Below are 57,671 nucleotides of genomic sequence, written 5' to 3'. Positions count from 1 at the left end.
GAACTTCCTGCTGCATTTGCGCCACATGAAGGCTCTCTATGCCGAGCGTCGGGACCTGGTCGACGTATTCAGTCGATGGGGCCATGAGCCACTTTACGCCGACTGAGTGTCCGCAACGGGTCGAGGCTGTGTGGAAACGCATGCGATGCAGGAATATGCCGAGTGCTCGGGCTCAAGAGCTTCATTGCACGTGCAGCGTCATCCAGTCATATATTGATCGGCCCCCTCGTGCTTTTCTCGTGCCTAGTCGTAGCTGGGAGGCTCATCAGCGTTTAAAAAGGCTCATGCCCCCACCGATCTCATTGCTTTCATCGTTCCCGCGATACCCAAAACGCGCATTAGCCGCTTGAGGTTATAGGCAAGCACATACAGGCTCATCTCGGTACTCACATGCGCCAACGTCCGGGTCAGGAAGTGTGTTGAACCCATCCAGTGTTTCAGCGTGCCGAATACGTGCTCGACGGTGCGGCGCCGCAACGTCATCGCGTCGGGCTTACGATCAAGACGTTCCTGAACTCGCTCCAACACATCTTCATGCTCCCATCGGCGGATACGTCGATAGCTGCTGGTCGTGCACTGTTGTTTGAGCGGGCATCGGGGGCAAGCGCTGGGCCAGTAAATGTGCAGATCAAGTCCCTTCTCCACCGTAGCGAATCTATGGATCGCGCGCTCGCCTGCCGGGCACTGATATTCGTCGTCCTGCGCGATATATATGAAGTCGGTCTTGTCGAATCTCCCCTCCGCCTTGGCGTTCGATGTCATTGGCTTGGGTACAAATACCGCTATTCCAGCATCCTCGCAGGCCTTGATCTCTGGGCCATTGAAGTAGCCCCGATCCGCGAATGCTTGCAAGTTCTGGTGCCCCATTTCTTCACCGGCAGCACTCGCCATCTTGCTTAGCTGCGCACGATCGTTGCCTATGTTCGTCACCTCGTGCGCAACAATCATGTGGTGCTCTGCGTCAACAGCAGTCTGGACGTTGTAGCCGACCAGGCCTGACCCCGTGGCTTGGGACATCATTGAGCGCGCGTCGGGATCTGTGAGGGATATCTGTCCGTCGGGCAGGCTCTTTAACTGCTCCTTCATCCCGTCGAGTTGCTGCATCTGTTCGCGCAACTTTCGTATTTTCTCCCGTAGCCGATCGGTCTTGGCCTCGGCTTCCGCTGGCTGGGTGCGGTCGGCGGTCGCCAGTGCATCAAGGTAACGCTGAATGCTCTGTTCGATCTGTTCCTGGCGCCGGTCGATTTTGCCTGGAGTCACGTTGCGGTCGCGACTGTTGACTGCTTTAAACTTGATGCCGTCGATGGCAACCATGGCTTGCGAGAAGATCTTCAATTGCCTGCACATGGCGATAAAGCGTTTGCAGACATTGCGTATGCCGACGCCGTTGTTGCGGCGGAAGTCGGCGATAGTCTTGAAGTGTGGAGCCAGCCGGCCAATCAGCCACATCAACTCAATATTGCGTTGGGCTTCCCGCTCCAAACGACGACTGGACTGGATACGGTTAAGGTACCCGTAGATATAGAGCTTCAGCAGAACGGCGGGGTGATAGGCGGGCCGACCCGTAGCAGCAGGATCGACGCCACTAAAACCGAGCGACAGGAGATCAATCTCATCGACGAAGACATCGACAATCCGTATCGGATTGTCCTCGTCGATGTAGTCGTCCAGGCATTCTGGCAATAATGTGACCTGGGTTCGGACTTCGCCTTCGATGAATCGCTTCATCGCCATCTCGCTCAAACGGGTTGGCCAATTTTAATTAGTGAGAGCCGTGAAGAGTTTTCACACAGCCTCGGTCGGGAGCGAACGGCCGGTAAGGTCTGCGACCGACCAGAAGCGGTCTTCATCTGACATGCATGCACCCAGACTTTCTTTACCCTAGCCTTATTGCCAATACAGCCAGCGTCACCAGAAGCACCGGCAGCGTCAGCACAATGCCAACTTTGAAGTAATAGCCCCACGAGATCACGGTGCCTTTGCGTTCCAGCACATGCAGCCAAAGCAAAGTCGCCAGGCTCCCGATCGGGGTGATCTTCGGCCCCAGATCGCTCCCGATCACATTGGCGTAGACCATCGCTTCCCTGACAACGCCACTGGCCTGGCTGGCATCAATCGACAAGGCGCCTACCAGCACGGTCGGCATGTTATTCATGATGGACGACAGGAATGCCGCCACCAGGCCCGTACCGATCGTGGCAGTCCAGATCCCCTGCTCCGCGAACCCGCTCAGCAGATCAGCCAGATATTGGGTCAGCCCGGCGTTGCGCAGGCCGTAAACGACCAGGTACATCCCCAACGAGAAGATAACGATCTGCCACGGGGCTTCGCGTATGACCTTGCGGGTGCTAATGATATGGCCACGGCCCGCAACCAGCAGAAGGATTGCCGCGCCGGCGGCCGCCACGGCGCTAACTGGCACGCCCAGTGGCTCCAGGCCGAAAAAACCGATCAGCAGTAACACCAGCACGACCCAGCCGGCGCGAAAGGTACCCGCGTCGCGGATGGCAGCCACGGGCTGCTTGAGCTGGCCAGCGTCGTACCGCGCGGGAATGCTTTTGCGAAAATACAGCATCAGCACCGCCAAGGTCGCTGCCACCGCAACGAAATTGACAGGCACCATCACCGCGGCATAACGGTTGAAGCCGATGTCGAAGAAGTCGGCGGAAACGATATTCACCAGATTGGACACAATCAACGGCAAGCTGGCGGTATCCGCGATGAAGCCTGCCGCCATCACGAAGGCCAAGGTGGCGGCGGGGCTGAAGCCCAGCGCCAGCAACATGGCCATGACGATGGGAGTCAGGATCAGCGCGGCGCCGTCGTTCGCAAAGAGCGCAGCGACCGCCGCGCCCAGCAAGACGATCAGCGCGAACAACGCCCGGCCGCTACCTTTGCCCCATCGTGCCACATGCAACGCAGCCCATTCAAAAAAGCCCGCCTCGTCCAGCAACAGGCTGATGATGATGACGGCAATAAAGGTGGCGGTGGCGTTCCAGACAATATTCCACACCACCGGGATGTCGCCGATGTGCACCACGCCGGCGATAAGCGCAACGACCGCGCCCAAACTGGCGCTCCACCCGATCCCCAGGCCACGGGGCTGCCAGATCACGAGCACGAGCGTTAGAACAAAAATTGCTATTGCAGCAAACATTGGGCGAACTCTTTTTATTTGTGGATTGAAGGTTGAAGCGATAAAGGGTCAATACGTGGGTAACTACGCAAGGCTTGGCGCGGCGTCATGATGGTGGCTGGCCAATTGCCGCAGGCGCTCGATGCCGACGGGTTCGGTCTTCAGCAATGGCACGACGGCGTATCGCTTCGCGTGTTGCTTGGCGATGCCGTCCATTTCGCGCAGTTCATTGAAGGCGCGTTGGCGTAGCAAGGCCGATGTCGGCCCCGCCGCGGCGATGCTGCTATTGACCAGCCAGGCCCAGGGCTCGATGCCGGCGCGGCGCAGGTCTTCCTGAAGATTGGCGGCTTCCAGCACGGGCGTGGTCTCCGCCAGGGTGACCAGCAACACCTTGGTCTGCGTGGGGTCCTGCAATTGCATCATCGGCGTGGTGTAGTGGACATTGCTGCCCGACATCTGGCGGGCGATGTCCCGGTGATAGGCGCCGGTTGCATCCAGCAGCAGCAAGGTGTGGCCGGTGGGCGCGGTATCCATGATGACGAACTTGGTGCCGGCCTCGCGCACGATGCGGGAAAACGCGCCGAACACGGCAATTTCCTCGGTGCATGGCGAACGCAAATCCTCTTCCAGCAAGGCCTTGCCGTGCGCGTCCAGCTTGGCGCCTTTGGTCGCCAATACGTGCTGCTGGTAGCGCTCGGTTTCGACTCGCGGGTCAATGCGGCTGACCGTCAGATTGGGTAGCGTGCCTTCCAGCGTGCGTGCCAGATGCGCCGCGGGATCCGACGTGGTCAGGTGCACCGCCAGGCCGCGTTCCGCAAGGTTGACCGCGATCGCCGCGGCCAGCGTGGTTTTGCCCACGCCGCCCTTGCCCATCACCATGACCAGGCCGTGCCCGTCGGCGGCAATGCCATCAACCAGCGATGCCAGATCAGGGGCTTCGATCTTGGGAACGTCAACACGGTTCGGCTCGTCGGCATCAAGCGCGGCGTCGGTGAGCAGGTGGCGCAAGGCTTCCAGCCCAACGACGTTGAAGGCTTTCAAGGTGACCTGGTCCTTGGGCAAGGCCACAAGCGGTGCGGGCATGGCTTCGATGGCTGCCTGCTCTCGGGCATAGACGGCCGCGGCCAGATCGTCATGCTGGACGGCCGCGGCAGGCAGGACACCATTAATGACCAGGTGCTGCTGCAACAGCCCGATGCCCGCCAACTCCAGGCTGGTCCGCGCGGCCTCTTCCAGCGTGGCCCGCTGCGCGCGCGCGACCAGCACCAGGCGCGTGCGTTGCGGGTCCGCCAACGCCGCGACCGCTTCGCGGTACTGGGAACGTTGCTTTTCCAGGCCGGCCAGCGGCCCCAGGCATGACGCATCGCCTTGGCCAGCGTCCAGAAAGCTGCTCCAGGCTCCCGGCAACTGCAGCAGGCGGATGGTATGCCCGGTGGGCGCCGTGTCGAAAATGACGTGATCGAAGTCCGACGTCAGGCTTGAGTCCGTCAGCAAAGAGGTGAACTCGTCAAACGCCGCAATCTCCGTGGTGCAGGCGCCCGACAAGGATTCTTCAATGCCCCGCACCACATCGTCGGGCAAGACGCCGCGCACCGGGTTCACGATTCGGTCCCGGTACTGTTGGGCCGCGCCTTGCGGGTCAATTTCCAGCGCCGACAGGTTGCGCACGGCGGCAATCGCGGTGATGTGGTTGCCGATGTCAACGCCGAATACCTGGCCCACGTTCGATGCGGGATCGGTGCTGACCAACAGCACTCGCCTGCCCTGCTCCGCCAGCAAGACGGCCGCCGCGCAAGCCAGCGAGGTCTTGCCGACCCCGCCTTTGCCGGTAAAGAAGAAAAACCGGGGAGCTGCATTTAGAAAGTTCATGGCCGTCCCCTTAGCAGGTGCGATTGCCGCCGCAACAACCCGACTGCGGTTTGGCGTCGGCGGGGGCTTCGATACCTGTCCATCGCACGAGTTCCTCGCGCGTGGGGTATCTGCCGGCCAACGCAATCTCGTTATCAACCAAGGTCAAAGGAAGCGCTTCGGCGCCTGAACGCGTCAGAAACGCGCTGACCACCGCGTTCTGCGCGAACTCCAGCGGTTGTTGGGCCAGGTTCACCCGCTCGATGTTTGCGCCTTGCCGCTTCGCCCAATCGATATCGGCCGCGCTCGTTACCAAGGCCTGATCCACGTCCACGCCACACACGCCTGTGCTGCAGCACAGGGCCGGGTCAAATATCTGTATGGTTTTCATTTTGACGCTCCAAGAATTTTCGAAATGTCCGTCAAAAAAAATGGCCCATGGACAGGCGGCATGAGCATTAGCCCGGCATTACTCGGCCGGCTTGCTTTCACCAATCTGCTTCAACTCGCGATGGATCGCTGCCTTATCCAGGGCCGCGATGGGCAGGTTGGCAAAAATATTGATGCGGGCGGAGATCTGCCGAAAGATTTTTTCGAAGACGCGGCGCTTCACTTCATCGGTGCCCTCGGCGGCGGCGGGATCTTCGAAGCCCCAATGGGCAGAGATCGGCTGGCCTGGCCAGACCGGGCAGACTTCGCCGGCGGCGTTGTCGCACACGGTGATGATGAAATCCATCTGGGGTGCGTCCGGCGCGGCGAATTCGTCCCAGCTTTTGCTGCGCAGTTGGTCCGTCGGGTAGTTCAGCACTTGAATCCGCTCGATCGCGAACGGATTCACGGTGCCACCCGGATAGCTGCCCGCGCTGTACGCATGGAAGCGGCCCTTCCCCAGCGTATTGAGCAAGGCTTCCGCCATGATGCTGCGCGCCGAATTGCCGGTGCACAAAAATAGAACGTTATAGACTTTCTCGGTCATGATGCGGACTCTTCAAGAGAGGTTGTTCACGCGCCGCGCGCGAGCGGCTGCAGGTGGGTCACAAGCGGTGACGCTTGTCGGGGCACAAGGTTGGCCGCCGCAGCAGTTATCAGTCAGGTAGGCCAACAGTTCCGCCATCGACTCGAATCGAGCTTCATAGATGACAAACCTTCCTTCCTGCCGCGACGTCAACAAGCCGGCATGCACCAGCTCTTTCAAGTGAAAAGAAAGCGATGAGGGGGGGATGCCCGTCTTTTCGGACAGTTGGCCGGCAGGCAGACCTTCCGGCCCCGCCTGGACCAGCAGGCGGTAGACGGCAAGGCGCGATTCATGCCCGATCGCGGCGAGGGCTTTGACAGCATCTTTCATTTCCATTGTTCGACTGTAGTGGAATAGTAGAAAGCTGTAAACCCTAATGTAGGGTCGCGGGTGATGGCTAGCCGAAGCGGCCGGTGATGTAGTCGGAAGTCTGTTCACGCTTCGGTTTGGTGAACAGGTCGTCGGTCCGGCCCATCTCGACCAGTTCGCCGGCGCACATGAACCCGGTGTAGTCAGAGCAACGCGCAGCCTGTTGCATGTTGTGCGTCACGATCAGGACGGTGTAGTCCTTCTTCAGCTCGGCAATCAGCTGTTCGATCTTTGCGGTGGAGATCGGGTCCAGTGCGGAAGTCGGTTCATCCAGCAGCAACACGTCGGGGCTCAGGGCAATTGCGCGGGCGATGCATAGCCGCTGTTGCTGGCCGCCCGACAGCCCCAGCGCGTTCTGCTCCAGCTTGTCCTTGACCTCGTCCCAGAGCGCGGCGTTGCGCAAGGCCGCTTCCACCCTGACGTCCATCTCGGCCTTGGGCAAGCGGTCGTAGTGCCGGATTGCGTAGGCGACGTTGTCATAGATCGACATCGGAAACGGGACCGGTTTCTGGAACACCATCCCCACCTTGCTACGCAAGCGGTTGATCGAATACTCGGGGTCCAGAATGTTTTGGTTGTCGAGCAAAACCTCGCCGCGCGCTTCCAACCCTGGATAAATCGCGTAGATACGATTGAAGATACGCAAAAGGGTCGACTTGCCGCAACCGGACGGGCCGATCAGCGCGGTAACGCGATTGGAAGCCAGTTCGATATTGACGTTGTTCAGCGCCTGGACACCCTTGTAATAGAAGCACAGGTCGCGAGTCACCACTTTAGGCTGCGTCGCGGTGGCCGGATTGTCCAGGGAGGCGCTGCGGGCCGCAATGGCCCCGGCCGCCGAGGAGTTCAATACCGATGACGGGAAAGCAAATTCAGTCATGATTCACCTTGTTGCGTGACAAGATAGCGCGGGATAGCAGGCTCAGGAGGAGCACGAACATCGTGACGACGAAGGCACCAGCCCAGGCCAACGCATGCCAGCTTTCGTAGGGGCTCATTGCATATTGGAAAATGACGGCGGGCACGCTGGCCATCGGCGCGCTCAGGTCCGCGTTCCAGTATTGGTTGTTCAACGCCGTGAAAAGCAAGGGCGCGGTTTCACCACTGATGCGCGCCAGGGCCAACAGCACGCCGGTTGTGATGCCCGGCAACGCCGCCCGGAACAAGACCTGAACCGTCACTTTCCATTGGGGCACCCCCAATGCCAGCGCAGCCTCGCGCATTTGGCTGGGCACCAGTTGCAGCATTTCGTCGGTGGTACGGACCACAACCGGCAGAACGATGAATGCCAACGCGATGGCGCCCGCCCAGCCGGAGAAATGCCCCGTTTGCCGGACGACCAGTTCGTAGACGAACAGGCCCAACACGATGGAAGGCGCAGAAAGCAGGATGTCGTTCACGAAGCGGATCACCGCGCCGATCCGATGGCTGTTCACGTATTCCGCCAGGTACGTTCCGGCGGCAATCCCGATGGGGGTTCCGAGCAGAATTGCGACCACACTCATCAACAGGCTGCCAAACAAGGCGTTTGCCAAGCCCCCATCGGCGCCAGGCGGCGGCGTCATCTTGAAGATCAGGTCCCACTTGAGCGCGGCGAAGCCCTTGGTTGCCGTGGTCCACAGGATCCAGATCAACCAAAACAGCCCAAACAGGGTCGCAGCCATCGACAGCGCTACCGACACCAGATTTCGCGCGGTACGCATGCGTTGCAGACGCAGGCCTTGCGGGGTCATAGCCTTCCCTCCTGACGGTTGAGGCGGTTGAGCATCAGTTTGGCAATGGCCAGCACAACGAAAGTCACGACAAACAGCAGGAAGCCCAGGGCGATCAACGACGACAGGTAAATGTCCGAGTCGGCTTCGGTGAACTCGTTAGCGATGGTGGCCGCAATGGAATTGCCCGGCTCCAGCAACGAGGGCGTCAGCCGGTGCGCGTTACCCAATACAAAGGTCACCGCCATGGTTTCGCCCAACGCCCTGCCCAGCCCCAGGAATACGCCGCCGATCACCGCCGAGCGCGTGTGTGGCAAGACGATGTTCCAGACGACTTCCCAGGTGGTGGAACCCAGGGCGTAGGCGGACTCTTTCAATGGGCGAGGCACCGTCAGGAACACTTCCCGCATGACGGATGTGATGAACGGCACCACCATGATGGCCAGCACGATGCCGGCCGTCAGCATGCCCATGCCCAGGGGTGGACCGGAAAAAAGCACGCCGATGAAGGGCAGCGTGCCGATGTGTTCGTCAAGCCACGGATTGACGTATTCAGCCATCACCGGCACGAAGACGAAGAGGCCCCACATGCCGTAGATGATGGACGGGATGCCCGCCAGCAGTTCGATCGCCGACGCTACCGGCTGGCGCAGCCACTTGGGCGCGACTTCAGTCAGGTAATACGCAATACCGAAGCTGACCGGTACCGCGATCAGCATCGCAATGAACGCCGTCACCAAGGTTCCGTAGATCGGCACCAACGCGCCAAACTTGTGATTGACCGCATCCCAATCACTGGACCAGAGAAATTCGAACCCAAAGGTGCTGAAGGCGAGCCTGCCTCCCCACAGCATGGATAGCGCGGCCCCGCTCAGCGACACCAATACAAAAATGCCGGCTACGGCAACAATGCGGCGAAAGACCTTGTCCGAAGACGCATCGCGGCGCGATCGCGACTCTTCGGCCTGGAAATCCAGCGCGGGGTTAAGACCCGGATTATTCGACATTTACGTCAACCTGTAAGAACGCAGCCAATTGGCCGTCGGTCTCGCCCGGCGGCGCCGATCCTGCAGGCGCCGCCGGGCGAGACCGACTCCCTAAGATCAACGCTTGATCTGCGCGGCCCAGTAGCCTTCGATCTGGGCAACCAGTTCCTTGGGCAGCGGCACGTAGTCCAATGCCTCGGCTTCGTGCTGGCCGTTTTCCAGGGCCCACTTGAAGAAGTCCAGCGTGGCGGCCGTACGCGCTGCGTCCTTGGGCTGCTTGTACATCATGACAAACACCGTTGCCGCGATGGGCCAGGCGTCGTCACCCGGCGCGTTGGTGATCACCAGATGGAAATCCTGCGAGTTCTTCCAGTCGGCGTGCGCGGCAGCGGATTGGAACGTCTTGTCGCTGGGCACGACAAACTTGCCGTCCGAGTTCTTGACGGCCGCGTAAGACATCTTGTTTTGCAGCGCGTACGCGAGTTCAACGTAACCGATCGAATTCTTGATCTGCTTCACGTACGCGGCGACGCCTTCGTTGCCCTTGCCGCCCACACCAACGGGCCACCGCACGGACGTGCCCTCACCCACCTTGGTCTGCCATTCCGGGCTGATCTTGGACAGGTAGTTGACCCAATTGAAGGTCGTGCCCGAGCCGTCCGAACGATGCACCACCGTGATCTTCGCGTCGGGCAGCTTCACGCCAGGGTTCAGGTCGGCGATTGCCTTGTCATTCCATTTTTCGATCTTGCCCAGATAGATATCAGCGAGCAAGGGACCGGTGAAGCGCAGCTTGCCCGGCTCGATGCCGGCGATGTTTACGACGGGAACCACGCCGCCGATAACCACCGGGAACTGGCCCAAGCCCGCCTCAGCGAGTTCCTTGGGGGGCAAGGGCTTGTCAGACGCGCCGAAGTCGACCGTACCAGCCTTGATCTGCGCGATACCGCCGCCCGAACCGATCGATTGGTAGTTGATCTTGTTGCCCGTCTTGGTGTTGTAAGTGTCGGACCACTTCGACAGGATCGGGTACACGAACGTCGATCCGGCGCCGGTGATATCCGCGGCCTGAGCTGAAACCATGCCGAGTGCGAAGGAAATGCCCAATCCGGCAGCGTATCTTTTGGCCTGTGCAAACATGCTTATTCTCCACTTGAGGGTGCATTGAGGAAGTCCGTTTGACTCCCTGGTCACAACACATCTGTCTGTCGTGATTTATGGAAATAATGAATCAAATTCATTAACGGTTTATGACAGTCTCCAATTCCTGCCTGTCCTGTCCCGACGTGCCAATGACAAGCTCGGCGTCGTCAGGCAAGCAGCCGCACGCATGTGTCGCGCAGCAGTCTTCCAGGATGAATTCAAGTAGCCCGTAGATGCCTCCGAGCCGCGCACGATAGCGAACGCCCTCGCCTGTTCTACTGCCGACGATCAAGCCTGCTCTCGCAAGCCCGGCCAAGTGTTGCGACACCGTGCTGCGCGGCCCGCCGACGACGGCAGCTATCTGCGCCGCATCCATTCCGCGCGGCTCCTGACGTATCAACATCCGGAAAATGGCCAAGCGCGTCGAGTGGCTCAGCGCAGTGAACACCGAGACAGCTTCCGCTGCATTCGCTGCCGAGGCGATTGGAGAGGCGAGCGCTGAGACCATGGCTTGCGGGCGCCCTGAGGGCCAATCGAGGGTTTTCATATAAAGTCCATATGTCTTGATTTATCGACATATTGTGCTTGTCATATGACGATTCGATGACAGTCTAAATTTATCTTCTCAACACTTCAATTATTGTTGTAGTATTGACGAATGAATAAAACCTCGGCCGTAAGCGTTTTTGAATCTCTTGCCTCCGGCGTTCGCCTGGACATCTTTCGTCTTCTCGTGCGCGCCGCCCCAGTCGGCTGCGTCGCGGGGCAGATCGCGGCGGAATTGAACCTGCCGCCCACTAACCTGTCGTTTCATCTAAAGGCACTGACGCAATCAGGTCTACTCACCGTCGAGCAAGAGGGGCGGTACATGCGCTACCGCGCGAATATCGATTTGATGAACGAGTTGGTGAGCTATCTCACCGCGGAATGCTGCAGCGGCATTCCAGCGCCCACTTCCCCTGAAAATCTGAGGGACGCCTGATGTCTGAGATCGCTCCTGACCGCCATGCGGATGTGGTCATTATTGGGGGTGGCCAGAGTGCCCTCGCCGTTGCCTACTTCCTCAGGCGTACCGCTTTGAAGGTAATTCTTCTGGACGCTGGCGTGGGTCCGGGCGGTGCATGGCGGCATGGATGGGAATCGTTGCACCTGTTCTCACCCGCACAGTGGAGCTCCCTGCCCGGCTGGCCTATGCCCCCGACACAAGGTTACCCGGCGCGAGATCAGGTTATTGAATACCTCGCGCGCTATGAACAACGGTACGGCTTCACGGTGGAGCGGCCTGTAGCAGTTGCGTCCATCAGCAAGCGGGAGTCAGGATTTTTCGTCGAAACTGACAAGGGCGCTTGGCATGCCAAGGCCGTGATCAGCGCCACAGGCACCTGGAGCGCTCGATTCATCCCTCCGTACGACGACCGGGACATCTTTCGTGGCGAACAGGTCCACTCCGCGCACTACCAATCGCCAGCCCCCTACGCGGGCAAGCGCGTGTTGGTCGTTGGCGGCGGTAATTCCGGAGCACAGATCCTTGCAGAACTTTCCGAGGTCGCCCAAACCACGTGGGTGACGTCCACCGAACCGCTGTTCCTGCCGGATGACGTTGATGGACGGGTTCTATTTGAACGCGCTACCGCGCGTTGGCAGGCGATGCAGTCGGGCGAGCAACCCGAAGACCTTCCAGGCGGATTTGGTGATGTGGTCATGGTCCCACCCGTGCGCAAGGCGCGTGAGCGCGGAGTACTGCAATCGGTTCGCCCATTCTCGCGCTTTACGCGCGATGGCGTCGTGTGGGCCGACGGTTCTTCTTCAGTGGTCGACGCTGTCGTGTGGTGCACCGGATTCCGGCCTGCATTGGCACATCTTGCCGCACTAGGCATCATCGACCCCGATGGCAAAGTTCGAGTTTCTGGCACGCAGGTTGCCGATGTTCCAGGCCTGTGGCTCGTCGGTTATGGCGAATGGACGGGTTTTGCGTCCGCTACCCTCATTGGCGTCATGCGAACCGCCAAATCCACTGCGGCCGAAGTGGCCGCTTTTGTTGAAAACGCATTTTCCCTCACCTCCTGATCACACATATGAGCACCGTTACCATCTACCACAATCCCCAATGCGGAACCTCCCGGAACACGCTAGCGCTGATACGCAACGCGGGGATCGAACCGCAAGTTATCGAATATCTACAAACGCCGCCGGATCGCGCCACCCTCGTTGATCTGATCGCCCAAGCAGGTTTGACCGTTCGTGACGCTATTCGCCAGAAGGGGACGCCGTATCTCGAGCTTGGGCTGGACGACGCATCCTTAAGCGATGATGCGTTGATCGACGCCATGCTGGCGCATCCCATTCTGATCAACCGCCCGTTTGTCGTGACTCCTTCGGGTGTTCGCCTGTGCCGGCCTTCCGAGGAGGTATTGGACATCCTCGAGGCTCCCCAGCGCGGCCCGTTCACCAAAGAAGATGGCGAAGTGGTCATCGACGACAGCGGAAAGCGCGTGCGCTAAACCATGCCAAGTCCTTCGACAGCCGCGGACACTGTGCATCCATCCGACAAGGCGCACGGATTGGTCACAGCATTGGGGATAGGACAGATCTGTTCCTGGGGATCGCTCTACTATAGCTTTCCGTTGATTGCCGAGGCGATGGGCAAAGAGCTTGGCTGGAGCAAACCCGACCTATACGGCGCTGCCACGCTCGGGCTGATCCTCGCCGCGCTGGCCGCATATCCGGTGGGTGTTGCGGTTGATCGTGGACACGGTCGTTGGGTAATGGGCCTTTCCTCACTGCTCGCGGGAGGGTTGCTGTTGCTTTGGTCTCAAGTGACGTCCCTGCCGGCTTTCTACGTCCTTGTCGCAGCCCTGGGCGCGTTGCAAGCAGCCACGCTTTACGAGCCGGCCTTCGCCGTGATCGCGCGCCGCGTGGGTCCGGGTCATTCACGGGCGGGCATTACCGCTCTGACGCTATGGGGTGGCTTTGCCAGTACTGTCTTTATCCCGCTGGTGCAATGGCTGTTGAATCAATGGGGCTGGCGTGAAGCATTGATCGCACTAGCTGCGGTCAACGCAATCATCTGCACCGGCGCCTACCTGCTCTTTATTCAGCCTGCCCGAGATGCCAGGCCGACCGACAACGTCAATCCAGGTGAACAGCGCGAAAGAAATCGCGTAGCTGTTCAGGAAGCGCTGCGTCGGCCTGTTTTCTGGGCGCTGCTGTTGTCGCTGACAGCATACGCGGCCATGTTCTCTGCCTTTACGTTCCATATGTACCCCTTGCTGCGCGAGCGAGGCATCGACACCGCTTCGGTTGTTCAAGCCATCGCTTTGATCGGCCCCGCCCAAGTGGCGGGCCGAATCGTCGTGAGCATTTTCGCGGCACGCGCCTCCATGCGAATGGTGGGTACAGCGGTGGTGACGGTCTTCCCGCTCGCCTTTGGCGCCCTCGCCTACTTGCACACGGACTTCATTGTCGTCGCGGCAATCTGCGTGGTTTACGGCGGAGCCAACGGCATATTCACGATCGTTCGTGGCATGGTTGTGCCTGAAATGTTGAGCCGACATGCCTACGGAGCCATCAACGGGCTCCTGACCGTGCCGATGACATTTGCGCGCGCCGCCGCCCCGGTGGGCGCCGCGGCCCTTTGGGCCATTGGTTCCTCCTACGACGGAGTGCTTGTCTCAATCTTGGTGGTGGCGTTATTACTGGCCGCAAGCTTCTGGCTGGCAGCGTGGCTCAGCCGCCCAAAACTACAATTTTTGCCCGAGTGAGTGTATTGCAATGACGACGTATTCTTCACCCTCTGACCTCGATCTTCCGAGCCTGGATGACTCTTTGCTGGACGTCCCCACGCACGACAAGCTGTCGCTGACGGCCGGCGCGACGCATCCGCCCCGCATACTGCTGCTGTACGGTTCCCTGCGTGAACGCTCGTACAGTCGGTTGCTCACTGAAGAGGCGGCGCGAATTTTGACGCGGCTCGGCGCCGAGACCCGGATTTTCGATCCGAGCGGCTTGCCTTTGCCCGATAGTGTTCCCGCGGACCATCCAAAAGTGGCTGAATTGCGTGCACTATCCCTGTGGTCCGAGGGGCAGGTATGGTGCAGCCCCGAGCGGCACGGCACGCTTACGGGTGTGTTCAAGAGTCAGATCGACTGGTTGCCGCTGGAGACGGGTAGTGTGCGGCCGACACAGGGCCGCACGCTTGCGGTTATGCAGGTTTCGGGCGGGTCCCAATCCTTCAACGCGGTAAACGCCTTGCGCGTGCTGGGCCGCTGGATGCGCATGGTAACCATCCCGAACCAGTCCTCAGTCGCCAAGGCGTTTCAGGAGTTTGACGAAGCCGGCCGCATGAAGCCTTCGCCCTACTACGACCGGGTGGTGGATGTCATGGAAGAACTCTATAAATTCACACTGCTGGTGCGGGACCGAAGTGACTATCTCACGGACCGATATAGCGAGCGCAAGGGCATGGCCGCGGAGATCGCACGCCTGGCTCGTGAAGCGATGACGCATGAGACGGAGACCCAATAAGGTTTACGCCCTCCTCTCCTTATCTTCATCAACTTGACGAACGGATTTTATTTCCATATACCTGGACATACGGAATAGCTTCCGTTCTTTTCAAGAAATGCGGGTGGGATCGGACCGGTTATCCTGCCTATCGACGTTCCGATCAGCCTGAGGGACGCTGGCGAATCACGTTGCCTGGCCTCATGGGTGAAGATGATGTTTACGCGCATTCTGGTGGATTTCGACCTCGCACACCTGAGTCGGCCATCGTTGGTGGCGCTCTTGGACTTGGCACAAGCCAACCATGCTGCATTGACGTTCCTCGCAGTGCGCCCAAAGCTGGAAAAGCTTTTGAGCGAATCCGAGGAGTCATTCCTCGCTGATGTGCATAAGCAGATTGGGACCGAGTGGGCTACGCTCTTGTCCGCAGCTCGAGAACGCGAATTGCAGCCGCGTCTTCATATCCTTGCGGGCGATTCTATTGAGTCTCTTTTGGCATTCGGGCGTGAGATGGACGCCGACCTAATCGTCGCAGGCAAGTCGCACTGCGGCGGCCTCAAGAACGCCATTCTGGGAGTCCCGTGCAAAGAGCTTTTAGGGCGCGCAGATGTGGCCATCCTGATCCTTCCTTAAAACCTCCTCGTCGACGTGGACCGTTTTCATCGGCAGCGGGGTCGCAGATTGAACCTCCGCCTGCGCCCCTCCGATGACAATTGCAGATTAGGTGCAGCACTTTGCTTCAGCGCTTGCACGACGAACTTGCGTGTTGCACACACCGGTCTCAGGAAGCACAAGCTCCACTCGTTTTGCAGCTTCCAAGTCGCCGGCTAGTGCGGCCACAACAGATCGGACCTGTTCATAGCCTGTCAGCATTAGAAACGTAGGCGCACGCCCATAGCTTTTCATTCCAACGACGAACACCCCCTCGTCGGGATGTCCCAGTTCCGAGGCGCCATGGGGCCGAACTGTCCCGCAACTATGCACATTCGGGTCGATCATTGGAGCCAAGCGGATAGGGCTTTGCGTTGCAGGATCTAGTTCGAGCCTAAGCTCCGCCATCAAGCGAAGGTCGGGACGAAATCCCGTTGCGACGACAATCTCGTCGACGGGGGCAAGCGCCTTGACGCCACTGTGAACCGTCAAGCCCTCGTCGGAATCGCTCACGCGGTCAACGTCGACGCCGGTGAAAAGCACTATCCTTCCCTCGTCCAGAAGCTGTTTGACTGTCGTTCCCAACCTGCCGCGCTCCTCAAGCTGGTCATTTTCTCCGCCTCCGAAAAGCCGATCGGTTGAAGCCCCGCGGATCGCCCAATAAACCCGTGTACCAGGTTCGATGCTGGCCAGTTCCACCAGGTCCTGAAGCGCATTGAAGGCGGAATGGCCCCCGCCAATCACCAACACTCGACGATTGGCGTATCGCTGCCGGGCGTCTCCCAGAATGTCGGGAATGCCATAGGCGATCTGGGCCGCGAACCGCTCTTCTCCCAAGGCCGGGATGCCGTGCGCGCCCATCCAGTTTGGTGTGTTGTAGGTACCAGAGGCATCGATAACGGCCCGCGCCAGGACATCCCGCTCGCCGTGGGGTCCGCTGACTCTCAGCAGGAAAGGTGCGACAGCCCGATCATGGCTCCTCATGACATCGTGCCCGACGCGGCTGACAGCCAACACCCGGTGATGGGTTCTCAGGCAGCGATTGATCAACTGCACTTCCGACAAGGGCTGCAAATACTGCGTCAGCAATTCGTGTCCGGTGGGATAAGCGTCACTGGGCGGGGCAACCCACCCCGACTGCGCGAGCAACTCGCCAGCTTTCTTATCGATGTTGTAGCCCCACGGAGAGAACATCCGTACATGTCTCCACCGGCTCAAACTTGCCCCAGCCTGGTCTCCTGCTTCAAATACGACGAAGGGTATGCCTCTGTCCAGCAGATGAGCGGCGGCGCTCAGCCCGACGGGGCCGGCTCCGATGATTGCGACGGGGTGGTCATTGATGCGCATTCCAGGTACCTCTCTTCATGGGGTTGGGACACGGCCGAAGCCGTATTTAATTGGTACTAGCAACTATTTGCTTAAAAAAAAGCCGCAATTTCTACGGCTTGGACTCTACGGCTCAAACTCCACGGCACACGTCGAGGCGACGCCACAACGTGCTTGTGCGGCGCGCGTCAACTGCCGCAGCAGATCAAGCGATGCCTCCAGGACCTCGGGCTTCATGTGTTCGATCATGGCAAATTCTTCGGCAACCAGATCCGCCCGAATGGTCTGATACAGCTTGCGCCCCGCCGCGGTCGGCTCAAGCTGCACCGCCCGGCGGTCGGCGGCATCTTCGATCCTTGTGACGTAGCCCTTGCGTTCCAGCGAATCAACAATTCGGCTGGCCGTGCTCTTGTCCAGGAACATCACCTGCGCAAGCGCCTGCAACCGCAGCGGCCCTTGCTTGACCAGGGTTTCCAAGGCATAGCACTGCGCCACGGACACGTCATAGCAACAAATGCGATCGCGATCGCGGAACTGATGGACCCTGATCAGCTGGTTCACCGCTTCATAGAGCGCTTCGGCGTCCCGACTGGCCAGACGCGTTCTTGTTGAATTCATTCTTGGTGGCCAAATTAGTTGTTGATACCAACGTTATTCGCTTCGGCGCTTCAGGTCAATACCGTAGCGCTTCATTTTTTGCCATAGGTTCTTCCTGGATATGCTCAAGACGTCGGCCGTTTCTTGAATGCGGCCGCCGTGCCGGCGCAACACCTCTTCGATGTACAGCCGCTCACAGACCTGTTGGTAGGCGTTGAGCGTGGCCTCTTCCCCAACTTGCGGCTCATCGTGAAAATGGTCGCCGTCCGGACCTTCAGGAAAGATGTCCCCCGGCAACAAGACGCTGGACTGACTGACCAGACAGGCGCGTTCGATCCGGTTATGCAATTCGCGGATATTGCCCGGCCAGGGGTACGCCTGCATCTTGGCCAGCGACAACGGGTGCAGGGTTTTTGCAGGCTCTCCCAGGCGCTCGGCGATGCTGGTGGCAAACCGTTTGGCCAGCCAGAGGATGTCTTCAGGCCGATCGCGCAGCGGCTTCACCTCAAGGGTGACGGTGTTGATCCGGTAGTAAAGGTCTTCCCTGAACAACTTGGCGCTGACCATCTCGGCCAGGTTTCGGTTGGTGGCGCAGACCAGGTCGAACTTGGTGTGGGTGTCGTGCTCGGCACCCAGTCGGCGGACACGCTTTTCCTGTATCGCCCGCAACAGCGCGCCTTGCAGCGCCGGCGATAGCTCTCCGACTTCATCCAGGAACAGCGTGCCGCCGTCAGCTTGTTCGAAGTAACCCTTGCGCAGCTTGTCCGCACCGGTATAAGCCCCCTTTTCATAGCCGAAGAATTCCGCTTCGGCGATGGTGGAGGCAATGGCGCCGCAGTTCACGGCTACGAACGGCCGCGCGGTAAGGTCCGGCCCCGCCTGGCTGTGGATCAGTCGTGCCAATACCTCTTTGCCAACCCCTGACTCTCCAACCAACAGGACGGCCGACGCACGGCCCGCCAGCCGGGGCACCATGCGGCGTAGATTCTGGGCCGCCTGCGACACCCCTAGTTCCGTATCGCTTTCCGGCGAGGCCTGCGCCGGGACAACATCGCGCACGGTCTGGATCAGCGTCGCGATGTCAAAAGGCTTGGTCACGTAGTCCTTGACGCCGAGCTTCAGCAAATCCACGGCCCTTTCCACCGTGGCATAGGCCGTCATCAGGATGAACGGTGGCAACGTACCGCCCTGCGCCACCAACTGTAGATAAAGTTCGTCGCCATCCAAGTCTGGCAGGCGGACATCGCTGATCACCACGCCATAGGCATTGGCGTGGATGGCATCCCTTGCCTCATACGCCTTGGAAAACCAGTCGGCACGGATTCCCTCCAGACGAAACCTTTCCACAATGGATTCGCCCATGATGGCGTCGTCTTCGATCAAACAGACATATGGCTGTATCACGGCGTCAGCTCCAAGTTCGTTTTTTCAATGGGTGCGCCGCAAGGCAGTGTGATGGTGAAGGCGGTATAGCCTTCTTCGCTTATCACTTCGATCGTGCCTTGCAATTGCGTGACGATTTGGTAAGTCACCCACAGGCCCAGTCCGCGGGAGCGGCCCTCTGCCCGCCCCGCTCCCCGGGCATCTACCCGGTAAGGCTCAAACAAATGGGGCAGCACATCGTGTGGAATGTGCTGCCCGGAATTTGCTATTTCTACTGAAAGGCGGTCGGCGGTTCCGGTCACGGTGCAGCTGACGCTCCCGCCGCGCTCCACGGCGTTCTTTGCGTTGATGAGCAGGTTCAAGACCATCTGGCGCACCAGATGCGCGGGCAGCGGCAATTCGTCCCGGGTGGTGACGTCCCACAGCAGCGTGGCGTTCTTCTCTGACAATTCGGGCTCGATCAAGAGGCGCAGGTCCTGCCAATCCGTTGTGTGCATGAAGGACGAATCCAGGCGTGCTTCCACCAGCAAGGCGCCGACGGTACGTCGAATCTGCATCAAGCCCCGTCGCGTCAGGCCGACTGTTCTTTGGGTTAATTCATCGTAGGAACCGTGCTTTTCCAAGGTATCCAACGCGTTGAGCATGCCGCCAAGCGGGTTATTGATCTCGTGCGCGACCCCGGCAGCCACTCGGCCTACCGCTGCCAGCCGTTCGGCGGCAATGATTTCCTGTTCAAGCGCTTCCTGTCGTTCCAGTTGCGTCAGCATGGATGCAAAGCTGCGCCCCAACACCGCGATTTCGTCGCTTCCTTCCTTGCGCAAGGAAAGTCCGATGTTGGCCGCCGGTTCGCGCCCGACACGCTGAGTCGCCTGGGCCAAAGACAGCAGCGGCCGTGCGATGCGGTTTCCCCATAACCAGCCCAGCGCCAGTAGCAACAGCAGCCCGGGAATGCTGACCAGCAGCACCTGGCTGACCAGGTCGTACAGGCGCTGGCGCCAGATGCTAGCGTCGTAAGACGCCAGCACGTATCCAGCCAATCCCGCATCTTCCGACACAACTGCGGCGCCGGCGACTGCCAACGTGGCGTCCAGGCTATCGGGGGTATTGAATACAAAGGTGCGCGGATCGTCACGCAGGGTTTGCGCCGCAGCAGCCAGCTCGGCGGGCAAACCGGCGCCGGGCGTCAGCACCGGATAGCGATGCGGATCGGATGACGCATACACATGCAAGCCGGGGTCCAGCACAATGATCGACCGCAAGCCTGGGGCGCCATCTCCTGCCGTGAGCGGTATGCGCAACGCCTCGTAGACCCGCCACAGATCGTCACGCATCAAGGGTTCGCGCACCGACAAGGATAAAACCTGCGTTAACGCCATCGCGCTTTGCCGCGTGTCTCGCAGCATGCCGACGTAAGCGGTTCGCATCAGCGTCGCGGTAACCACCAGTTCCGTTACCACGATCGCGGCGGCCAAGGCCAACGGCACCTTGTAGCGATAGCTGATTCTGGACCAGGGGTTCCAACGGGCCGACTTCATGCAGAATCTCGTGCCGGGTTTTCGCCCGCTGACGTGCGCACCAACCCACGGATGCCGTCGTACAGGCTATCGGGCCCCTCAACAAACCGATCGAGGAATAGGCGCTTGAGTATCAAGCGGCCATCCGAACGCGCGTGCATCTGGAGCAAAGCATCGCGCAGCGCAAGCGCGGTGTCGTCGGCAACATGCTCGCCGACCACGACGGGCGGAAACCCATATTCCGGGGATCGCCATGCGACGCGGGTGCCGGCGGCGCGCGCGCCATGTTGCGACGCAATGCTGTCCCAGACGTATCCATCGACCGCCCCGCCGCTGGCCAGCCCCGCCGCGACCGCCTCCACAACTTTGCTGTGCGCAAAGGTGAAGAAAGCCTTGCTGAAAAACCGTAGCGGGTCCTGATGCTCGGCAAGCAGTTCCGTCCGAGGCACCAGAAAGCCGGAATTAGAAAGTGGGTCGCTGTAGGCGAAGACCCGTTCGCGCAAGTCTGCAATTCCTGCCGTGCTTCGGTCCTCCTTGGGCACGATCAGGTACGACCGGTACTGCGGTTTGCCTTGGTACTGCGGCACCACCAGCAGCTTGAGCTTGTCGGCGTTCAAGACGTAAGGGTAGCCACAGATCCATGCCGCGTCGATCTGGCCGCGCAACAGCAGGTCCACGATTTCCCCGTAGCTGCGTCGTTGGACGAACTGAATGTCCTGCTTAAGCGCTGCTTGAAGATCGGCCCGCCAGATATCCAGCAGTTGGAGCTGGTCGTCCAGGAACACCGCGGTCGTGCCTAACCTAAGCGGCGCGGACGCCGCTGCGTTGCGCGGCAAGGTACAGGCCGCGATAGACGCTACGCCGGCCGCGAGAAAGCTGCGGCGGTTACCGAACGGTAACGCCAGCCCCTGTTGGGGCGCCTGGACGTTACCTCTCCGGCATCGCGTTGTGCCCATGGTCTTGGTCTCCTCCTGTGTAGGGCAATGCCAGAGACACTTGGCATGCCCTTTGCTTATCGCTCTACAGAGTACTGAAGCCGTCATTTCGTTTCAATAGGAAATATCGACATGTCAGAGCCACAAATCCTTACCCGGCGCGGATTCCTCAAGTTGAGCGGAACGGGCGGTGCTGTTGCTGCCGCAACACTCATCCCGATCATGCCCGCCCAAGCCCAACCGGCCACGGCGCCGCACACCGGAACCACGCTGCCCTACCCCGTGAAGTCCATCGCCGTCGCGCAGAAGCTCACGGCCGACACGCCCCTGCAGTTCGCCTATCCCGACGCTGCCTCGCCGTGTACCGCTGTGAAGCTCGGGCATCCCGTTCCCGGCGGCGTTGGCCCTGACCACGACATCGTCGCGTACAGCACGATGTGCACGCATATGGGCTGCCCCACAGTTTTCGACAACAAAACAAAAACGTTCAAGTGCCCGTGCCACTTCAGCGAGTTTGACGCCGAGAAGGCAGGCCAGATGATCTGCGGGCAAGCCACCGAAAACCTCCCACGGATTCTGCTGCGCTATGACGCCAGTTCGGACGGGATATCCGCGGTTGGGGTCGAAGGCTTGATCTACGGCCGCCAGGCCAACATTCTGTAAGTCGGGAGACGCTCATGTCCGCACCCAAAGACCGCATCACCTTGCCGCCGAAGGATGCCGCGCGCACGAATATGACGTGCCACTTCTGTATCGTCGGCTGTGGGTACCACGTTTACAAATGGCCCGAGCAAAGCGAGGGAGGCCGGGCGCCCGAGGAGAATGCGCTGGGCCAGGACTTTCGTCAGCAGCTACCGCCTTTCGCGTTGACGCTTACCCCGGCGATGACCAACGTCATCACGCAGCGGGATGGCTCGCGTCACAACATCATGATCGTTCCGGACAAGGAATGCGTGGTCAACAGCGGCTTGAGTTCGACCCGTGGCGGCCGGATGGCCAGCTATATGTACACGCCCGATGGCGATGGCAAGGCGCGCCTGAAACAGCCGCGCATGTATGCCGCCGACCAATGGGTGGACGTTCCGTGGGACAACGCCCTGGCGCTGTACGCCGGGCTGTTGAAGAAGGTGCTGGATACCGATGGCCCGGAAGGCATTGTGTTCTCGTGTTTTGACCACGGCGGGGCGGGCGGAGGGTTCGAGAACACCTGGGGCACGGGCAAGCTGATGTTCACCGCGCTACAGACGCCGATGGTGCGTATCCACAATCGCCCGGCGTACAACTCGGAATGCCACGCCACGCGCGAGATGGGCGTCGGCGAACTCAACAACGCCTACGAAGACGCCGAGCTTGCCGACGTGTTGTGGTCCATTGGCAATAATCCTTACGAGTCCCAGACGAACTATTTCCTGAACCACTGGGTTCCGAATCTGTACGGGCAGACGGTCGACAAGAAAAAGGCGCGCTTCGCGGGTGAAGATCTTCCAACTACCCGCATCGTCTTCGTGGACCCGCGCGACACGCCCTCCATCGCGATCGCCCGACAGATAGCCGGAAAAGATCGAGTGCTGCATCTGGCGATCGAACCCGGCACTGACATCGCGTTGTTCAACGGACTGTTTACCTACGTGGTTGAACAGGGCTGGGTAGACAAGCCGTTCATCAAGGCGCACACGGCGGGATTTGATGAGGCCGTTAAGGCGAATCGCATGCCTCTGGAGGAATGCAGCAAGATCACGGGCGTGCCGGTCGACGACCTGAAGAAGGCGGCGGAGTGGTCGTACAAGCCGAAGAAGACAGGGCAGCTTCCGCGCACGATGCATGCCTACGAAAAAGGCATCATCTGGGGCAACGACAACTACGTCATTCAGTCGGCGTTGCTGGATCTGGTCATCGCCACGCACAACGTGGGGCGCCGTGGCACCGGATGTGTACGCATGGGGGGGCACCAAGAGGGTTATGCCAGGCCCCCCTACCCTGGCGACAAGAAAATCTACATTGACCAGGAACTCATCAAAGGCAAGGGCAGGATGATGACCTGGTGGGGGTCCAACAACTTCCAGACCAGCAATAACGCGCAAGCGCTCCGAGAGGCGGTGTTCAAGCGGTCCGCCATCGTGAAGGAAGCCATGCAGAAAGCGCGCGGCGCTTCAACCGAAGAGATGGTCGACATCATCTATGCGGCCACGCAACGAGGCGGACTGTTTGTTGCAAGCATCAATCTCTATCCAACCAAGCTGGCCGAGGCTGCCCATCTGCTGCTTCCAGCGGCGCACCCGGGCGAAACGAACCTGACGTCCATGAATGGCGAGCGGCGCATTCGCCTGTCGCAAAAGTTCATGGACCCGCCCGGGGAAGCGCAAGCGGACTGCCTGATCGCCGCGCGAATCGCCAACACGCTGAAAGCCATGTACGAGAAGGAAGGCAACAGCAAGATGGCGCAACGTTTCGCCGGATTCGACTGGAAGACGGAAGAGGATGCGTTCAATGATGGGTTTCGTCGGGCGGGCCAGAAGGACGCGCCCAAGATCGACAGCCAGGGTGGAGATACCGGTCACCTGGTGACCTACGAACGGTTGCTCGCCGCCGGCAATAACGGCGTCCAGTTACCCGTTCAGGCCTACGCGGACGGGAAGCTCAAAGGCACCGAAATGCTCTACACGGACGGTAAGTTCGACACCGCCGACGGAAAAGCTCACTTCAAGCCGGCGCAGTGGAAAGGCCTGCCCGAGCCCGTGGCCGCCCAAAAGAAGAAGTACAAGTTCTGGCTGAACAACGGCCGCAACAACGAGATCTGGCAAACGGCCTATCACGACCAGTACAACAGCTTCGCCCAGGACCGCTATCCGATGGCATACATCGAGATCAATCCCGCCGATTGCCAGGAGCTGGGCGTCGAGGCTTCAGACGTGGTCGAGGTCTACAACGATTACGGGTCGACTTACGCAATGGTGTACCCGGTGCCGGAGATCAAGCGCGGCCAGACATTCATGATGTTCGGCTACGTGAACGGCATCCAGGGCGACGTCACGACCGAGTGGACCGACCGCAACATCATTCCCTACTACAAAGGCACCTGGGGGAACATCCGGAAAGTGGGCTCCGTCGAGGAGTTCAGGAACACCATCAGTTTCAAGAGCCGCCGATTCACCCTGGGCTGATTTTTCAATCAAAGGAGCACCGCCCCTTATGCGTATCACCAAGCTGTTCGTGTCGGTCGGGTTGGCATCTGCCAGCCTGACCTGTGTTGCGGCCCCGGACGCCACAATCCAAGCGATCTTGACCAAGAACAATTGCCTGGCGTGCCACGCGGTTGACCGCAAGGTCGTCGGCCCCTCATACAAGGACGTGGGCGCCAAGTTCAAGGACGAACCCGGCGCCGCTGCCCTGCTGCTAGGGAAAATCAAGAATGGCAGTGCGGGCACCTGGGGACCTGTGCCGATGCCGCCGAACCCCGGAATTTCAGCCGAGGACGCGAAAAAGGTCGTCGACTGGATACTTGCCGGCGCGCCAGGCTGACGCAGAACATGATCGAAGCTCCGCTGTTGGATCGCCGCAAATCTCCCTCGCTACGGTCAACATCGACCGCCTCGTCAGGCATGGACGGCCCGCCCGAAGACCGGCACGGTCGGCCTCTGCATGACTTGCGCATTTCGGTCATAGACCAGTGCAATTTTCGTTGCACCTACTGTATGCCCCGAGATCAGTTCGGCGCGGATCATTCATTCCTGCGCCGCGAAGAGCTGCTGACTTTTGATGAGATTGAGAGAGTCGCAAGCGCCTTCATCAGCCTGGGCGTACGTAAGGTCAGGGTCAGCGGGGGTGAACCGCTGCTGCGCAAAGACGTGGAGCATCTTATTGCGCGACTGGCGGCGTTGCGTACGCCGTCCGGCGCGCCGATTGATCTGGCCATGACCACCAACGGGTCTTTATTGGCACGCAAGGCCCAGGGGCTGGCCGCCGCCGGGTTGCGGCGTCTGAACGTCAGCCTTGACGCGCTTTCGCCGTCCATCTTTGCGCGGGTCGCGGACACGACTGCTTCCGTGGATGATGTATTGGCGGGTATAGCCGCAGCCCAGGCTGCGGGCATCCCGCACATCAAGATAAATATGGTGGTGCAACGTGGTGTGAATGACGATCAGATCCTGCCGATGGCCCGGCGCTTTCGCGGAACCGCGCACGCGCTGCGCTTCATCGAATTCATGGATGTCGGTGCGACCAATGGTTGGAATGCCTCGGCCGTGCTGCCATCCGACGAAGTCCTCAAGAGAATACATGCCGTTTTCCCGCTGACGCCCTTGGCGCCAACGGTGCGCGGCGAAGTCGCTCGCCGCTGGGCTTACCAAGACGGGCTAGGAGAAATCGGTTTGATTTCTAGCGTCAGCCACCCATTCTGCGGCGATTGCTCAAGGGCAAGGGTCTCGGCCGACGGCAAGCTCTATACCTGTCTGTTTGCCGAACAAGGCGATGACATACGTTTGCAATTGAGGTCGGAGTCGAATCCACAAATGCTGATCAACGGCTTGGCTGAGCGGTGGCGATCCCGCAACGATCGATACTCAGAGGTTCGAACGTTACAACCACGCCAACAAAAGATCGAGATGAGCTACATCGGCGGCTAGGTAGCCGCCGAGGCGCCAGCCTTTTTCTTGGCGCTACGAAGTGGCTTTTTGTTCGGGATGATGTCGCAGTCGCAGTGGCCCGCCAACGCAGCGATGACGGGCGCGCAAGCCTCGGGATGGCCATGGCAGCAATCGGTCAACATGAACGACATCAACGAGCCCATGACGCCTACGTCGGCACGATATATGATGCTTCGCCCCTGGCGGTCTCCCCAGATCAAGCCCGCGCGGGCAAGCACCGACAGATGCTGCGACACCGTGTTGTGGGGGCCCTCCACCATTTCCGCGATGGCGCCCGCAGGCACCCCTTCCGGCTCGCGCGCCATCAAAAGGCGAAAAATCTCGAGCCGCGTTGGCTGAGAAAGGGCGTGGAATGCGCTTAGCGCGTGCTGGAAAGACACTCCGTCCCGAGGTAAATCCGGGTTGAAATGGCTGGCAACCGCTGGTGAAGGCGTGGACGTGCTGGCGATGGGCATGGAAATTCGATAAGTCGGTAGTTCTGTATATCCGGACAGACTATATCGCATAGATGACAGATTAGTGTCAGCAACATTTGACATGCGAAAGCGGCCGCCGCAAAAAAATGGGGCGAATGCCAGCCCCCAGCATCGCCCCGCAAAGTTGTCGACGAATCGACGATGTTGGCCCTACTTATGGTTTTGGGTATCAGGTTCCGATACGGCCGCCGTCATCCTTCGTAATTACGATCGTCGCGGAGCGGGGCCGTTTGCCAGCTCCATACCCAGCATTGCTTGGCCATTGGCTGGTGTACTTGGAAGGATCAGCGAGGTTGGCTTGGTCCGTGTTTTCGCCAGGATGTTGGATGTTGACAAAAATGGCCTTGCCATCGGGTGTTTCGCAGAACCCCGTAATTTCGCATCCAACCGGGCCCACCAGAAAGCGCTTGAGCTGCTCTGCCGCTGGCGGCTTACCGACGTAGGTATCCACCGTAAGCGTGCTGCCGTCTCCCTTGGGATAAGTCAGGGATTTCTTCGCCCCATCACCAACCTGCCCGGGGCGCGCGGCCAACATCATGCAGTTGGTCACGTCGGTGTAGGCGCCGTCATCGGTCTGCAGCCAGCACAGACCCGTTACCGCACTGAACACCAGACCATCCGGGCCTGAAAAGTCCTGGTCATCGGTAAGACTGGACAGGTTTACGGTCGTGACATCGGCGTCGGCTTGCGCGCCGAACAGGTACACATCCCATTCGAAGCGATCGCCATCACCGGCCGCCGCCGATTCCTTGATACGAATGATGTGTCCGTTGGGGTTGCCAGTCTGGCTAGCGCCACCCTTCATATCGGTGTACACGCGAGGATTGGCGGAGTCGGGCTCATACTGCGAGCCGGTGGGATCAACGCGGCGGCTGCTGTTGTTCGTCAACGTGCAATAGAGTTCGCCGTTCGCGGGGTTCACGCCACACCATTCGGGCCGATCCATCTTGGTTGCACCGGCGGCATCGGCCGCCAAGCGGGCATTAACTGCCACATCGGCCTGATCGGAAAAGGGGTAGGTCGCATACCCGCTGACCGCCGAGTTCTGCATCGACAGTTCCAACCACGAGCCGGTTCCATCTTCTGAGAACTGGGCCGCAAAGAGTGTGCCGTTATCAAGATACTTGTCGCCCACAGCGATACGACTGATCGCGTCTGCGTCCGCGTGATCCCAATTGGCCGACGAGACCCACTTGTAGAGGTACTCGCCACGAGCGTCGTCGCCCATATATACGATGATCGGTTGACCCGCGACGGCCGTGCGGAAAGCGGCCGATTCATGGGCAAACCGGCCCAAAGCCGAGCGCTTTTTCGCCTTTCTGCTGCGGTCGTAAGCATCCACCTCGACGACGTAGCCCTGGCCGTTCATCTCGTTGCGGTAGTCGTCGCTACCGTCAGCCGACGCGCCAGACTGGCTGATTATCCAGCGAGCATATCGGTCGTCCGCGCCGGCCGATTCCCAGCCGTGGCGCGACGCAGCGCCTTGATTGCGTCCATAGCGCCGAAGCGAGGTGACAGATTTGTCATTCCCGCGGGCTGCATCGTCCGCAGCGTCTCGCGTGAAATAACCGTACCAGTTTTCCTCGCCAGTCAGAAAGGTGCCCCAAGGGGTCTTTCCCGTGCCGCAGTTGTTGAGGGTGCCGCGCGTCCGCGTCGCATCGGGCGAGTACTTCGTCACCAGCAGCGGGTTACCGCGGGCGGGGCCGGCGATCTCGATTTCGGAAAGCGCCGTGAGTCGGAAATTGAACAACGAATCGGGAACCGTGACCCAGGAATTGCCGGCTTTCTTTACCTCGACAACCGACACTCCATGAATGGCGATCTCCTTGTCAACCTCGGCGGCTGGCCGGGGTAGCGTACTCGTGCCCCCATTTGCATGTAGGAAGAACGAACTGAGCCCTTCGTTCGTCGTGGCCTCATGGTTGACCGCCAGCAGCCCGCGATCCGTCGAGCTTGCCGACGGCCGGTTGTCAGCACCAAGGCCGAACCATTCCATGCCATCGTGGTGGTCACCAGCACGCTTGTCGAAATCGTTGTCCGTGCCATCGTTCTTGTAGGCAAGCACTCCCGCGGCGAGCGGGTCACCCAAGCCATAGAGCACTTGCGCGGTGTATCCGGAGGGAACGCTGACCGCGTCTGCCAATGATTTCGGAACCGCGCCGAAATTGAGCAGTTTTTCCGGGGGCTCCGTGGAAGGTGCTCCTGTGGGCGGCGTGTCCGGGCTATCGACATCGCTGTCGTCGTCTCCGTCGCCATTACAGCCCGCCAGGCCAACCCCGAACAGGGCAGAGCCCACCGTTGCCATGCCTCCCTTCAGAATCCGGCGTCGACTCAAGCGGGTTTGTAGCACCGCGTCGAATGTCGGATTTGGCGATGTGTTCGAGTCCTCGTCATTGAAGTCCACGACGGGCGCATCCATGTTGGTCTTCATATTGTCCATTTATCCGGATTTAACGAAGTAATGAATGTAGGCGGCGCCAATTACTTTTTCATGACGGATCGGACCTTCTTTTCAAGCCGTAGTGGGCTAGGTGATAGAGCCTAACCGCACGAGAAGGAGTGGTTATACGAAGCGGTACTGGACGACAGACCGCTTGGGGTCGAGGCTGTGTAAAAACTCGTGATGGACATGTTTTCGGGGGTAATCAAACCCTTCCCTCAACTCCGATCGTCGATCCTGAGTTGACCTGCGAAGCCAACTTACGACATGACCCGCAGCACGGTGAATTTTCACACAGCCTCGGCCGAAAGCGGCCCGCTGTAAACAATGGTATGTCGAGAGCAATCAACGTTGGGCTGCTGTTTCCGGCATGGATTGCCAATACCGAAACGGACGGACGTGGGGGTACCGACTAGGCGCCTCGCCAGCATCACGCAATAGTTGCGTTCGGAGCATGACGGCGCGTCCCCCTAAATTTGGCACAGAAATCGGACCTCCGAAGGCTAAATCCGGCTGGAGGCTGCAGCAGCACTTGTATATCGAAAAATCTCGATTCCGTAATTCGATAGCGCAAATCCCAAGTCAGATGAGTTTCGACACCTCCCTTGGTGCTGCCGAGTCCGGCGCAAAGCGAGGACAGCGGTACGACTGCGGGAATTTTCTTCGTGGATCAAAGACATAGGCGATCCCCCCCCGCAAGCCGCAGCTACGCCGCCATACCGTACCTACATGAAGGAATGTACGGTACGCAACTTTCCCAGGTACGACCGTACCTCGTTCGGAGCCGAGACCACAGACATCAGCTGAAAGTTCGGGCTGGTGAATTCCGCCTAGCAAGAGATAAGGTAGTCCCTGCCAAAGCCGAGATTGCTCCTCCCCTCTACTGCGCGCTAACCTCGTCGCGCCCCTATATCTCATGCGAGCGCCCCCGCGAAGAGTCCTGCCAACCATAAAGCCGATTTTGCGGAGAATGACGAACGATTTTTTCGGCTCGTTCCTCCAACAGCGGACGAACTCACAGTAATACTGAAAGGACACCTCCTGGTCGAAGAGCAACTGCGATCCATTACCCGTTCGTCAGTCGCCAACCCTCGCTACTTTGACGAAGCGAAGCTCACATTCTCTAATGCCTTGTGCTTGGCAAGAGCAGTCGCCGGACACTTTAATGAGGGCGCATGCTGGATTGCTGCGGAGCAACTCAATACGGTACGGAATAAGATCGTCCACAGAGCCGAACCTGGACCAGCCGCCGCACTCCTCGACAGGTTTTATTCAGTGTGCGAAGCGGAGAGCCGCTGGTCCGCCTGGTCTTCGGCACCGCGAAGCACGGCAGAGCTTTCCCAGTACATTTGTTGCATCTGGGCCACCTTCGACGCGTTGCGAGCAGTTGTCCAAGTTTGCTCAGAAACCACTTCAGTGTTGCGCCCACGCCCTTAAGTCTCTCGTGACAAAGGCGGCCCCACCTGATGGAAGTCTCGGCTATGCGTTCACCAACCACTTCCCAACGGCCGCGCCCCCTCTTTTCACGTAGTCAATACTGAAGGCCATAAGATCAGCGAGGTGGGCATCAATCTGTCCTTTCGAAATCCCCGGCTGCACGCCATAGATGGCGAAACTGACTTTTTCCGCGCCCCGGTTCAGCAAGATCTCTTGCAACATTGCAAGATTGCCGATCTTGAAGACTGACGGACGCCTATGCCGCCTTTCATTTATCCGATGCTCCACATGCTCGACCAACACACGGGATTCGCAATAAACAACTGACTTTAGTAGCTGGCAGGTGACTTCGTAGACGTCGTCAACACGGGCACCATTCGGTTCGCCCCCAGCTCCCTTGCAGTGATACAGACTGACGAGGACTCTGTCGTCTTCTTCTCGTGTGACCGCGATGTAGTCGGCGGCCTCCCCAGTCCTGTGGTCATAAACGAGGACCTCGAGATTTTCCTTCGCCCTGATCCACAATTCCAAATGTCTGTGGACGGTCATTCGTTCGGGATTATCGGCGTCAAACTCTCTACCGATCTCACAGCCATCCCACCCAGGGTTCTCGACGTCCTCATCAAGAAGCCGATTGCTGGCCAGCTTCGGAGGCGGGTAGCAGTTCATCCCTTCGAACGATGACTTGTCGGCTGCGTAAAAGATTGGAGGGTGCATAGAAAGCCACTGGTCAAAATCCAACCAGTCATCGTGCGTGCTAGATATTTCGACTTCCCAACCAGCGCCGTGCTGTCGAAACAATGCGCCCCCGGCTAAAGACATGCGGTAGGGCACCGCATCTGAGTCCGAGACGATTTCGAAATCCAGGCCATCAGGTCCTGAGGCGAATGACGAGAGCTCTAGATCAGTGATTTGGCGATAGAGCCACTGCTGCTGTCCAACACGTCGATATCTCAACCGGTGCGCCTGCTTGTAGGCATTGCGCGACCAGCTTCCACCAATGACAACATCTGGGATTCGCCGCAACGTCTGCGAATGCTGGACGAGATCTAGCTGAGACTCTGCCAGCGTTTCGTCGCCATTCAAGCGATTGTTCAGCTTCGATATCCAGTCAAGGTATTGCGATACGGAGAGACGTTGATTGCTCCATATACGCGAGTTACTGCTTGCTCCGATGGTTTCACGCTCGCCATCTTCCAATCCACTACCAAAGTAATGTCCTTGTACGTAGGCGCGCCCATCGCCCGGCGTGACCGCTCGCTCAGCACGAGGTCCAGTTAGCATGCGATAGGATTCTGCTTGCGAATTTATGGCCGTATTACGCAAGCCAACAGCGTAGAAGCGCATATCCGTAAGGCCGGCGCGCGCACGGATGGTCTCCTCGAAGCTCAAAGGTCTATGGTGATCCTTGGCCACGACCTGCATTAGTGCGATATATAAGCGATCTGTTCTACGAGTGGAGCCGATGAAGCACAATCGTGTAGCAGCGTTGTAGGCCAGCAGGAAAACGTCGTGTCGTACATTTACAAGCACGTCAGCAGTCGCCCAGTTCGGCGGCTCATTGTCGACGGTCAAAAGCAGTGTGATCAATCCATCATCCGAGATCCACTGCTTAGCCAAGTGAAGCCTTCGCCCTATCAATGCCTCAAACAAAGTGAAGTCCGGGGCCACGTCGCACTGAAAGATTCGAGCATGGGCATATAGCTCAAATGATATTGGCGACACGGCGTCGTAGTCCGAGACTGTCTGCCTCTTCGGCTTCAAGATCTCCAAGATTGATTCATCGGCAGCCCCTTCGGCGAGCTGACGCCTCGCCTCTTCGTCGATAAGGGAAGCGATGTCCACTCCCTCTTGAAAGAGCCTTGCGGTGGCATCTTGCAGACGACTCACAGTCGACACTAAAGTAGCGTTGCCCGTCCGTTCATCGTTTGTTCGCGCGAACCGCCCTATGAACTGTATTGTTGGAACTAGGGAGCGGTGCGGCGCATGGAGTGCTGCGATCTTCAGCTTTGGAAAGTCATAGCCCTCCCCGAACATGTCAACGCAGACTATTCCGTCCAGCTCCCCCCGGAGCAAGAAGACCTCCAGTTGCTCCTGCCTCCGTTTGGAAATTCCGCTGTCGATCGCTTCTACCCTCACCCCAAGCCCGGCGTAAATCCCCGTTAGCTTCCTAGCAGCGGATATCGAGGATGCTCGCGCGAACAGTCGATGGTCGAATCCTTGCGCCTGATCTTCCCGCAGCTGTGCAATCGCCACCCTTGCGATGGCGAGGTCCACCTCGTCCTCATCGTGATCGTTATGCACAGGCGCTGGACGAAAGGAGACGCTCCCAAACGCTTGTTCGCGAGACGCCTTGGAAACTGGATAGCTATATGCCAGACGGCCCGGAATTGGCTTTTTATCGCGCCTGAATGGAGTAGCCGTCAAGAAGACAAACTTGGCGCGGGAGTAGTGACCGAGATACGCACTCCAAGTGTCTGCTGGAGCATGGTGCGCCTCGTCAAAGATAATCAAATCGAATAGGTCTGCGGGGCTTACGGGCTCCAGGACCGGCGATGTGCTCGCTGGCGTGGACACGACCACATCGAAAGTTCGAAGGGCAAGCCATTCATCGGCGCTTAATGGCCTGCCCTTCTGTGGATGTACATGAGGATTTTCTGCCTCCGCCGGTAAGACCTTGAGCTTGCGTAGCGTCGACAGTTCGCCGAAGTGAGCCGAGGTCTGTCGTCTCAGCACATCCGTGGGTTCCACCACCAGCACACGGTTTGAGCCCAACAAAAAAGGAAGCGCCATGATCACGGCAGTCTTCCCATATCCAGTCGGCAAAGACACTATGGCCGGCTCGTCGTAGACCGAAAAGTGGGCCGCCACAGAATGAAGAGCGCCCAACTGGCCTGGCCTAAAACCCGAGTTCGGACTGCTAATGGGTTTCAAAGCCAGCATGTGGCTATGTTCAATGAAGAAATCGGCCACGTCCCCCTCCCGGAATGAACTAGATGACCAATTGTTACTTCAAAGAACATAACAAGCCAGCCTAATCTTTGAGACCTACTCCGAATTATTGCCGCTTCAGGTCTGATGGTCTTCTTTGTTGCGCCCTTCGGAACGAGCGATGTTATTCGCGACCCAAAGGCCGAATGCGATAACAGCTACAAGTACTCCGAGCATCACCGTAGTACCCAAGTCCATACACTTTTCTCCACAAACACAGCCCTATCGGTACGCCTGATGATAGCAATCACCGCCGGATATGAACTGCGAATCCGCAGCACAACGCAACATCGTTCGTAACAGGAAACCCGTTGGGATCCTGCTGGGTTCCTACTCGGTTAACCGCCGGTTCCCACAACAAAACCTAGAGCGGCACTCGACCAGTTGGGTTCTAAAACACCGCGTACAGGAGCGCGCTGTGCCCCAGCACAGTTGTTCAGATCTTGAGGTCCATGAGCGCCGCTGACACAGGATCCATGGCCATCCTCATAGGAGAAATACCCACGAAGCGAGGGAACCTGGGGGCCTGTAGCGGAAACCCAGCAGGTTATGGCCAGGTTTTACTTTCGAACCCAGTGCAAACCGGATGCAAAGCTACCAATCCCAATCCCATTCCCAATCCCAAATCTTTTACTGGCTACGCCAGTGTCAACAGCGTCTGCGCCGCTGTCTGACCTGATAAGCCACAATAGGCCGGACCAATTCCAGATGGGACGCCCTCGCAGATGCAGTGATGGTCCTTAGACGCGTCCACAGCCCGCATGAGCGGTCGAAACACCCCGGGTGACGGGTAGGCAGCCACATTAGAGCCATTGCAGTCCAGAGCGCGTTCTGCGCGGTCTCGCGCTCTGTTTCTGAAACGCGAGTCGAATCTCCGAATTTTTGCCTTGCAGGGTCTAGAAGACGGTTGGGGCGCCGTGCAAAAGAAAGTGGGCAAGTCCGAGGGTCTGGCCAGAGTCCTGTATTGCACAATCCAACGACTCCGCTCGCTAGAACGAGAGACCGCCGAGCCAGCCTTCCCCTTTGTCCGTGGCAAGAATCGATGCCCACCGGAGCGCCAAGCTTCCCCGCACATTGGGAACATTTGATAGGGGATTTTGATAAGGTGTTTGAAAAGAGCTTTGACTGATGGCGTCGGCACTTGATCTCTACGCCAGCTAAGCACTCCGGGTCTGTTCGATGGTCCACAACGGGACAGCCGCCCCGCTCCCCGCCCACCGTCAGTGAAGGTGGAACAATCAACGGTTCATGATGTTCCAGACGTACGTGACCGTGGCGGCAACTGTCCGGCGCCGGCGTCTCAAGGTGGGAGTTATTTTGCAACGCCACGAGCCGGACGGTTGCGGCGGCGTGAAATCTACGGACCTGCCGACAAGTTTCAGCGCCTCATACGCGGGATCGCGGCCCGCGGCCAGCCCGGTGTCGACTCAGCGAAATAATCTGTTAGCCGTCTGAAAGACTCTGTGTCCCTGTCGCAGCCACTCAGACATTGCGCTGGCAACTCCTACCTCCATTGTCGAAAGGGCACCCCTCGTATCAGTACTAGGTTAAAGGATGCCCTATCCCCTCATTCCCGTACTAGGCCAAGTCTCCGCGGTTCGGGTCGGATAGACCGTCGACTTTGATTTCTCTCAGCGCAGCTCATAGCGCATTTGACACTGAGGTGTGCAGTATGGTCTCAGTGCAATGCACACAGCACATGCAGAGTACAGGCCGCGACGCTTTAAAAGTGCCACCGGGGAAGACCGGTCCACAGCACAGCTCGGCATTTGCTCCGCTAACGAATAAGGCCGCGAGGATGGAAGGGGCGAGGGGTCGTAACGATTCAACTGTCGCGTGGTGCCGCCGATGCTCTGCGACCTGGGCTCGGAACTCTCACGTTGCTGCCCCAGCGCACGGCCTGATGAGCCCAAAGTGCAGCGAGCTGCCCGCCCCAACCAAGCAGAGACCCGGCAAGTGCCGAAATGCGCTATTGCCACCGAGTGCACATCCTTGCCTTGATGCCGCCTGAACTTGCTCACCGCCAACTGCAAGTTCGTTGTCCCATATGTTGTCCCATATGCCAAGCAAAGAAAAAGGGTTAGCTCAATGACATTGAGCTAACCCTTTGATTTTATTGGTCGGGGCGGTGGGATTCGAACTCACGACCCTCTGCTCCCAAAGCAGATGCGCTACCAGGCTGCGCTACGCCCCGAAGGGTGGCAACTATACCAGATCTCGGCCCGCCTGGCCTATGCCTGTCTCTGGCCGTGCGTCCGGCGACGGCCCGTCTCGCTGGCGATCAGCCGAAACGGCCCGTGATGTAGTCTTCCGTTTCCTTGCGCGAAGGCTTCACGAAGATCTGGTCGGTCTGACCGAATTCCATCAGCTCGCCCAGGTACATGTAGGCGGTGTAGTCCGAGCAGCGCGCGGCCTGCTGCATGTTGTGCGTCACGATGACGACGGTGTAGTCGTTCTTCAGTTCGGCGATCAGCTCTTCGATCTTGGCGGTCGAAATCGGGTCCAGCGCCGAGCACGGCTCGTCCAGCAGCAGCACTTCGGGCTTGATGGCCACGCCGCGCGCGATGCACAGGCGCTGTTGCTGGCCGCCCGACAGGCTGTTGCCGCTCTGGTGCAGCTTGTCCTTCACTTCGTTCCACAGCGCGGCCTTGCTCAGGGCCCATTCCACGCGCTCGTCCATTTCACCCTTGGACAGGCGCTCGAACAGGCGCACGCCGAAGGCAATGTTGTCGTAGATGCTCATGGGGAACGGCGTGGGCTTCTGGAACACCATGCCCACCTTGGCGCGGATCAGCGAGATGTCGGTCTTGGCCGTCAGCAGGTTTTCGCCGTCCAGGATGATTTCGCCCTCGGCGCGCTGGCCGGGGTAGAGCTCGAACATGCGGTTGAAGGTACGCAGCAGCGTGGACTTGCCGCAGCCCGACGGGCCGATGAAGGCGGTGACCTTCTTCTCCTGGATCGACATGTTCACATTGCGGATCGCATGGAACTTGCCGTAGTAGAAGTTCAGGTTCTTGACCTCGATCTTGTTCTTGACGGCGGTAGCGGTGTTTTCCATTTGGTTTCCCTTGGCTCCGGCGCGCCCCGGCGCGCCGGCAAAGCGATCTTTACTTGCGGAACATGTTGCGGGCGATGATGTTGATGCCCAGCACCAGCAGCGTAATCAGCGTGGCGCCGGCCCATGCCAGGTTGTTCCAGTCCTTGAAGGGGCTGGCGGCGTACTGGTAGATCACGACCGGCAGGTTGGCCATCGGGCCGTTCATGTTCAGGGACATGAACTGGTTCGACAGCGCGGTGAACAGCAGCGGCGCGGTTTCACCCGAGATCCGCGCAATGGCCAGCAGCACGCCGGTGATGATGCCGGTCTTGGCGGCGCGATAGCACACCATGGTGATCATGCGCCACTTGGGACAACCCAGGGCGGCAGCCGCTTCGCGCAGGCTGTTGGGCACCAGCAGCAGCATGTTGTCGGTGGTGCGCACCACCACCGGGATCACCAGGATGGACAGCGCGATGGCGCCGGCCCAGCCCGAGTAGTGCCCGACCTGGGCCACGTACACGGCATAGATGAACAGGCCGATGATGATGGACGGGGCCGACAGCAGCACGTCGTTCAGGAAGCGCGTGGCCGGCGCCAGCCAGCCGCGCTGGCCGTATTCGGCCAGGTAGGTGCCGGCCAGGATGCCGACGGGCGTGCCGATGAGCGTGCCCACGCCAGCCATCATCACGCTGCCGAAAATGGCGTTGATGAGACCGCCGGTCTGTCCGGGCGGCGGCGTGATCTCGGTGAAGAGCGTGTACGACAGCGCGGGCGCGCCCTTCATCAGCAGCGTCAGAATGATCCAGAACAGCCAGAACAGCCCGAACACCAGGGTGCCCAGCGAAATGGTCAGCATGATGCGGTTGACCACGCGGCGCCGGCGATAGGTGCCGTTCTGCATATTGAGTACGGATACAGCCATGATGTTTTCCTTGTGCTCGCGGCGCGTCAGGTTTTCTTGCCTTCACTGGCGGACAAGCGGACCAGCAGCATCTTGGCCAGGGCGAGCACGATGGTCGTGATCAGGAACAGGATCAGGCCCAGTTCCAGCAGCGCCGACTTCTGTATGCCGCCCGCCTCATTGAATTCGTTGGCCAGCGCGGAAGCGATCGAGTTGCCCGGCGAGAACAGCGAACCGGACCACTTGAAGGCGTTGCCGATGACGAAGGTCACAGCCATGGTTTCGCCAAGCGCGCGGCCCAGGCCCAGCATGATGCCGCCGATGACGCCCGACTTGGTGTAGGGCAGCACCACGCGCCACATCACTTCCCAGGTCGTGCTGCCCAGGCCGTAGGCGGACTCCTTGAGCATCGCCGGCACCAGTTCGAACACGTCGCGCATGACCGCGGCGATGAACGGGATGATCATGATCGAGAGGATCAGGCCGGCGGTGAAGATGCCGATGCCGAAAGGCGGCCCCGCGAAGATGCCGCCGATCACGGGCAGGCTGCCCAGCGTCGCGATCAGGAAAGGCTGCACATACTGCTGGAACACGGGGACGAAGACGAACAGGCCCCACATGCCGTAGATGATGGACGGAATCGCCGCCAGCATTTCGACCGCGGTGCCCAGCGGGCGGCGCAGCCAGGTGGGCGACAGTTCGGTCAGGAAGATGGCGATGCCGAAGGACACGGGCACCGCGATGATCAGGGCGATGGCCGAGGTCAGCAGCGTGCCGATGATGGGCACCACCGCGCCGTAGTTGGAATTGACCGGATCCCAGTCGTTGAGCCAGAGGAACGACAGGCCGTACTTGGCCAGCGATTCGCGGCTGCCGTAGATCAGGGAAACAAGAATCGCCGCCAGCAGGATGAACACCAGGAAGGCGAACAGGCGGGTCAGGTTCTTGAATAGCGCATCCATCAGCGCGTTTTTATTTTGCTTCATAGGCGAAGGCGTGCCGGTAGTCACGGAGTCCGCCACGCTGGGCGAAAGCGGCACACTATTATCCATTACCGCGCTCATGGATGGACTTTCCTTAGGAAACCAGGGGAGAAACTGCGAAGGTCTTGCGGCGGACCGCCGCCGGCATTCCGTAACCGGAACGCCAGCGGCGGCCGCTGTGGATTGCGCGCGGCGGAGATTGGCATTGTCAGCCGGCCTCCCTCGCGCTCAAGCCTTTATTGCCAGACGGCCTTGCCGTCGGCGGCCTTGACTTCGCCCCAGGCGGCGCGGATTTCCTTGGTCACGGCTTCCGGCAGCGGCACGTAGTCCATGGCTTCAGCCGACTTGGCGCCGTTCTTGAAGGCCCAGTCGAAGAATTCCAGCACGGCCTTGCCTTGCGCCGGCTTGTCTTGCGACTTGTGGACCAGGATGAAGGTGGCGGCGGTGACGGGCCAGGAATCGGCGCCCGGCTCGTCGGTCAGGACCACGCCCATGCCCGGCGCGCTCTTCCAGTCGGCGTTGGCGGCCGCGGCGGCGAAAGCCTTCTGTTCCGGCTGGACGAACTTGCCGTCCTTGTTCTGCAGCTGCGTCCAGGCCAGCTTGTTCTGCTTGGCGTAGGCGTATTCCACGTAGCCGATCGAGTTCTTCAGCTGGCCGACGTAGGCGGCGACGCCTTCGTTGCCCTTGCCGCCCTGGCCCACGGGCCACTTGACGGCCTTGCCTTCGCCCACGGTCGACTTCCAGTCCGGCGACACCTTGGACAGGTAGTTGGTCCAGCCGAAGGTGGTGCCCGAGCCGTCCGAACGGTGCACGACGATGATGTCGGCGGCCGGCAGCTTCAGGTCGGGGTTCAGCGCCTTGATGGCGGCGTCGTCCCACTTCTTGATCTTGCCCAGGAAGATGTCGGCCAGAACCTTGCCCGACAGCTTCAGCTTGCCGGGTTCGACGCCGTCGATGTTCACCACGGCAACCGTGCCGCCGATGACGGCCGGGAATTGCAGCAGGCCGTTCTTTTCCAGATCGGCAGCCTTCATGGGATCGTCGGAAGCGCCGAAATCAACCGTCTTGGCGATGATCTGTTGCTGACCGCCGCCCGAACCGATGGACTGGTAGTTGACGGCGCTATTGGTGGCGGCCTTGTAGTCGGAGGCCCACTTGGCGTAGATCGGGTACGGGAACGAAGCGCCGGCGCCGGTCACGTCGGCGGCCTGGACGGCAAACACGGCGGCGCTCAGCGCGACGCCCAGGGAAACTTGTTTGAAGACACGTTTGAACATCAGGGTTCCTTCTGTGCTCGTTGGAGGAGTCTGGCAGGCTTGGAAAACTGCCTGTCTTTCAGCGACCCTCGAATATTAGAAGCCCTACATGACAGGATAGTGACAGTCATGATCCCGCCCCGAGGCGCTGCGCGCCTCCCCCCAGGGGGCGCCGGTGGCGGACCGGCGGAGCCGGATCCGCGCGGCCTGGATCTGGGGAGGATTTGCCTCGAACGCCGCCGTCTTAAAGGGGGCGGAACATACGGGAGGCCTTGCTTCCGAAGCCGCCCCGGGCGGGGCGGCGGACGTTACACGCCCAGCTTCTGCATCAGGTACTGATGCACGTTGAAAGGCTCGCGGCGGCTCTTGACCCGGGTGTAGTCGCCGTCGGGAAGCTGTTGCCAGGCCAGCTGGTTGTCGCGCAGGGCGTAGGTGAAGGCTTCGTCGATGACGCGCTTCTTCAGGGTCTTGTCGTAGATCGGGAAGGCGATCTCGACCCGGCGGAAGAAGTTGCGGTCCATCCAGTCGGCGGACGACAGGTAGACGGTCTCTTCGCCCTCGGCATAGAAGTAGAAGACCCGCGAATGCTCCAGGAAGCGGCCGACGATGGAACGCACCCTGATGTTCTCGGACAGTCCCGGCACGCCGGCGCGCAGCGCGCATACGCCGCGCACGATCAGGTCGATCTTCACGCCGGCCTGGCCCGCCTTGTAAAGCTCTTCGATGATCTGCTCTTCCAAGAGCGAGTTCATCTTGGCCATGATGCGCGCACGCTTGCCGGCCTTGGCCGCGCGGGCCTCGGCGCGGATCAGCGCCACCATGCCGTCGTGCATGGTGAAGGGCGACTGCATCAGCGCCTTGAGCGAGCGGCGCGCGCCCAGCCCGGTCAGCTGCGCGAACACCTTGTCCATGTCCTCGCACAGCTTGGGATCGGCCGTGAGCAGCCCGAAGTCGGTGTACAGGCGCGCCGTGCGCGGGTGGTAGTTGCCGGTGCCCAGGTGGGCGTAGCGGCGCAGGCGCCCTTTTTCGCGGCGCAGCACCACGGCCATCTTGGCGTGCGTCTTGTGCGCCACCACGCCGTACACCACGTGCGCGCCCACCTCTTCCAGCTTGGAGGCCCAGTTGATGTTGGTCTGCTCGTCAAAGCGCGCCATCAATTCCACCACCACCGTCACTTCCTTGCCGGCGCGCGCCGCGGCCAGCAGGATCTTCATCAGCTCGGAGTCTTCGCCGGTGCGGTAGATGGTCTGCTTGATCGCCATGACGTCCGGATCCAGCGCGGCGGCGGTCAGGAAGTCGATAACGGGTTGAAACGACTGGTAGGGATGGTGCAGCAGGCGGTCCTGCTCGGCCACGGCCTCGAACAGCTCGGCCGGCTTGTCGCCCACACGGTCGAACGGCGCCGGCACGGGGGCGCGGTAATCCGGGAACAGCAGGTCCGGCCGCGAGTCCGAATTGCACAGCTGCATCAGGCGCGACAGGTTCACCGGCCCCGGCACGCGGTAGGTGTCCTCCGCCTTGAGCGAGAACTCGCGCTGCAGGAAGTGTTCCAGTTCGACCGGCGTCAGCTTGTCGATCTCCAGGCGCACGGCGGCGCCGAAGTTGCGCTGCGACAGCTCGCCCTGCAAGGCATGGCGCAGGTTGGTGACTTCTTCCTCGTCCACGAACAGGTCGCTGTTGCGCGTGACCCGCCACTGGTAGCAGCCCAGCATTTCCAGCCCCGGAAACAGTTCGCCCACGAAGGCGCGCAGCAGCGAGGTCAGCAGGATGTAGCCCTCGGGCTGGCCCGACAGCTCCTGCGGCATCTTGATCAGGCGCGGCAAGGCGCGCGGCGCCTGCACCACGGCGATCGAGGCCTGGCGGCCGAAGGCATCGGCGCCCGACAGCGACACGATGAAATTCAGGCTCTTGTTGTAGACCCGCGGAAACGGATGCGCCGGATCCAGCCCGATCGGGGTCAGAAGCGGCATCACGTCGCGGTTGAAGACCTCGCGCGCCCATTCCTGCTGCTGCGGATTCCATTCCGATGCATGGTGCAGCGAGATGCCCTCGGCGTGCATGGCCGGCAGGATCTCGTCGTTGAGCAGGTTGTACTGGCGATACACCAGCGCATGCACCGCCTGCTGCACGTTGTCGAACGCCTGGTCCGGCGTCATGCCATCGGGTCCCACCAGATTCGGCGACTGGCGCTGCTGCTCCTTCAGGCTGGAAATCCGGATCTCGAAGAACTCATCCAGGTTGGAACTGACGATACAGACGTAGCGCAGGCGTTCCAGCAAGGGAGTCTTGGGATTCTCCGCCATCGCCAGCACGCGTTCGTTGAATTTCAGCAGCGACAACTCGCGGTTCAGAAGCAAAGGCTCGGCAGGAGGGCGTGAGGGCATACCGGGTTCCATACGTAGGGAGAGCGTGGAGTTTTACTGCAAAAAGGTGACGGTTCCATGACACAGCAGCAAATACGTAGCGTACGCCAAAACCGGGACGCATAGCAGGCCGATCAGATGCCGCAAACCCCTGTTCCATAAGAAAAAAAGCGCGCGCGGAAGCGCTGTCACATGGGATCTCTATAATCGGGCCACCTCTCAGACAATATTTACGAGCCGCATGGATCAACTTCTGGCCGCGGTGGACCTCGGGTCCAACAGCTTCCGCCTCTCCATCGGACGCATCGTTCAACAGGACGGTACGCCCCAGATCTATCAGATTGACCGCCTCAAGGAAACCGTCCGGCTTGCGGCCGGCCTGGACTCCGAAAAAAGGCTGGGCGACGAGGCCATCGACCGCGCCATCGCCGTGCTGGAACGCTTCGGCGACCGTCTGCGCAGCTTCCACCCCAACCGGGTCCGCGCCGTCGCCACCAACACTTTCCGTGTCGCCCGCAACACCCGCGACTTCCTGCCGCGAGCCGAAGCCGCCCTGGGCTTTCCCATCGAAGTCATCGCCGGCCGCGAAGAGGCCCGCCTGATCTTCTCGGGCGTGGTCCACACCCTGCCCCCTTCGCCCAACAAGCGCCTGGTCATCGACATCGGCGGCGGCTCCACCGAAGTCATCATCGGCAAGAGCCATGAGCCCGGCCTGATGTCCTCGCTGTACATGGGCTGCGTCAGCTACAGCCGCCAGTTCTTCTCGGACGGCGTGGTGGACGCGCACCAGATGAAGCAGGCCGAGCTGGCCGCGCGCCGCGAGATCGAAGTCATCGCCAAGCAGTACCGCAAGATGGGCTGGAAGGAAGCCTACGGCTCTTCCGGCACGGCCAAGGCGCTGTTCGCCATCCTGACCGAATGCCGCTTCTCGGACCGCGGCATCACGCGCGCCGGCCTGAACAAGCTGAAAGACCGCATCATCCGCTCGGGCCGCGTGATTCCGTCCGAACTGCCCGGCATCAAGATCGAACGCTCGGACGTCCTGCCGGGCGGCCTGGCCATCATGAGCGCCCTGTTCGACGAGCTGGGCATCGACGTCATGCACACCGGCGACGGCGCGCTGCGCCTGGGCGTGCTGTACGACCTGCTGGGCCGCGACGACGAGCATGACAAGCGCGATGAATCGGTGCGCCAGTTCATGAAGCGCTACCACGTCGACGTCAACCAGGCGCGCCGCGTACACCACGCCGCGCTGACCCTGTTCGACGCCATGTTCCCGGACGGCCCGGAACGCGCCGAGCTGCGCCCCGCGCTGGGCTGGGCGGCCGACCTGCACGAAGTGGGCCTGTCCATCGCCCACAACGCGTACCACAAGCACACCGCCTACGTGCTGGAAAACGCCGACATGCCGGGCTTCTCGCGCGCCGACCAGCAACTGCTGGCGCTGCTCGCGCTCGGCCACCAGGGCAAGCTGACCAAGCTGGAACCCCTGGTACGTTCGCGCGCGCAATGGAAGGCCATCCTCAGCCTGCGGCTGGCGGTGCTGCTGTTCCGCCGCCGCAATGAAATCGAACCGCTGCCGCTGACCGCGTCGGTGCGCGACAACTCCATCGTGGTGCGGGTCAACCGCGAATGGCTGGCGCAGCACCCCCTGAGCGACTTCACGCTGCGCGCGGAAGAAGCTGAGTGGAACAAGGTGGGCTTTTCATTCGAACTGCTAGAGTTCTGAGGAACCAGCCGGGCGGCGCGAGCCTGCCCGCCCTGTTCCGGCCCCGCGCTGCGGGGCCGCTGCACTAAAACGGCGACAGATCGGTCTCGCGATCCAGCCGCTTTAGCTCCATGCGCAAAGGCCTGGTGGCCCGCCGTATCAACCTGATCTTCATGCGGCGGAACAGGCGGCGCATGGTGGCCTCAGCGCTGGGCAGTGGCGGTTGCGGGCTGATCCAGCCCGAAATGGCGGCGGTAGCGCTCGTCCATGCGGTCCATTTTCAGCAGGACCGGGAAATCCGCGGCGTTGAAATCCGGGTCCCAGGCGGGCTCGCCACAGACCTTGGCGCCCAGCTTCAGGTAACCCTTGATCAGCGGCGGCACGCGCGCCGGCAAGGTGCTGTTGAGCTTCTCCACCGGATAGCGATGCAGCGGCGTCACGCGCGGCTCGTCGCCCTGCGGCAGCTGCTTGGAGATGGTGCGCCACACTTCGGCGGCGGTAACGCCGTCGTCGCGCAGGCTGACGCTGGCGCAACCCAGCACGTACTGATAGCCGCCGCGGCGCAGGTATTCGGCCAGGCCCGACCACAGCAGCATGATGACGCCGCCGCTGCGGTAGTCGGGGTGCGTGCAAGAACGGCCGACTTCGACCAGCTCGTCCTGGATCGCCCCCAGCCCTGACAGGTCGAACTCGGACTGCGAGTAGTAGCCGCCGGCCTCCCGCGCCTTTTCCGGCGTCAGGATCCGGTAGGTGCCGACCACGCGGCCCGTGTCCAGCTCGCGGACCATCAGATGTTCGCAGTACGGATCGAAGCGGTCATGCTCGATGCCGTCCTGGGCGTCGGGAAACACCGCGCCCATGTCCTCGGTGAAGACGTCGTAGCGCAGGCGTTGAATCTGCTCGATTTCTTCAGCGGTGCGCGCCAAGCCCACCACCAGCACCTTGGCGGCGGCGCCGGTCCAAGGTTCTGCGGCATTACGGCTCGGATTGATGCGTGCTAATTCCAGCATTGCGCGAAGCTCCTAGAGAGTCCAGCCAGTGTGGACGCCCTGTATGTCAAAGACTTGACCAATATGTTACGTGACTATGAAGTTTAGTCCGGAGCGGATAAATCAATCTTCCGCCCAAATCGACAAAACTTTACAAATCTATACAACCCTTGAACAAACAAGGCCACCCGTCACGCACCGGGTGGCCTTGTTCGAAATCGCAGGTCCGCGCTTATCCCAGGCTGGCCGCAAGCTTCTCGGCGCAGGATACGGCCAGGGCCTCATCTTCGGCTTCGACCATGAGGCGCAGCTTCGGCTCGGTGCCCGAGGCGCGGATCAGGATGCGGCCGCGGCCGTCCAGCTCGGCTTCGACGACCTTGCGCGCGGCGCTCAGGCCGGCGTGCGTCTTCCAGTCCTGGCCCGGGGTCAGCGGCACGTTGATCATCTTCTGCGGATACATGCGCAGATCGCTCACCCACTCCGACAGCCCGACCGAGTTGCGGCGCAGCGCGGTCAGGACCTGCAGGGCGGCGACGATGCCATCGCCGGTCGAATGGCAGTCCAGGCACAACAGGTGGCCGGAGCTCTCGCCGCCGTACAGCCAGCCGCGCGCCTGCATCTGCTCCAGCACATAGCGGTCGCCGACATTGGCGCGCTCGAAGCCCACGCCCAGGCGCTGCATTTCGCGCTCGAAGCCGAAGTTGGTCATCAACGTGCCGACCACGCCGTCCACCTTGCCGCGCTGCATGCGCTCGCGGACGATGGCGTACATGAGTTCGTCGCCGTTGTAGATGCGGCCTTCGCCATCCACCATCTGCAGGCGGTCAGCGTCGCCGTCCAGCGCGATGCCCAACTGGGCGCCGCGGGCATGCACTTCCTTGGCCAGCAGCTCGGGATGCAGCGCGCCCACGCCCTTGTTGATGTTGAAGCCGTCCGGATTGACGCCGATGGCGTGCACTTCGGCGCCCAGCTCGCGGAACACGTGCGGCGCGATGTTGTAGGCGGCGCCGTGGGCGGCGTCCACCACGATCGTCATGCCATTCAGGTCCAGATCGTTGGGGAAGGTGCTCTTGCAGAATTCGATGTAGCGGCCCTGCGCGTCACCCATGCGGCGCGCGCGCCCCAGGGCCTCCGACGCGACGCAACCCAGCGGTTCGTCCAGGGCGGCTTCGATGGCGGCCTCGATCTCGTCGGGCAGCTTCATGCCTTGCGCCGAGAAGAACTTGATGCCGTTGTCTTGGTACGGATTGTGCGAAGCGCTGATGACGATGCCCGCCACCAGACGCAGCGCGCGGGTCAGGTAGGCCACCGCGGGGGTGGGCACCGGGCCTGCCAGCAGCACATCGATGCCAGCCGCCGACAGACCGGCTTCCAGCGCCGACTCCAGCATGTAGCCAGAGATCCGCGTGTCCTTGCCGATCACGACCTGCGGACGGCTGCCGCCGCGTACGGCGTGCTCACGCGCCAGGACGCGGCCGGCCGCGTAACCCAGACGCAGCGCGAATTCGGCGTTGATCACCGGACCGCCGACTTCGCCGCGGACCCCGTCGGTACCGAAATATTTACGTCGAATCATGAACTGAGTGCTCCTTGTTCTGCCGCGTGCCATACCTTGAGCGCGTCGACCGTGGCCGCCACATCGTGCACCCGCACGATGGAAGCGCCACGCGCCACGCAGGCAAGCGCCGCGGCGATGCTGCCGGGCAACCTGCCGTCCACGGGCCGGCCGGTAGCCTGGCCGATCATGGTTTTGCGCGACAGGCCGATCAGCAATGGATAACCGGCGCTGCGCAGGCTCGACAGCCGGCGCAGCAGTTGGAAGTTCTGGTCGCCCGTCTTGCCGAAGCCGAAGCCCGGGTCCAGCACGATGCGGCGAGGATCGATCCAGGCCGCGCGCAGCTTGTGCGCGCGAGCCCCCAGGAAAAGCCCGATTTCACCGATCAGGTCGGTGTACTCGGGCGGGGCGGCCTGCATGGTGCGAGGCTCGCCCTTCATGTGCATCACGCACAGCCCGCAGCGCGTATGGGCCACCGCCTCGACGGCGCCCGGCTGCCTGAAGCCATAGATGTCGTTGATCATGTCCGCGCCGGCATCCAGCACGGCGCGCATGACTTCCGGCTTGAAGGTGTCGATGGACAGGGGCACGCCGCAATCGCGCAGCGCCTCCACCACCGGCAGCAACCGGGCCAGTTCGTCGGCCACGGAGACCGGGTCGGCCCCGGGACGCGTGGACTCGCCGCCCAGGTCCAGGATCTGGGCGCCTTCGGCGATCAATTGGCGCGCATGCGCCACTGCGGAATCCGTATCGTCATGCTGGCCGCCGTCGGAAAACGAGTCCGGCGTGACATTGACGATACCCATGACAAGCGGGCGCTCGAGATCAAACTCGAAGCGCCCGCAAAGGAAGTTATTTGCCATAACTCAGGATGAGCAGCCTCAGACAGCGGCAGCCGTATTGCCACCTGCCGCCAGGCCCGTGGGCGGCGTGTCGGACGTATCCGACGGGCCCTGAGGCGTCTTCGGGGGACGCGGAGGACGGCCCTCGATGATGTCGTTGATCTGGTCGGCGTCGATGGTTTCCCATTCGAGCAGCGCGGAGGTCATTACTTCGACCTTGTCGCGGTTGTCTTCCAGGATCTTGCGGGCAACGCTGTACTGCTCGTCGATGATGCGGCGGATCTCGGTGTCCACCTTCTGCATGGTGGCTTCCGACATGTGCGTGGTCTTGGTGACGCTGCGGCCCAGGAACACTTCGCCTTCGTTCTCGGCATAGACCATGGGGCCCAGCTCGTCGGTCATGCCGTAGCGCGTGACGATGTCGCGGGCGATGGCGGTGGCGCGTTCGAAGTCGTTCGAGGCGCCCGTCGTCATCTGGTCCATGAAGATTTCTTCGGCGATGCGGCCGCCGAACAGCACGGCGATGGTGGACAGCAGACGGCCCTTGTCCATGCTGTAGCGGTCGGTCTCAGGCAGCTGCATGGTCACGCCCAGCGCGCGGCCGCGCGGGATGATGGTGACCTTGTGGACCGGGTCGGTCTTGGGCAGCAGGCGGGCGACGATCGCGTGGCCGGACTCGTGGTACGCGGTGTTCTTGCGTTCCTCTTCGGGCATCACGATGGAGCGGCGTTCCGCGCCCATGATGATCTTGTCCTTGGCCTTTTCGAAGTCGGACATATCGACCGTGCGGCCATTGCGGCGGGCGGCGAACAGCGCGGCTTCGTTGACCAGGTTGGCCAGGTCGGCGCCGGAGAAGCCCGGAGTGCCGCGCGCCAGCACGGTCGCATCGACGTTGGGCGACAGCGGAACCTTGCGCATGTGGACCTTCAGGATCTGCTCGCGGCCGCGGATGTCGGGCAGCGGCACCACGACCTGGCGGTCGAAGCGGCCCGGGCGCAGCAGCGCGGGATCCAGCACGTCGGGACGGTTGGTCGCGGCGATGACGATGACGCCCTGGCCGGACTCGAAGCCGTCCATTTCCACCAGCATCTGGTTCAGCGTCTGCTCGCGTTCGTCGTTGCCGCCGCCCAGGCCAGCGCCACGCTGGCGGCCGACCGCGTCGATTTCGTCGATGAAGATGATGCAGGGAGCGTGCTTCTTGGCGTTTTCGAACATGTCGCGCACACGGGCCGCGCCCACGCCGACGAACATTTCAACGAAGTCGGAGCCCGAGATGCTGAAGAACGGCACCTTGGCTTCGCCCGCGATGGCCTTGGCCAGCAGCGTCTTGCCGGTACCCGGCGAGCCGACCATCAGCACGCCGCGGGGGATGCGGCCGCCCAGCTTCTGGAACTTGCTGGGGTCGCGCAGGAAATCGACCAGTTCCTGGACGTCTTCCTTGGCTTCGTCGCAGCCGGCAACGTCGGCGAAGGTGATCTGGTTGGTGTTCTCGTCGAGCATGCGGGCGCGCGATTTGCCGAAGCTGAACGCCCCGCCCCTGCCGCCTCCTTGCATCTGGCGCATGAAGAACACCCAGACGCCGATCAGCAACAGCATGGGGAACCACGACACGAAGATGCTCATCAGCAGCGACTGCTCTTCGCGCGGCTTGCCCGACACCTGGACGCCGTACTTCAGCAGATCGGAGACCATCCAGAGGTCGCCCGGCGAAGTCAGCGTGTAGGCGCGGCCCGCGTCAGGGGTGACGTACAGCACGTCGCCCTGGACGTCGACCTTGCGGATACGTCCCGCCTTGGCGTCGTCCATGAACTGCGTGTAGGTCACGCCGTCCTGGGTCTGAGCGCGTCCGTCGAACTGTTTGAAGACGGTGAACAGCACGAGGGCTATCACCATCCAGACAGCGACTTTCGAAAATGAATTATTCAAGGTCGATCTCCTGCTTTCGATTCCGACCGGCGACCGCGCACCCGCATATGGCACAGTCACAAGTATGTCAATAGCTCATTCTACCCTGTCAGACCAGATTGCGTCCCGGGATGCCTGAGCCCCTCTGAGTTTTGTCTTATTCGCGAATTTTCTGGTCGTTGTCCCGGCAGGCTGTAGGTTTTTCGAATCCGAGGCGGCGCGCCCCGGACCCGGGCTACTTCAGATCGCGCGCAACCAGAAAGGTTTCGGAGGATTTGTCCCGCGATGCCTTCGGCTTGCGTTCGACCACCCGCTTGAAGCGCTGCTTGAAGGATTCCACGATCTGCGAAAAGCCGCTGCCGTGGAAAGCCTTGACGATCAGCGCCCCGTTGGGCTTGAGGTGGGCGCAGGAGAATTCCATCGCCAACTCGCACACATGCTGGATGCGCGCGGAGTCGGCAATACCCACCCCTGACAAGTTGGGGGCCATGTCGGAAATAACAAGATCCACCGCGCGCGATCCGACCATGTCTTCCAATTGTTTCAAAACTTCATCTTCGCGGAAGTCACCCTGGATGAATTCAACGCCCGCCACGGGCTCCATGGGCAGGATATCGAGCGCGATGATGCGTCCGTCCACGACCCCGCCCGGCCCCGCCAGGCGCTCGCGCGCCACTTGGGACCAACTGCCGGGCGCCGACCCCAGGTCGACCACGAGGTCGCCCCGGCGCATCAGCTTCTCGGTATCCAGGATCTCGATCAGCTTGAAGGCGGCGCGGGCCCTGTAGCCCTTCTGTTGCGCCAGCTTCACATAGGGATCATTGATGTGCTGGTGAATCCAGTCTTTGGAGAATTTATTCTTGGCCATTACCGTACAATTCCACGCATGCCTATATTAGAACTTACCTCTCGTGAGCGCAGCGACCTTCGGTCCGCCGCTCACCCTCTGCGCCCCGTCGTCCTGATCGGCGACAACGGCCTGACCGAAGCCGTGCTCAAGGAAATCGACCTGGCGCTGACTTCGCACGGCCTCATCAAGGTGCGCGCCGGCGGCGATGACCGCGAGGCCCGCGACGCAATGCTGTCGACCATCTGCGACACGCTTTCCTGCGCCCCCGTGCACCATCTGGGCAAAACCCTGATCCTGTTCCGCCCGCTGGCCGGCAATATCAAGCCCGCCGCGCTGGCCGCCATGGAACCTGAACGCCCCGCCAAGCGCCGCGCCTCCGAGCCGCACACGCCCAAGAAGCTGGCCGCCGAAGGCAAGACCCTGGCCAAGCGTCCGCGCCGCAGCGAATCCGAAGAGCCCAAGCCGAAGACGCGCTTCGTGCCCCAGGACCAGCTCAACAAGAACGGCAAGCCCATGCGCCCTGGCACCAGGAAGACCACCGCCAGCGGTCACGGCATTCCCCGCCGCGCCGGCAGCGCGCTCAGCCTGCGGGCCGGAGCACGCAGCGGCACCAGCCGCAAGACGACGAAACGGTAAGTGCGGGCACAAAAACGGGCGCTTTACGCGCCCGGTCCACCATAGCGATCCGCATTAAACCGCGGAATTCAGTCGAACGCACGGTTCGGACTATGGTGTTTTGACAACTTCCAGCTTACTACGTCGGCGTCAGATGTAGCGCACGCCCAGGACTTCATACTCGCGAACGCCAGCCGGGGCCTTGACCTCGACCACGTCGCCTTCGCTCTTGCCGATCAGCGCGCGGGCCACCGGGCTCGACACGGAAATCAGGTTCGACTTGATGTCGGCTTCAACGTCGCCGACGATTTGGTACGTCACACGATCGCCCGAATCCAGGTCCTCGATGTCGACGGTGGCGCCAAACACGGCGCGGCCTTCGGCATCCAGGGCGGTAGGATCGATCAGGTGGGCGTTGGAAAGCGTGCCTTCAAGCTCGGCAATCCGGCCCTCGATAAAGCCTTGGCGCTCGCGAGCAGCATCGTACTCGGCATTTTCCGACAGATCACCCTGCGCACGCGCTTCAGCGATCGCGTTGATAACGGCAGGACGTTCCACGGTTTTCAGCCGCTGGAGCTCTTCTTGCAAGCGCTCGGCCCCGCGCACGGTCAAAGGAATGGCAGACATGTCGTTTCCCAAACAAAAGTAGAAAACGCCCCGGACGGAGCGTTCTCGGTGAAGGTCGGAATCCTGGCGCGCGCAGGCAGCCGAGTGAAAGCAAAACTGGCAAGCGGCGCGGACGACCAAAACAAAACCCCGGCTCGGGTCGGAACCGGGGCAATCAAGGTCATATTGTGGTCAAAGTCCACGGGAATTGCAAGCCGCCGGAGAAACCGCCGTTTTCGCCGCATTTCGCCGCTGTAACCCGCTAAAACCCGTCATTTTTTCCAATTTTTCCGATCCGATCTTGAACCGGATCGCGCAGGCCCGTCGCCGCGATTCCTTGGTGCACGTGTGGCATAAAAACTACTCTTCGATAGTTTTTTACAACAACCAGGGATTACCTCTAAAAAACGCCAGCAAAAACGGACTGAATCAGTATAAAACAACAAATTGTGTCATTCATGACAATTTAATACATCCAACTGGATACCGTTTGGCTGCAGCTTGCGGACCGCAAGCACTTGCCACGCGCAGGAGTCTTGTTTTTGCGGGTAGTTGCAGTGGAGGCGGACGCATCGCAGCCACCCGGCGCGACGTTCGCCGTTCCGCCGCGCAGCGGGCGGCCTGGGCCGTTCCCAACACGGCGGATCGCGTTCAAGAACGAGGAGCTCTCATGCTGGAAAAATTGAAAGTCCGTACTGGAATGCTGTTGGTGCTGGGCTGCTTCGTCATCGCCCTGGCGCTGGCTTGCGGCTTGAGTTGGATGAACGCCGAGAAAAGCGTGACCGAGATCAAGGATCTGAACAATGTCGCGGTCCACCAGGTCGACCCGCTCTACGAAGCCAACGCCGCCCTGCTGCGCGCGCGGCTGGCGCTCGGTGCGGGCATGGCTGCCATGCAGGCAGGCGGCATGGACCAAGCCGGGCTGGCCGGCGAGGAAGCCGCCAGCCATCTGAAGCAGGCGCGCGAGCGTTTCGCCCGCTACATGGCCGTGCCCAAAAGCCCGCGCGGCCAGGAGCTGGCCCAGACGCTACAGGGCCGCTTCACCGAATACGCCGCCATCCTGGACAGGCTGGAAGCCGACCTCAAGGAACGCGCGCCTGCCAAGTTCCGCCAGGACGAGGGACGGCTGCCCCAGGCCGACGCCTACTTCATGAAAGACATGCAAGCCTTCCTGGCCCGGGTCCAGGAGCGCAGCGACGGCGTGCTGGCAAGCTCGGAGCAAACCTACTCCACCGCCCGGATCTCGGCGGTCGCGCTGATATCGGCTGCGCTGCTGCTGACGGCACTGTGCTGGACCTTCATCCGGCGCGCCGTGCTCCGTCCGCTGCAGGAGGCCGGCCGGCACTTCGACCGCATCGCGGCGGGCGACCTGACGAACCGCGTGGAAACCCGCTCCAACAATGAGATCGGCGTCCTCTTTGCCTCGCTCAAGCGCATGCAGGAAGGTTTGACCCGCACCGTCACGTCCGTGCGCCAGGGGGTGGATGAAATCAACGTGGGCGCGGCGGAAATCGCTGCCGGCAACTCCAACCTGTCAGTCCGTACCGAAGAACAGGCCGCGGCGCTGGAGGAAACCGCATCCACGATGGAAGAGCTGGCGGTGACCGTCAAGCAGAATGCGGAAAACGCCGCCCAGGCCAATCAGTTGGCCTCGGTCAGCATGGACGTGGCGCAGCGTGGCGGCCAGAACGTGGAACAGGTGGTAGCCACCATGCACGGCATCTCGGACAGCTCGCGGCGCATCTCCGACATCGTTTCGGTGATCGACAGCATCGCTTTCCAGACCAACATCCTCGCGCTGAATGCCGCCGTCGAAGCCGCACGCGCTGGCGAACAGGGCAAGGGCTTTGCCGTGGTCGCGGGCGAAGTCCGTTCGCTGGCCCAGCGCGCGGCCCAAGCCGCCAAGGAGATCAAGACGCTGATCGAGGCCTCGGTGGACACCGTGGCGGCGGGATCGGCCCAGGTGGCTGCCGCCGGGCAGACCATGCAGGAGATCGTGGATTCCGTGCAGCGGGTGGCGGCGATCATGGCCGAGATCTCAGCCGCCTCGGCACAGCAGGCCGGCGGCATAGACCAGGTCAGCCTGGCGATCTCGCAGATGGATGAGGTGACGCAACAGAACGCCGCGCTGGTCGAGGAAGCTTCGGCCGCGGCGGCCGCGATGGAAGAACAGGCGCGGCGCCTGGCCGAAGCCACCTCGGTATTCAAGACGCAATCAGGACAGGTGATCGAGGCGGCGCCGGTGGCGCTGACCGGCACGGCCGCAACCTCGCGGCTGTCGCGCACCTAGGCGCGCCAGCCGGCCATGCGCGCGACGCCAGGTCCGCGCATGGCCGCGCCGCTTACTTCCTGCGGCGCAGCAAGGCGTACAGGATGATGGCGCCGAAGGTAGCGGTGCCGATGCCGCCCAGCGTGAAGTTACCCAGCTTGACCGTGAAGTCTCCCGCGCCCAGCACCAGCGTGACCGCGGCCACGATGAGGTTGCGGTTGTCGCTGAAGTCCACCTGGTTGACCACCCAGATACGGGCGCCGGCGATGGCGATCAGGCCGAACACCACCACCGACATGCCGCCCAGCACGGGCGCCGGGATCATCTGGATCAGCGCGCCGAACTTGGGCGAAAAGCCCAGCACGATGGCAATCAGGGCGGCCACCACGAACACCAGGGTGGAATAGATGCGCGTGACGGCCATCACGCCGATGTTCTCGGCGTAGGTGGTGACGCCCGTGCCACCCACGGCGCCGGACACCATGGTAGCGACCCCGTCGCCGACGAAGGCGCGGCCCAGATAGCGGTCCAGGTCCTGCCCGGTCATGGCGCTGACAGCCTTCACGTGCCCCAGGTTCTCGGCCACCAGGATGATGGCGACAGGCACGATCAAGCCCATGGCCTCGGCCTTGAACACCGGCGCGGCGAAATGCGGCAGGCCGAACCAGGCTGCGGCCGTCACGCCGGAGAAGTCGATGGGTTTGCCCAGCCCCATGCCGTTGGCGAGGATGCCGTACACCACGCAGGCCAGGATCATGCCGACCAGGATCAGCAGGCGCTGCACCATGCCCTTGGTGAACACGGCGATGCCGCCCACGCAGAGGATGGTGACCATGGACATCACGCTGTCGAAGCCCGACGCGCCCATCGCGCCCTTGGCCGCGATAGGCGCCAGATTCAGGCCGATGACCGCCACCACCGCGCCGGTGACGACGGGCGGCATCAGCGTGTCGATCCAGTTCGCGCCGCCCCCGGCGCGCGCGTTGACGAACCAGACAATCAACCCGATCAACGTGTAGGCCAGGCCGCAGGCGATGATGGCGCCCAGCGCCACGCCGATATTGGCGTTCGCTCCGCCGCCGGCATAGCCGGTCACGGCGATCACGCCGCCGATGAAGGCGAAGCTGGAACCCAGGTAGCTGGGGACCCTGCCGCCCACGAACAGGAAGAAGATCAGCGTGCCGATGCCCGACATGAGGATGGCGACGTTGGGGTCGAAGCCCATGAGCAACGGGGCCAGCACGGTGGAGCCGAACATGGCGACCACGTGCTGGGCGCCCATGGCCACGTTCTTGGGCCAGGACAGCCTTTCGTCGGGCGCGATGATGACGCCGGGCTCGGCGTCGTCCGCCAGGCGCCAGCGCGGAAAGTAGGAATTGGACATGGATATCCCAAAGTAGGTGTCGGGTGTGAGCGGGCGCCAGTGTAAAGGGGGCTGCAAACGGGGAGCAATGCTTAAGTTCGCCGTCAGAATGCCGTACTAGTGAAAACCCCGAAATCCTCATAGGCGGCAGGAGCAATCATGGCGATCGATCCCATCAGCGGCAATTCCCGAATCAACAGCCTGGCCGACCTCTGGGCGCAGAAGATCCGCGCCAACAAGGAAGCCAAAAGCGCCTCGGACGCGGAAACGAGCACGGTGTCCGCGGACGGCAAGATCCGCGTCAACAACCCCGGCGGCCTGAAAATGGGCAACGTGCAGGAAGCCAAGGAAACCGAAGACTCCAGCAACGACGACGCCTACACGCGCCAGATCAAGGAACTGCAGAAGCAACTCAAGCGCGTGATGGACCAGATCGCCAAGGTCAAGGCCAGCGGCATGCCGGCCGAAATGAAGGCCCAGCAACTGATGGCGCTCAATGCCCAGGCGATGCAGATCCAGCAGCAGATCACTGCAGTGATGGAGAAGCAGGCCCAGGCCATGAAACGCGGCGTATCCGCCACGGCCTAGCGGGCCAGGCACGGCGCCCCGCCCGGCCGGGGCGCCCGCATTGATGGCGCGCATCAAAATTTGTGATTGGACGCTGCCTGGACCGGCCAGTACTGTCTCCGAACAAATCTAAAACTACGGAGACAAACCATGCATGCAATGCGCACAGCTCTTGCAGGTGCGGTGCTGGCCGTTTGCGCGGCCCCTGCCCTGGCAGGCACCGTCACGGTGATCACGTCGTTCCCCAAAGACCTCACCCAGGCCTACAAGACGGCCTTCGAAAAGGCCAACCCCGGCATCACGCTGGAAATCCTGAACAAGAACACCGTATCGGGCATCGCCTACGTGCGCGAAACGCCCGCCGGCCAGCGTCCCGAGGTGTTCTGGGCCAGCGCGCCCGACGCCTTTGAAGTGCTGGGCCGCGACAAGCTGCTGGCAAGCTCCGCCGACGTGGCCAACAAGCAGGTGCCGGACAAGATCGGCAACTACCCCATCAACGATCCCGGCGGCATGTACCTGGGCCAGGCCCTGGCCGGCTACGGCATCATCTACAACACCCGCTACATCGCGGCGCACAAGATCCCCGCGCCGGTGGAATGGAAGGACCTGCTGTCGCCGCAATGGTTCGGCCATGTCGGCATCACCTCGCCGTCGCGCTCGGGCACCATGCACCTGACGGTGGAAACCATCCTCCAGGGCGAAGGCTGGGACGAAGGCTGGAGCACCTTGCTGCGCATGTCGGGCAACAGCAGCGCCGTCACCGAGCGTTCTTTCGGCGTGCCGGACGGCGTCAACAACGGCCAGTTCGGCGCCGGCCCGGTGATCGACTTCTTCGGCCTGTCCAGCAAGTATTCCAAGTTCCCGGTCGAGTTCGTCTACCCCTCCGAAACCGCCATCGTGCCGGCCAATATCGCGCTGATCGAAGGCGCGAAGAACACCGAGGAAGGCAAGAAGTTCATCGCCTTCACCCTCAGCCAGGCCGGCCAGGAACTGCTGCTGGAACCCAAGATCTCGCGCCTGCCGGTGCTGCCCTACACGGCGCTGGCCGGCAAGATTCCCCAGGGCTACCCCGACCCCGCCGAGATCGCCAAGCGCAGCAAGGTGCAATTCAACGCCGACCTGTCGCAGTCGCGCTACTACGTCGTGCAGTCGCTGTATGACCAGACGGTCACGTTCCGCCTGAAGGAACTGCAGGCCGCCACCAAGGCCATCTACGAGGCCGAAGCCAAGTTGGGCGACAAGGCCAAGAGCGGCAAGGCTGCCGAGCTGCTGGCGCAGGCCCGCAAGCTGACCTGGGCGCCGCTCGTGGACGGCAAGAAGGCCGCCGACCCGGCCTTCCTGGCGATCTTCGCCGGCAACAAGAAGGACGCCGCCGTGAACCAGCAAATCACCCAGCTGGAAGGCGAATGGAACGGCCGTTCCAAGGCGAACTACGAAGAAGCCGTGAAGCTCGCCAAGCAGGCCGCCGCGCTCTAGGCCGCCACACCCGCAGGACGCGAGGCGGACGGGCCGGTCCCGTCCGCCGCCGCGGCTTTCCCCTGGCAACGATTTCGGGAATCTCGATGAATTCTTCGGGCCACTCGCGCCTGCCCGTCGGCCCCCTGCTGACGGCGCTACTGGTGTTCGGTTTTCTGCTGCTGTTCCTGGCCGTGCCAGTCGGCACGGTGTTCTACACCGCCTTCGTGAACGCCGACGGCAGCTTCACCATGGGCCACTTCGGCGCCTTCTTCAACCAGCCGCTGATGAAGGAAGCCTTCTTCAACAGCCTGTACGTGGCGGGCTGGTCGGCGCTGCTGGCGTCGCTCATCGCCGTGCCGCTGGCGTACTTCACGGTGCGCTTCGATTTCCGCGGCGCGCTGCTGATCCAGACCCTGGGCGTGCTGCCGCTGATCATGCCGCCATTCGTCGGCGCGGTTGCGATGCAGCTGATCTTCGGCCGCTCGGGCAGCGTGAACCTGCTGCTCAACGACTGGTTCGGCTTCACCATCCCGTTCATGGAAGGCTTGAACGGCGTCATCTTCGTGGAATCGCTGCACTACTTCCCCTTCATCCTGATGAACCTGGTGGTGGCGCTGCGCAACATCGACGGCGCCATGGAAGAGGCGGCCTTCAACCTGGGCTCGCGGGGCTTCCGTTTGTTCCGCCGCGTGATCTTTCCGCTGGCCCTGCCCGGCTATGTGGCCGGCACGTCGCTGGTGTTCGTCAAAGTGTTCGACGACCTGGGCACGCCGCTGGTGCTGGGCACCACCAACATGCTGGCGCCGCAGGCCTATCTGCGCATCACGCAAGTGGGCCTGGAGGATCCGCTGGGCTATGTGATCAGCGTGATCATGGTGGGCTTTTCGATACTGGCGTTGTGGCTGTCGGCGCGGGTGCTCAAGGGCCGCGATTACTCCACCCTGCAGAAGGGCGGCAGCTCCATCCAGAAGCGCAAGCTGCGCCCGGTGGAGAGCGTACTGGCCTATGGCTGGATCATCCTGGTGCTGCTGCTGGTGCTGTCGCCGCATATGGGCGTGCTGCTGCTGTCCCTGGCCAGCGTCTGGAGCTTCGCGCCACTGCCCGACGGCTACACGCTGGCGCATTACGCCGCGGTGTTCTCCGAATCGCAAGGCATGATCGCCAACACCCTGCTCTATTGCGGCCTGGCCGCGGGCGTGGACGTGATCCTGGGTACCGCCATCGCCTATCTGATGTTGCGCACCCGGCTGCCGGCGCGCCAGTGGCTGGACTTCCTGGCCTCCGCCGCGCTGGCGA

47 protein-coding genes and 1 tRNA gene (1 of these 48 running past the window's edge) are annotated in these 57,671 nt (G+C 61.2%); 16 read left to right on the top strand and 32 right to left on the bottom strand.

From position 1 onward, the window contains the following. Positions 1–282: 282 nt before the first annotated feature. The 11 genes from IAG39_RS07610 to IAG39_RS07560 all read right to left on the bottom strand — a co-directional run bounded on the left by IAG39_RS07610 (position 283) and on the right by IAG39_RS07560 (position 10,756). Positions 283–1,728, bottom strand: a complete 1,446-nt coding sequence (locus tag IAG39_RS07610; RefSeq protein WP_088590574.1) for an IS1182 family transposase — start codon at positions 1,726–1,728, stop codon at positions 283–285. Between the two features lie 148 nt (positions 1,729–1,876). After that, positions 1,877–3,157, bottom strand: coding sequence for an arsenic transporter (locus IAG39_RS07605; RefSeq protein ID WP_088590564.1), 1,281 nt, complete (start codon positions 3,155–3,157; stop codon positions 1,877–1,879). Positions 3,158–3,220: 63 nt separating this feature from the next. Further along, positions 3,221–5,005: an arsenical pump-driving ATPase gene (arsA, locus tag IAG39_RS07600; RefSeq protein WP_088590563.1), complete on the bottom strand. Its 1,785-nt coding sequence runs from the start codon at positions 5,003–5,005 to the stop codon at positions 3,221–3,223. Positions 5,006–5,015: 10 nt separating this feature from the next. After that, on the bottom strand, positions 5,016–5,375 hold the full coding sequence (arsD, locus tag IAG39_RS07595) for an arsenite efflux transporter metallochaperone ArsD (RefSeq protein WP_088590562.1): 360 nt from the start codon (positions 5,373–5,375) through the stop codon (positions 5,016–5,018). Between the two features lie 78 nt (positions 5,376–5,453). After that, positions 5,454–5,960 carry an arsenate reductase ArsC gene (locus IAG39_RS07590; protein ID WP_102773550.1) on the bottom strand — a complete coding sequence of 169 codons (507 nt, stop codon included), beginning with the start codon at positions 5,958–5,960 and terminating at the stop codon, positions 5,454–5,456. 12 nt (positions 5,961–5,972) lie between these two features. Then, on the bottom strand, positions 5,973–6,335 hold the full coding sequence (locus IAG39_RS07585; protein ID WP_165867852.1) for an ArsR/SmtB family transcription factor: 363 nt from the start codon (positions 6,333–6,335) through the stop codon (positions 5,973–5,975). 61 nt (positions 6,336–6,396) lie between these two features. Further along, positions 6,397–7,173, bottom strand: coding sequence for a phosphate ABC transporter ATP-binding protein PstB (gene pstB, locus IAG39_RS07580; RefSeq protein ID WP_191295212.1), 777 nt, complete (start codon positions 7,171–7,173; stop codon positions 6,397–6,399). A gap of 67 nt (positions 7,174–7,240) precedes the next feature. Then, entirely contained in the window at positions 7,241–8,101 is an 861-nt protein-coding gene (gene pstA / locus IAG39_RS07575; RefSeq protein ID WP_118932905.1) for a phosphate ABC transporter permease PstA, read from the bottom strand. Continuing rightward, positions 8,098–9,087, bottom strand: a complete 990-nt coding sequence (gene pstC, locus IAG39_RS07570) for a phosphate ABC transporter permease subunit PstC (protein ID WP_088590558.1) — start codon at positions 9,085–9,087, stop codon at positions 8,098–8,100. Before pstC (IAG39_RS07570) ends, pstA (IAG39_RS07575) begins: the two co-directional genes overlap by 4 nt. A 96-nt stretch (positions 9,088–9,183) precedes the next feature. Beyond that, on the bottom strand, positions 9,184–10,206 hold the full coding sequence (gene pstS / locus IAG39_RS07565; RefSeq protein WP_088590557.1) for a phosphate ABC transporter substrate-binding protein PstS: 1,023 nt from the start codon (positions 10,204–10,206) through the stop codon (positions 9,184–9,186). Positions 10,207–10,306: 100 nt separating this feature from the next. Next, complete coding sequence (locus tag IAG39_RS07560; protein WP_118932906.1) at positions 10,307–10,756, bottom strand: ArsR/SmtB family transcription factor; 450 nt, start codon at positions 10,754–10,756, stop codon at positions 10,307–10,309. 111 nt (positions 10,757–10,867) lie between these two features. Between IAG39_RS07560 and IAG39_RS07555 the strand changes: the two genes are divergently transcribed. From IAG39_RS07555 to IAG39_RS07530, 6 genes are all read left to right on the top strand, one after another. Continuing rightward, positions 10,868–11,191 carry an ArsR/SmtB family transcription factor gene (locus IAG39_RS07555; protein WP_088590555.1) on the top strand — a complete coding sequence of 108 codons (324 nt, stop codon included), beginning with the start codon at positions 10,868–10,870 and terminating at the stop codon, positions 11,189–11,191. After that, positions 11,191–12,276 (top strand): ArsO family NAD(P)H-dependent flavin-containing monooxygenase, encoded by a 1,086-nt coding sequence (locus tag IAG39_RS07550; RefSeq protein ID WP_118932907.1) that lies wholly within the window; start codon positions 11,191–11,193, stop codon positions 12,274–12,276. The genes IAG39_RS07555 and IAG39_RS07550 overlap by 1 nt, the downstream gene beginning before the upstream one ends. A gap of 8 nt (positions 12,277–12,284) precedes the next feature. Beyond that, on the top strand, positions 12,285–12,710 hold the full coding sequence (gene arsC / locus IAG39_RS07545; RefSeq protein ID WP_088590553.1) for an arsenate reductase (glutaredoxin): 426 nt from the start codon (positions 12,285–12,287) through the stop codon (positions 12,708–12,710). A gap of 60 nt (positions 12,711–12,770) precedes the next feature. Then, positions 12,771–13,970, top strand: coding sequence for an MFS transporter (locus IAG39_RS07540; RefSeq protein ID WP_205736601.1), 1,200 nt, complete (start codon positions 12,771–12,773; stop codon positions 13,968–13,970). 10 nt (positions 13,971–13,980) lie between these two features. Then, positions 13,981–14,733, top strand: a complete 753-nt coding sequence (gene arsH, locus IAG39_RS07535) for an arsenical resistance protein ArsH (RefSeq protein ID WP_088590551.1) — start codon at positions 13,981–13,983, stop codon at positions 14,731–14,733. A 192-nt stretch (positions 14,734–14,925) separates the two neighbouring features. Beyond that, entirely contained in the window at positions 14,926–15,345 is a 420-nt protein-coding gene (locus IAG39_RS07530; protein ID WP_223283383.1) for a universal stress protein, read from the top strand. An 87-nt stretch (positions 15,346–15,432) separates the two neighbouring features. Here IAG39_RS07530 and IAG39_RS07525 read toward each other — a convergent pair whose 3' ends face one another. The 5 genes from IAG39_RS07525 to IAG39_RS07505 form a co-directional block, all read right to left on the bottom strand. After that, on the bottom strand, positions 15,433–16,710 hold the full coding sequence (locus tag IAG39_RS07525; RefSeq protein WP_088590550.1) for an FAD-dependent oxidoreductase: 1,278 nt from the start codon (positions 16,708–16,710) through the stop codon (positions 15,433–15,435). Between the two features lie 105 nt (positions 16,711–16,815). Continuing rightward, the gene (locus IAG39_RS07520; RefSeq protein ID WP_088590549.1) at positions 16,816–17,307 is read right to left on the bottom strand and encodes a MarR family winged helix-turn-helix transcriptional regulator; all 492 of its coding nucleotides are present in this window, start codon (positions 17,305–17,307) and stop codon (positions 16,816–16,818) included. 33 nt (positions 17,308–17,340) lie between these two features. Further along, a complete protein-coding gene (locus IAG39_RS07515) occupies positions 17,341–18,669 on the bottom strand; it encodes a sigma-54-dependent transcriptional regulator (RefSeq protein WP_118932908.1) in 1,329 nt (442 codons plus the stop codon). 17 nt (positions 18,670–18,686) lie between these two features. Continuing rightward, a complete protein-coding gene (locus IAG39_RS07510) occupies positions 18,687–20,204 on the bottom strand; it encodes a sensor histidine kinase (protein ID WP_088590547.1) in 1,518 nt (505 codons plus the stop codon). After that, positions 20,201–20,968: a PhnD/SsuA/transferrin family substrate-binding protein gene (locus IAG39_RS07505; RefSeq protein ID WP_234818383.1), complete on the bottom strand. Its 768-nt coding sequence runs from the start codon at positions 20,966–20,968 to the stop codon at positions 20,201–20,203. The genes IAG39_RS07510 and IAG39_RS07505 overlap by 4 nt, the downstream gene beginning before the upstream one ends. Before the next feature lie 282 nt (positions 20,969–21,250). Here IAG39_RS07505 and IAG39_RS07500 point away from each other — a divergent pair, with 282 nt between their 5' ends. From IAG39_RS07500 to moaA, 4 genes are read left to right on the top strand one after another with little or no spacing between them, the layout of a single operon-like run. Continuing rightward, on the top strand, positions 21,251–21,781 hold the full coding sequence (locus tag IAG39_RS07500) for an arsenate reductase (azurin) small subunit (RefSeq protein ID WP_088590545.1): 531 nt from the start codon (positions 21,251–21,253) through the stop codon (positions 21,779–21,781). Between the two features lie 14 nt (positions 21,782–21,795). Then, positions 21,796–24,279, top strand: coding sequence for an arsenate reductase (azurin) large subunit (locus tag IAG39_RS07495; RefSeq protein WP_088590544.1), 2,484 nt, complete (start codon positions 21,796–21,798; stop codon positions 24,277–24,279). Between the two features lie 28 nt (positions 24,280–24,307). Further along, complete coding sequence (locus IAG39_RS07490; RefSeq protein ID WP_006224616.1) at positions 24,308–24,637, top strand: c-type cytochrome; 330 nt, start codon at positions 24,308–24,310, stop codon at positions 24,635–24,637. A gap of 8 nt (positions 24,638–24,645) precedes the next feature. Further along, positions 24,646–25,740: a GTP 3',8-cyclase MoaA gene (gene moaA, locus IAG39_RS07485; protein ID WP_088590543.1), complete on the top strand. Its 1,095-nt coding sequence runs from the start codon at positions 24,646–24,648 to the stop codon at positions 25,738–25,740. Here moaA and IAG39_RS07480 read toward each other — a convergent pair. The 9 genes from IAG39_RS07480 to ppk1 all read right to left on the bottom strand — a co-directional run bounded on the left by IAG39_RS07480 (position 25,737) and on the right by ppk1 (position 41,669). Continuing rightward, positions 25,737–26,216 carry an ArsR/SmtB family transcription factor gene (locus tag IAG39_RS07480; RefSeq protein ID WP_223283384.1) on the bottom strand — a complete coding sequence of 160 codons (480 nt, stop codon included), beginning with the start codon at positions 26,214–26,216 and terminating at the stop codon, positions 25,737–25,739. The genes moaA and IAG39_RS07480 overlap by 4 nt on opposite strands. 190 nt (positions 26,217–26,406) lie before the next feature. Beyond that, positions 26,407–28,668, bottom strand: a complete 2,262-nt coding sequence (locus IAG39_RS07475) for a PhoX family protein (protein ID WP_102774131.1) — start codon at positions 28,666–28,668, stop codon at positions 26,407–26,409. A 1,488-nt stretch (positions 28,669–30,156) separates the two neighbouring features. After that, complete coding sequence (locus IAG39_RS07470; protein ID WP_118932909.1) at positions 30,157–33,087, bottom strand: DEAD/DEAH box helicase; 2,931 nt, start codon at positions 33,085–33,087, stop codon at positions 30,157–30,159. Positions 33,088–35,222: 2,135 nt separating this feature from the next. Then, positions 35,223–35,299: transfer RNA gene (locus IAG39_RS07465), tRNA-Pro, on the bottom strand. Between the two features lie 87 nt (positions 35,300–35,386). Then, a complete protein-coding gene (gene pstB / locus IAG39_RS07460) occupies positions 35,387–36,163 on the bottom strand; it encodes a phosphate ABC transporter ATP-binding protein PstB (protein WP_006221056.1) in 777 nt (258 codons plus the stop codon). 49 nt (positions 36,164–36,212) lie between these two features. Continuing rightward, on the bottom strand, positions 36,213–37,067 hold the full coding sequence (pstA, locus tag IAG39_RS07455) for a phosphate ABC transporter permease PstA (protein WP_118932910.1): 855 nt from the start codon (positions 37,065–37,067) through the stop codon (positions 36,213–36,215). Positions 37,068–37,093: 26 nt separating this feature from the next. Beyond that, the gene (gene pstC, locus IAG39_RS07450; protein WP_059380153.1) at positions 37,094–38,110 is read right to left on the bottom strand and encodes a phosphate ABC transporter permease subunit PstC; all 1,017 of its coding nucleotides are present in this window, start codon (positions 38,108–38,110) and stop codon (positions 37,094–37,096) included. A 155-nt stretch (positions 38,111–38,265) separates the two neighbouring features. Further along, positions 38,266–39,306 carry a phosphate ABC transporter substrate-binding protein PstS gene (pstS, locus tag IAG39_RS07445; protein WP_054451357.1) on the bottom strand — a complete coding sequence of 347 codons (1,041 nt, stop codon included), beginning with the start codon at positions 39,304–39,306 and terminating at the stop codon, positions 38,266–38,268. 287 nt (positions 39,307–39,593) lie between these two features. Next, positions 39,594–41,669, bottom strand: coding sequence for a polyphosphate kinase 1 (gene ppk1 / locus IAG39_RS07440; RefSeq protein WP_059380154.1), 2,076 nt, complete (start codon positions 41,667–41,669; stop codon positions 39,594–39,596). Between the two features lie 220 nt (positions 41,670–41,889). On the opposite strand from ppk1, the gene ppx reads away from it, so the two are divergent. Further along, a complete protein-coding gene (ppx, locus tag IAG39_RS07435; protein ID WP_118932911.1) occupies positions 41,890–43,377 on the top strand; it encodes an exopolyphosphatase in 1,488 nt (495 codons plus the stop codon). 182 nt (positions 43,378–43,559) lie between these two features. Here the strand turns inward: ppx and IAG39_RS07430 are convergent, their stop codons facing one another. From IAG39_RS07430 to IAG39_RS07410, 5 genes are all read right to left on the bottom strand, one after another. Next, positions 43,560–44,366 (bottom strand): GNAT family N-acetyltransferase, encoded by an 807-nt coding sequence (locus IAG39_RS07430; protein ID WP_059380156.1) that lies wholly within the window; start codon positions 44,364–44,366, stop codon positions 43,560–43,562. Positions 44,367–44,577: 211 nt separating this feature from the next. Beyond that, positions 44,578–45,921, bottom strand: coding sequence for a phosphoglucosamine mutase (glmM, locus tag IAG39_RS07425; protein WP_118932912.1), 1,344 nt, complete (start codon positions 45,919–45,921; stop codon positions 44,578–44,580). Further along, on the bottom strand, positions 45,918–46,763 hold the full coding sequence (gene folP / locus IAG39_RS07420) for a dihydropteroate synthase (RefSeq protein WP_059380158.1): 846 nt from the start codon (positions 46,761–46,763) through the stop codon (positions 45,918–45,920). Before folP ends, glmM begins: the two co-directional genes overlap by 4 nt. 18 nt (positions 46,764–46,781) lie before the next feature. Beyond that, positions 46,782–48,668 (bottom strand): ATP-dependent zinc metalloprotease FtsH, encoded by a 1,887-nt coding sequence (gene ftsH / locus IAG39_RS07415; RefSeq protein ID WP_054451363.1) that lies wholly within the window; start codon positions 48,666–48,668, stop codon positions 46,782–46,784. Positions 48,669–48,882: 214 nt separating this feature from the next. Next, complete coding sequence (locus tag IAG39_RS07410; protein ID WP_054451364.1) at positions 48,883–49,515, bottom strand: RlmE family RNA methyltransferase; 633 nt, start codon at positions 49,513–49,515, stop codon at positions 48,883–48,885. Between the two features lie 18 nt (positions 49,516–49,533). Between IAG39_RS07410 and IAG39_RS07405 the strand changes: the two genes are divergently transcribed. Further along, complete coding sequence (locus tag IAG39_RS07405; RefSeq protein ID WP_059380159.1) at positions 49,534–50,133, top strand: YhbY family RNA-binding protein; 600 nt, start codon at positions 49,534–49,536, stop codon at positions 50,131–50,133. Positions 50,134–50,262: 129 nt separating this feature from the next. Here IAG39_RS07405 and greA read toward each other — a convergent pair whose 3' ends face one another. After that, on the bottom strand, positions 50,263–50,739 hold the full coding sequence (greA, locus tag IAG39_RS07400; protein ID WP_054451366.1) for a transcription elongation factor GreA: 477 nt from the start codon (positions 50,737–50,739) through the stop codon (positions 50,263–50,265). Positions 50,740–51,388: 649 nt separating this feature from the next. Here greA and IAG39_RS07395 point away from each other — a divergent pair. Then, entirely contained in the window at positions 51,389–53,008 is a 1,620-nt protein-coding gene (locus IAG39_RS07395; RefSeq protein ID WP_059380160.1) for a methyl-accepting chemotaxis protein, read from the top strand. A 52-nt stretch (positions 53,009–53,060) separates the two neighbouring features. Here IAG39_RS07395 and IAG39_RS07390 read toward each other — a convergent pair whose 3' ends face one another. Beyond that, entirely contained in the window at positions 53,061–54,371 is a 1,311-nt protein-coding gene (locus tag IAG39_RS07390; RefSeq protein ID WP_118932913.1) for a solute carrier family 23 protein, read from the bottom strand. Positions 54,372–54,509: 138 nt separating this feature from the next. Between IAG39_RS07390 and IAG39_RS07385 the strand changes: the two genes are divergently transcribed. The 3 genes from IAG39_RS07385 to IAG39_RS07375 form a co-directional block, all read left to right on the top strand. Beyond that, entirely contained in the window at positions 54,510–54,938 is a 429-nt protein-coding gene (locus tag IAG39_RS07385; protein WP_059380162.1) for a hypothetical protein, read from the top strand. A 129-nt stretch (positions 54,939–55,067) separates the two neighbouring features. Further along, positions 55,068–56,393 carry an ABC transporter substrate-binding protein gene (locus IAG39_RS07380; RefSeq protein ID WP_118932914.1) on the top strand — a complete coding sequence of 442 codons (1,326 nt, stop codon included), beginning with the start codon at positions 55,068–55,070 and terminating at the stop codon, positions 56,391–56,393. 86 nt (positions 56,394–56,479) lie between these two features. Continuing rightward, on the top strand, positions 56,480–57,671 hold the 5' portion of the coding sequence (locus IAG39_RS07375; protein WP_059380164.1) for an ABC transporter permease. Its footprint extends 521 nt past the window's final position; the window shows 1,192 of its 1,713 coding nt (coding positions 1–1,192); it begins with the start codon at positions 56,480–56,482; its stop codon lies beyond the right edge, outside the window.

Source organism: Achromobacter xylosoxidans (assembly GCF_014490035.1).
Classification (GTDB): Bacteria; Pseudomonadota; Gammaproteobacteria; order Burkholderiales; family Burkholderiaceae_B; genus Achromobacter; species Achromobacter bronchisepticus_A.
Note: the sequence above shows the minus strand (reverse complement) of the source record. Positions and strands in the feature narration are given on the sequence as shown.

Bases quoted from the DNA above. Each gene is read 5' to 3' on its own strand.
- IAG39_RS07610 (WP_088590574.1), bottom strand. From the start codon at position 1,728: ATGAAGCGATTCATCGAAGGCGAAGTCCGAACCCAGGTCACATTATTG.
- IAG39_RS07605 (WP_088590564.1), bottom strand. From the start codon at position 3,157: ATGTTTGCTGCAATAGCAATTTTTGTTCTAACGCTCGTGCTCGTGATC.
- arsA (WP_088590563.1), bottom strand. From the start codon at position 5,005: ATGAACTTTCTAAATGCAGCTCCCCGGTTTTTCTTCTTTACCGGCAAA.
- arsD (WP_088590562.1), bottom strand. From the start codon at position 5,375: ATGAAAACCATACAGATATTTGACCCGGCCCTGTGCTGCAGCACAGGC.
- IAG39_RS07590 (WP_102773550.1), bottom strand. From the start codon at position 5,960: ATGACCGAGAAAGTCTATAACGTTCTATTTTTGTGCACCGGCAATTCG.
- IAG39_RS07585 (WP_165867852.1), bottom strand. From the start codon at position 6,335: ATGGAAATGAAAGATGCTGTCAAAGCCCTCGCCGCGATCGGGCATGAA.
- pstA (WP_118932905.1), bottom strand. From the start codon at position 8,101: ATGACCCCGCAAGGCCTGCGTCTGCAACGCATGCGTACCGCGCGAAAT.
- pstC (WP_088590558.1), bottom strand. From the start codon at position 9,087: ATGTCGAATAATCCGGGTCTTAACCCCGCGCTGGATTTCCAGGCCGAA.
- pstS (WP_088590557.1), bottom strand. From the start codon at position 10,206: ATGTTTGCACAGGCCAAAAGATACGCTGCCGGATTGGGCATTTCCTTC.
- IAG39_RS07560 (WP_118932906.1), bottom strand. From the start codon at position 10,756: ATGAAAACCCTCGATTGGCCCTCAGGGCGCCCGCAAGCCATGGTCTCA.
- IAG39_RS07555 (WP_088590555.1), top strand. From the start codon at position 10,868: ATGAATAAAACCTCGGCCGTAAGCGTTTTTGAATCTCTTGCCTCCGGC.
- IAG39_RS07550 (WP_118932907.1), top strand. From the start codon at position 11,191: ATGTCTGAGATCGCTCCTGACCGCCATGCGGATGTGGTCATTATTGGG.
- arsC (WP_088590553.1), top strand. From the start codon at position 12,285: ATGAGCACCGTTACCATCTACCACAATCCCCAATGCGGAACCTCCCGG.
- arsH (WP_088590551.1), top strand. From the start codon at position 13,981: ATGACGACGTATTCTTCACCCTCTGACCTCGATCTTCCGAGCCTGGAT.
- IAG39_RS07530 (WP_223283383.1), top strand. From the start codon at position 14,926: ATGATGTTTACGCGCATTCTGGTGGATTTCGACCTCGCACACCTGAGT.
- IAG39_RS07525 (WP_088590550.1), bottom strand. From the start codon at position 16,710: ATGCGCATCAATGACCACCCCGTCGCAATCATCGGAGCCGGCCCCGTC.
- IAG39_RS07520 (WP_088590549.1), bottom strand. From the start codon at position 17,307: ATGAATTCAACAAGAACGCGTCTGGCCAGTCGGGACGCCGAAGCGCTC.
- IAG39_RS07510 (WP_088590547.1), bottom strand. From the start codon at position 20,204: ATGAAGTCGGCCCGTTGGAACCCCTGGTCCAGAATCAGCTATCGCTAC.
- IAG39_RS07500 (WP_088590545.1), top strand. From the start codon at position 21,251: ATGTCAGAGCCACAAATCCTTACCCGGCGCGGATTCCTCAAGTTGAGC.
- IAG39_RS07495 (WP_088590544.1), top strand. From the start codon at position 21,796: ATGTCCGCACCCAAAGACCGCATCACCTTGCCGCCGAAGGATGCCGCG.
- IAG39_RS07490 (WP_006224616.1), top strand. From the start codon at position 24,308: ATGCGTATCACCAAGCTGTTCGTGTCGGTCGGGTTGGCATCTGCCAGC.
- moaA (WP_088590543.1), top strand. From the start codon at position 24,646: ATGATCGAAGCTCCGCTGTTGGATCGCCGCAAATCTCCCTCGCTACGG.
- IAG39_RS07480 (WP_223283384.1), bottom strand. From the start codon at position 26,216: ATGCCCATCGCCAGCACGTCCACGCCTTCACCAGCGGTTGCCAGCCAT.
- IAG39_RS07475 (WP_102774131.1), bottom strand. From the start codon at position 28,668: ATGAAGACCAACATGGATGCGCCCGTCGTGGACTTCAATGACGAGGAC.
- pstB (WP_006221056.1), bottom strand. From the start codon at position 36,163: ATGGAAAACACCGCTACCGCCGTCAAGAACAAGATCGAGGTCAAGAAC.
- pstA (WP_118932910.1), bottom strand. From the start codon at position 37,067: ATGGCTGTATCCGTACTCAATATGCAGAACGGCACCTATCGCCGGCGC.
- pstC (WP_059380153.1), bottom strand. From the start codon at position 38,110: ATGAGCGCGGTAATGGATAATAGTGTGCCGCTTTCGCCCAGCGTGGCG.
- pstS (WP_054451357.1), bottom strand. From the start codon at position 39,306: ATGTTCAAACGTGTCTTCAAACAAGTTTCCCTGGGCGTCGCGCTGAGC.
- ppk1 (WP_059380154.1), bottom strand. From the start codon at position 41,669: ATGCCCTCACGCCCTCCTGCCGAGCCTTTGCTTCTGAACCGCGAGTTG.
- ppx (WP_118932911.1), top strand. From the start codon at position 41,890: ATGGATCAACTTCTGGCCGCGGTGGACCTCGGGTCCAACAGCTTCCGC.
- IAG39_RS07430 (WP_059380156.1), bottom strand. From the start codon at position 44,366: ATGCTGGAATTAGCACGCATCAATCCGAGCCGTAATGCCGCAGAACCT.
- glmM (WP_118932912.1), bottom strand. From the start codon at position 45,921: ATGATTCGACGTAAATATTTCGGTACCGACGGGGTCCGCGGCGAAGTC.
- folP (WP_059380158.1), bottom strand. From the start codon at position 46,763: ATGGCAAATAACTTCCTTTGCGGGCGCTTCGAGTTTGATCTCGAGCGC.
- IAG39_RS07410 (WP_054451364.1), bottom strand. From the start codon at position 49,515: ATGGCCAAGAATAAATTCTCCAAAGACTGGATTCACCAGCACATCAAT.
- IAG39_RS07405 (WP_059380159.1), top strand. From the start codon at position 49,534: ATGCCTATATTAGAACTTACCTCTCGTGAGCGCAGCGACCTTCGGTCC.
- greA (WP_054451366.1), bottom strand. From the start codon at position 50,739: ATGTCTGCCATTCCTTTGACCGTGCGCGGGGCCGAGCGCTTGCAAGAA.
- IAG39_RS07395 (WP_059380160.1), top strand. From the start codon at position 51,389: ATGCTGGAAAAATTGAAAGTCCGTACTGGAATGCTGTTGGTGCTGGGC.
- IAG39_RS07390 (WP_118932913.1), bottom strand. From the start codon at position 54,371: ATGTCCAATTCCTACTTTCCGCGCTGGCGCCTGGCGGACGACGCCGAG.
- IAG39_RS07385 (WP_059380162.1), top strand. From the start codon at position 54,510: ATGGCGATCGATCCCATCAGCGGCAATTCCCGAATCAACAGCCTGGCC.
- IAG39_RS07380 (WP_118932914.1), top strand. From the start codon at position 55,068: ATGCATGCAATGCGCACAGCTCTTGCAGGTGCGGTGCTGGCCGTTTGC.